Raw genomic sequence first — 41,093 nt, 5'->3', positions numbered from 1 at the left:
CCCGCGCTTTTGTTTTCAACCCCCCCCCCCCCCGCCACAATTCCGGGCGGCCCGCGCGGACCCCCCGGACCCCCCCGCGGGGGGGGCCCCCCCGGGCCGGGGGCCGCCCGCCACCGTCGTCGGTGACGCTCCGTTGTCGCCGCTCAAGGGCCATACGGCAGAATGACGGGATGAGCGAGATCGACTGGGAGCGGCTGCGCGTCGCCGCCACCGAGGCCATGCGGCACGCCTACGTGCCGTACTCGAAGTTCCCCGTCGGGGCCGCCGGGCTGGTCGACGACGGCCGGATCGTGGTCGGGTGCAACGTGGAGAACGCCGGCTACGGCGTCACGCTCTGCGCCGAGTGCGGCGTGATCTCCTCGCTGCACGCCACCGGCGGTGGCCGGCTCGTGGCGCTGTCCTGCGTCGACGCCACCGGCGAGCCGCTGATGCCGTGCGGCCGGTGCCGGCAGCTGCTGTGGGAGCAGGGCGGGCCGGAGTGCCTGGTCGAGGCGCAGGGCGGGCCGCTGCGGATGGCCGAGCTGCTGCCGCACGCGTTCGACGTGGCCGACATCGAGGCGGTGACCGGTGAGCACCGGGTGCCTGTGGTGCCGGACCGGCTGGCCGCCTGGCGGGGTCGGGGCACGGTGTTCGTGCACCCCGACCTGTCGGCCGGGCAGCAGGTCTGGACGGCGTACTGGGAGCGGTCGGCCGGCACCGGCGGAGCCGACGAGACCGGGGTGTTGGAGGAGGGCCCGAACTGGGACGACCCGGCCCAGGCGATCGAGTGGGGGGCGGCGCGGACGCACCGGGTGGTCGTGGTGGACGCCTCGGGTGCGATCTTCTGGGCCGGCGAGGGGGAGCCGCCCACGGAGATTCCGGTTCGGTGGGGTTGAGCCGCGACGGTCACGGCGCGTGGGTCGGTGGGACCCCGCGCGATTACTGATGGGAACTCACAGGTGAGTGCTTTTACGGCGGTCGACATCATCCGGGCCAAGCGGGACGGGGGCGTGCTGGGCGACGGGCAGATCGACTGGGTGGTCGACGCGTACACCAGGGGTCTGGTCGCCGACGAGCAGATGTCGGCGCTGGCCATGGCGATCCTGCTGCGCGGCATGACCGGCCCGGAGATCGCCCGGTGGACCGCCGCGATGATCGCCAGCGGAGAGCGGCTGGACCTGTCGTCGGTGGCCCGGCCGACCGTGGACAAGCACTCCACGGGCGGCGTCGGCGACAAGATCACGCTGCCGTTGACGCCGCTTGTCGCCGCGTGCGGCGCGGCCGTGCCGCAGCTGTCCGGCCGAGGGCTCGGCCACACCGGCGGCACGCTGGACAAGCTGGAGTCGATCCCGGGCTGGCGGGCGGCGCTGCGTAACGACGAGTTCATCGCCCAGCTTCGCGACGTCGGCGCGGTGATCTGCGCCGCCGGCGAGAAACTCGCCCCGGCCGACCGCAAGCTGTACGCGCTGCGCGACGTCACCGGCACCGTCGAGGCGATCCCGCTGATCGCCAGCTCGATCATGAGCAAGAAGATCGCCGAGGGCACCGGCGCGCTGGTGCTCGACGTGAAGGTCGGCTCCGGCGCGTTCATGAAGAACGCCGACGACGCCCGGGAGCTGGCCCGCACCATGGTCGAGCTGGGCGGGGCGCACGGCGTCCGGACGGTCGCCCTGCTCACCGACATGACCACCCCGCTGGGCCTGGCCGTCGGCAACGCGGTTGAGGTGACCGAGTCGGTGGAGGTGCTGGCCGGTGGCGGCCCGGCCGACGTGGTGGAGCTGACGCTGGCCCTGGCGCGGGAGATGCTGGACGCCGCCGGCCTGCCGGATGCCGACCCGGCGGCCGCGCTGCGCGACGGGCGGGCGATGGACGCCTGGCGCACCATGATCCGGGCCCAGGGTGGCGACCCGGACGCCCCGATGCCCACCGCACCCGAGGTCGAGGTGGTCACCGCGGACGAGGACGGCTGGGTGGCCGAGGTCGACGCGTACGCCATCGGGCTGGCCGCCTGGCGGCTCGGCGCCGGCCGGGCCCGCAAGGAGGACCCGGTGAGCGTCCCGGCGGGCGTGGTGCTGCACAGACGCCGCGGCGACCGGGTGCGCGTCGGTGACCCGCTGTTCGAGTTGCGCGCCGAACACGCCGACCGGATTCCGGCGGCGCTGGCCGAGGCGCGCCGGGCGGTCCGGGTGACCGCCGACGCGCCGGACGCCACGCCGCTTGTCATCGAGCGGATCGGCTGAGCGGGCCGGCCATGGTGCCGGCCCGGCCGGAGCCGCTATCCTCCCAGGCCAGGGGGACCCACCGGCGACGACCGAGGCGAACAGGCAGGGACTGACCGTGCGCGTACCCGCCCCCGACCCCAGGGCTGTCCGTGAGGCCAGCCTCGACGAGCTGTCGCGGCTGGGGCTTCCGCTGCCCCCGCCGCAGTTCCCGCTGGTCTGGGAGCCGGGCGACGAGATCGAGCTGCGTTCCACCCGGGAGATCGAGGCGCGGATCGCGGTGCTGCACGTGATCCTGGCCCGCTGCTTCGGCATGCCCGCCCAGGCGGCCATGAGCTGGCTGCTCGACTCGCACCTGGTGGAGATGGTGACGCCGCCGGAGTGGCAGTTCGTGATGGGCGGCCGGGGCGACCACCGGTCGTTCGTCCTGCACCACGACGCGTTGTTCTCGCTGGCCTGGGTGCTCGGCCTGACCAAGGAGCTGGACCCGACGGTGCCGGTGGACGAGCGGCTGGTCGAGCGGATGCCGAACCTGGTGGCGGGGGAGACGTTCGCCCAGTGGCGGGCCCGGATCCTGGCCGCCCCGCAGCACCCCGGCGACAGCGCCGCCCTGCTCGACCTGCACTACTGCCTGGACTGGGCGTACCTGGAGGCCGAACGCGCCGGGCGGCAGCCGCCCGGGCTGGTGGACGCCAACGCGATCGGCCAGCGCCGGTGGGCGCTGGAGTGGGCGGTGGTGCTGCGCGGGCCGTACCACGGCGAGCCGCCGGGCTGGGAAGAGGTCGACCTGTCCACCTGAGCGCCGTCAGCGGGGCCGGTGCACCCCGAGCCGGACCGACACGGTGACCGGCACCGGCTCTCCCAGCGCGGCGATCCGGGCGGCGAGCCGGTCCGGGTCGGCGTGCCAGGCACTCGGACCCATCCCGACAAGCGTGGCGACCTCGGCACGGGTGAGCGCCGGCCGGGCCACGTGCCCGGTGGTGGACTCCTCGACGAAGTGGGCGCCGAGGCTGCCGGCGACCCGGTCGGCCTTGGCCGGGTCCACCCGCAGCAGGCCCAACGCCTCGACCAGTTCGGCCAGGTGGTCGGCGGCCGGGGTGACGACAAGCAGCGCACCGTCCGGGTCGAGGACCCGGTGGAACTCGGGGCCGTTGCGCGGCGCGAACACGTTCACCAGCAGGGCCGCCGACCGGTCCGCCAGGGGCAGGCGCTGCCAGGTGTCGGCAAGCGCGGCGGCGGCACGCGGGTGCGCCCGGGCCGCGCGGCGCAGTGCCGGCTTGGAGACGTCCAGGGCCAGGCCGACGGCGTCCGGCAGCGCGGCCAGCACCGCGGCCAGGTATCGGCCGGTGCCCGCGCCAGGCTCGACCACGAGCGGGTACGCGTTGCCGCGTACCCCGGCGGCGACCTGAGCCGCCGCACCGGCCAGCGCGGCGGCGACGGTGTCGTAGTGCCCGGCGGCGAGGAAGTCGGCGCGGGCGGCGACCATCTCCGGGCTGTCCCCGCTGTGCGGGGCGCGCCCGGCGAGCAGGTTGACGTATCCCTGCCGGGCGGTGTCGAAGCTGTGCCGGCCCGGGCAGCGCAATGCCCGGGTGGTGCCGGCGGTGGCCTCGGCCAGCGGCTCGCCGCAGACCGGGCAGCGCAGCCGGGTCAGGATGCGGGGGTCCACGCCTCGGCCCACCGTCTCCGCGCGCCGGCCGCGTGCTCCACCAGCGGGCGCGGTCCGTCCATGCCCCGAACCCTAACCACCGACCGGCGCCTCGGGTGTACCCGGTGACCGGGGACACGATGTCGCTGACCCGCCCGGTCGTCGGCGGGCCGCCGACGCCTGTGACTAGGGTCTGAGCATGGTCGCAATCTCGTACGAGGACATCATCAAGGTCCCGAAGGCGCTGCTGCACGATCACCTCGACGGCGGCCTGCGGCCGGCGACGATCGTCGAGCTGGCCGCCGAGGTCGGCCACGAACTGCCCACCACCGACCCGGAGGCGCTTGGCCGCTGGTTCACCGAGGCGGCGAACTCCGGCTCGCTGGAGCGCTACCTGGAGACGTTCGCGCACACGGTGGCGGTCATGCAGACCGCGTCCGCGCTGCGCCGGGTCGCCCGGGAGTGCGCGCTCGACCTGGCCGCCGACGGCGTGGTCTACGCGGAGGTGCGGTTCGCCCCGGAGCAGCACCTGGAGCAGAACCTGACGCTGGACGCGGTGGTCGACGCGGTGGTCACCGGATTCCGGGAGGGCAGCGCGCTGGCCGCCGAGGCGGGCACCCCGATCCGGGTGGGCACCCTGCTCACCGCGATGCGCCACGCCGCCCGTTCGCAGGAGATCGCCGAGTTGGCGGTGCGGCACCGGGACACCGGTGTGGTCGGCTTCGACATCGCCGGGGCGGAGGCCGGGTTCCCGCCCACCCGGCACCTGGACGCGTTCGAGTACCTGCAGCGGGAGAACTTCCACTTCACCATCCACGCCGGTGAGGCGTTCGGGCTGCCGTCGATCTGGCAGGCGATCCAGTGGTGCGGGGCGGACCGGCTCGGCCACGGGGTACGCATCGTCGACGACATCACGCCGGGCAATCCGCCGGTGCTGGGCCGGCTGGCCGCGTACGTGCGGGACAAGCGCATCCCGCTGGAGCTGTGCCCGTCGTCGAACGTGCAGACCGGGGCGGCGGCCTCGATCGCCGACCACCCGATCGGGCTGCTGCGTGACCTGCGCTTCCGGGTGACGGTGAACACCGACAACCGGCTGATGAGCGGCACCTCGATGTCGCGGGAGATGGCGTTGCTGGTGGAGGCCTTCGGCTACGGCTGGAAGGAACTCCGGTGGTTCACCATCAACGCGATGAAGAGCGCGTTCATCCCGTTCGACGAGCGGCTGCGGATCATCGACGAGGTGATCAAGCCGGCGTACGCCGAGCTGATCGACTGATCAGGGCTGGTGCGGGTGGCCGGCGAGCAGGGCGGCCACCCCGCGCAGCACCTCACCGGCCCGGGCCGCCTCGGCGCCCAGCCCGGTCTGCCGGCGCAGTACGGCCGGTTCCGCGCGCAGCAGCGCCACCCCGCGTCGGAGCAGCACCCGGGGGGCCTTGCGCTGCTCGGCGAGGTCCCGGGCGAGGCGGCGCAGGAAGGTCGCGCCGCGCGGTCGGCGCAGCGCGTACGCCCCGGCGAGCACCCCCCGACGCCGGCACTCCGCGACGATCTCGGCCGCGAAGATCCCCTCGGCGACGAAGATTGGCGATCCGTCGACGTCAAATGGCCGGGCGGCCACCCGACGGTCCGCGCCGATCGCATAAACCGGCACTTCGGCCGTGCCCTCCCGGGCCAGTCGGGTGATGGTTTCCACCGCCATGTCCGCATCCCACGACTGCGGCGACTCCCAATTCACCTGCCCGTTTCGACGAGGACACGTAGGGTCGTCGCCATTCTTGTAGAAGTCGTCCAAACAGAGCACCGGAAGTCCGGTTCGCTGGGCTATGTAGGACTTTCCGGACCCGGAGGGGCCCGCGAGGAGGACAACGCGATGCGGATGTTCCATTACTTTTAGTAACTCCGGCCAGACGGACTGCTATCAAATTGCATCAACATCTCATCACACCTGCGGCGAGGGACAACCTGGTCTTTCTCTTTACGGACCGGCGTGATGGAATCTCGGAGGTCCGACCCGCCGGGTCGGTCGCTCCTCGTTGCCCACAGGCGACGTCGGGCGCGGTGATGCGAGGGCGGTGACGTGAGCAAACGGCCAACGACGGCGGGCTCTTTCCTGTCGCGGCTGCGCCGGCCGATGAGCCGGCTGCGCGACATGCCGATTTGGTCCAAGCTCGGTCTGATCATGATCGTGCCGACCATCGCCACGGTCGTGGTGGGCACCAGCGGGCTGGTCGACCACCTGGAGACGCTCAACAACGCCAACCGGGCGGGCGACCTGGCCAACCTGATTGGCTACTCCGGTGACCTGGTCGGCACGGTGCAGGACGAGCGGGTCGGTGCCGTGCTCTTCCTCGGCGCGAAGGAGTTCCAGACCCGGGCGCAGTACCGGGAGGGCTACAACCGGTCGAACCAGCGGGTGGACCAGGCGAAGACGCCCTACCTCCGGCAGCGCGGCGAGATCAACGACCTGCCGCGCAACTTCGTCGGCCTGCTGGACACGATCGACACCCAGCTCAAGGACCTGCCGGCCACCCGCAGTCAGGTGCTCAACGGCAAGTTGAAGATCAACGACGCTGACCAGGCGTACGGCCAGCTGGTCGAGGACCTGCTCGCGATCCGCGACTCGGCCACCCAGCTCGCCGGTGACAACGACCTCAGCGACCGGATGCGTACGTCGGCCGCGGTCGCCCGCCAGAAGGAATACCTGACCCAGCGTCGGTTGGTCGTCCACCAGGCGATCACCCAGAACCAGTACACCCCCGCGCTCCGCCAGCAGTTCATCTCCAGCGTCACCGGCCAGGCGCAGTCGCTCGCGACGTTCCAGGCGGTCGCCCCCGAGCCCGACAAGCTGTTCTACGAACAGACCGTCTCCGGCCCCGACATCCGCAAGGCCGACAGCTTCACCAGCTTCATCTCCAGCAACAACAACGGATCGATGGCCAACGCGCCGTTCGGGTCGGACCAGTGGGACCAGACCATGGTCGCCTACGGCAAGCTGATCCGTTCGGTGGAGACCCGGCTCGACGGCAACGTGGTCCAGCAGGCCGACCAGCTGCGCTCGGACACCCAGCGCCGGGTGTTCCTCGAAACCGGCCTGCTGCTCACCATGCTGCTGCTGGCGATCCTCTTCGCGTACCTGGTCGCCCGCTCGATGGCCCGCTCGCTGCGCGAACTGCGCCAGGGCGCCCTGGCGGTGGCCCAGTACGGCCTTCCACAGGCGGTGGCCCGGCTGCGCGACCCGCAGGTGACAGGTCAACTCTCCCCGGAGCAACTGGCCAACCAGATCGCCGAGCCGCTGCCGGTACGCAGCAGGGACGAGTTCGGTCAGGTGACCGAGGCGTTCAACGCCGTCCACCTGGAGGCGGTCCGCACCGCCGCCCAGCAGGCCGCCCTGCGGGCGTCCGTCGCCACGATGTTCGTCAACCTGGCCCGCCGCTCGCAGATCCTGGTCGACCGGCTGATCGGCCACCTCGACCGGCTGGAACGCGGCGAGGAGGACCCGGACCGGCTGGCCGAGCTGTTCCAGCTGGACCACCTGGCCACCCGGATGCGCCGCAACGACGAGAACCTGCTGGTCCTCGCCGGTGCCGACTCGACCCGCGTGCAGCGCGAGCCCGCCGCCCTGATCGACGTGCTCCGCGCCGCCCAGTCCGAGGTCGAGCACTACACCCGGATCGAGTTCGGCATGATCGACCGGGACATCGAGGTCGCCGCGCACGCGGTCAACGACCTGGTGCACCTGGTCGCCGAGCTGTTCGACAACGCCACCGCCTTCTCCCCGCCGGACTCCCAGATCATGGTGGAGGCCCGGCGGGTCGGCGACCGCGCCTCGTTGTACGTCGAGGACCGCGGCATCGGCATCAGCCGCGAGCAGCTCCGTGACCTCAACGAGCGGCTGGCCACGCCGCCGCAGGTGGACGTGGCGGTCTCCCGGATGATGGGCCTGGTCGTGGTCGCGCGGCTGGCCGCCCGGCACAGCGTCCGCGTCGAGCTGCGGCCCGGCACCGACCGGGGCACCGTCGCCGAGGTGGCACTGCCCACCTCGGTCCTGGTGCCGCGCGCCCTCACCGGTCGCAGCGGCCCGATGCCGGCCCTTCCGCCCGCCGGCCAGCAGTTGGATGGCCCGCAGTTCGGTGGCCCGCAGCAGGGCGGCCCGCAGCAGGGCGGCCCGCAGCAGGGCGGCCCGCAGTTCGGCGGCCCGCAGTTCGGCGGCCCGCAGTTCGGCGGCCCCCGGCAGGGCGGCCCGCAGCGTGGGGGCCCGACCCCGGTCTTCGGGGCCCTGGCGGCCCTGGGCAACGGCCCGCACACCCCGCCCGGACCGCACCCGAGTTCCTCCGGTAACCAGGTCACCCTCGGCGGACGCCCGTTCGACCCGACGCCGCGCAACGGCGCGGGCACCCCGGCCAACGCCGGCGGCGGCCGGGCCATGCCGGCCTGGTCCGACCTGACCGGCGCCAACCCGGCCCCCGCCGACGGTGCGCCCGGTCCGACCGCAGGCGGCGGCTTCGGCCCACCGGCGGGCAGCGCGTTCGGCCCTCGGCCCACGAACGGCCAGTCCAACGATCCGCTGCCCCAGCGACGCAACCCGGGCGAGGACGACGAGCCGACCACCACCGGCCCGCAGCCGATGATCCCGCGGCAACTGCCGAGCAGCCCGGAGGCGCGACCCTACGGACCGCCGGTACCCCCGGTGTCGGCCCCGCCGCTGCCGCCGGTCTCCGGCATCCCGGCTTCCGGCATCCCGGCCTCCGGCCCGCCGCTGCCGGCCCGTCCGGTCTCGGCGACCCCGGTCTCGGGAGACCCGTACCCGGGCCGTCCCGTGTCGGCCGCACCCGTCTCCGGCGACCCCTACTCCGGCCGTCCCGTGTCGGCCGCGCCCGTCTCCGGTCAGCCGGTCTCCGGTGGCCCCTACCCGGGCCGCCCGGGTCCCGCCGCCCTCGGCATGGGTCAACCCGCGCCGATGGCGGGCCAGCCGACCTCGGCGCCACCGGCGAACCAGCTGCCGTCGCGGCCGGTGTCGTCGGCTCCCGCGCCGAGCGTGGGCGCCCCGCCGGTCTGGCCCCCGGTGGCCCCGACCGAGCCGGCCCCGGCGGCGATGCCGGAGCGGCGTAACCCCGCTCTGGACATGACCACCGAGTTGCCCCGGGTGCCGCGTACCGAGATGCCGGCGTCCGCGCAGCCCGCCGCGCCCCAACCGGCACCCCGCGCACCGCAGCCCAGCACGCCGTCCCAGCCGGGCAACCGCCAGCGGTACGCGGACGAGACGATGGAACTGCCGATCTTCCGGGAGCTCGAGTCGGCGTGGTTCCGTACCCGCCGCCCCGGGTCGAACGACGAGCCGGCGGCCCCGGGCACCGCGGGGAACGGCGCGGCGACGCAGCAGTTCGCCAAGGTGGACACCACCGGCCGGCCGGTGACGCAGCCCACATCAGCAACGACAGGTAACACGCCGATGGCACACACTCCGACGGCCGGCGGAGGACCGAGGGACAACGGCGCGGCGAACGGGAACACCCGCCCCGAGCGTCCCGGCGGACTGCCCACCCGGCAGCCGGCGGCGCCGAAGCAGTCCTCCCCGTGGCAGACCGCGGCCGACGACGGATGGCGCGCCGCCTCGGCCGCCACCGAGGTGCCGGTGGCCGAGACGACCCGGAAGGGCCTGCCGAAGCGGACCCCGATGGCGCAACTCGTGCCCGGCAGCATCGACAAGCCCACTGCCGCAGTGCAGCGGCGGACGCCGGAGGCGGTGCGGGGTCTGCTCTCGGCCTACCATCGGGGCGTGCAGCGCGGCCGCAACCTCCCCACCGACAGCAACACGACCGGCCCGGAGGGCACTCCGGGCGGGCAGCAGTCCTCGCAGTCTGGCTCAGGCCCAGAGGCCGGTAGCGGGCAGAAGGAGCAACAAGCATGACTAGTACGCAGGATCTCGGATGGCTGCTCGCAAACTTCGCCGACCGGGTGCCCGGTGTGGCGCACGCGGTCGCGGTTTCGGCCGACGGCCTGCTTCTCGCCTCGTCCCGTGACCTCCCGCGGGACCGTGCGGACCAGCTCGCGGCAATCGCCTCCGGCCTGGTCAGCCTCACCCAGGGCGCGGCACGCTGCTTCGAGGGCGGGGCGGTGTTGCAGACGGTCGTCGAGATGGACAACGGCTTCCTGTTCCTGATGTCCATCTCGGACGGCTCGTCGTTCGCGGTGCTGGCCGCGCGCAGCTGCGACGTGGGTCAGGTCGGCTACGAGATGGCCCTGCTCGTGGACCGGGTGGGCGACGCCCTCACGCCGCAGCCGCGCACGGCTGTGGGAATGATGGGCTGAATGACGCGCTGGCCGGTGGGTCAGGTGCGGGAACAACAACGACAGCGACGAATGCCACCGGGGCGAGCCGGTGCCGGGTACGAGGGAGGTGAGCGGCGACATGGCGGATCGTGACGAGCCGACCGGAGCGTTGGTCCGGCCGTACGCCGTTACCCGCGGTCGTACCCGTCCCCGGCTCGACATCGCCCTGGAGGCGCTCGTCGAGACGACAGTGCGCGGCCGAGCGGTTGCCACTGGCAATGGTGGCCACGGTCGTGAACACCAGTACATCGCCGCGCTGTGTGACGGACGTGTGCAGTCGCTCGCCGAAATCGCGGCGCGGATGCAGCTCCCACTCGGCGTGGCCCGGGTGCTCATCGCCGACATGGCGACGGACGGCCTGGTCGCGGTCCACGAGCCGACCATTTTGGACGACTCCGACGACGCGGTGGGCACTGAACTGCTGGAGAGGGTGCTGAGTGGACTTCGCAGGCTCTGACATGTCGCACCGGCCGCCGGTCCCGAGCGGGCGCGTGACGTCGGCGAAGATCGTTATCGCCGGTGGATTCGGCGTCGGCAAGACGACGCTGGTCGGCTCGGTCTCCGAGATCACGCCGCTGACCACCGAGGCGATCATGACCTCGGCCGGCGTGGGTGTCGACGACACCCGGCAGGTGCCGGGCAAGACGACGACCACGGTGGCGATGGACTTCGGCCGCATCTCGATCGACCGGGACCTGATCCTGTACCTGTTCGGTACGCCGGGTCAGACGCGGTTCTGGTTCATGTGGGACGAACTGGTCCGGGGGGCGATCGGCGCGGTGGTGCTCGTCGACACCCGGCGGCTCGCCGACTGCTTCGCCGCCATCGACTTCTTCGAGCACCGGCGGCTGCCGTACCTGGTGGCCATCAACTGCTTCGACGGCATGCAGTACCACGATCCGCAGGACGTCCGGGACGCGCTGGCGATCTCCCGCGACGTGCCGGTGGTGCCGTGCGACGCCCGTAACCGGGAGTCCACGAAGCACGTACTGATCTCGCTTGTCGAGTACGTGCTCACCATGCGGCGCTCGCGGGCCGTCGCGCCCGCCTGACCGACGCGGAAGCGCCCGGCGGCCGAGAGGCCGCCGGGCGCTTTCCGCTGTCCGGTCCCGGCCACGGTACGCGATCGGCCGGTGACGGGACGGTCAGGCGTACCGGGTCCAGTTGCCCTGGAAGACCTGGTAGATGGCGAGCGAGTCGGGCTCCATCCCGCCGTGCCGGCGGCCCGTGAACGCGTACCCACCGGAGATGCCCTCGGTGGTCTGCGCCTGCAGAAGGGCCCGCAGGCGCCCCCGGTCCAGGCTGATGGCCGTCCGTGCCGAAGTGGCGAGGAGCTGGAGCGCGTCCGAGGCGTACGGGGCGAAGCCCGGGCTGACGCCGTGCCGTTGCGTGTAGCGGTTGACGAAGTCCCGCCGGGCCAGCTGCGCGGTCGTGGTGGGGGTGATCGAGGAGACGTCCAGGCAGGCCGGGTGCACCGCGAACGTGCCTTCCACGGCGGTGGCGTTCGCCGCCCGCAGGGTGTCGTCGGCGACCGCGCCGGCGTCGAAGAAGATCGGACCGCTGTGGCCGGCCAGCCGCAGTGCCCGGGCCGCCGCCGCGGAGTCCGGGGCGGTGGCCCACACGATGACACCGTCCTGCCTACCGCCGGCGGCCTGGTCCGCGGCGGCGCGGAAACTACGACCGGTCGCCGGCAGCCGCACCGTACGGGCCAGGTCGGTGGTGCTGTTGCCGAGCGCCTCCCGCACCGCCTGCACGCCTGAAGTGCCGTGCTGCCCCTCCGCGGCCAGCAGGGACACCCGCCGGATCCGCTTGGACTCGAACAGCTCCGCCAGGCGACGGGCCATGTCGATGGCGTCCGGGGTGAGCTTGTAGGTGAACGTCCGCTCGTCGAGGGGCAACACGATGCGGTCGCCGTAGCCCAGTGACAGGAACGGCGTCTTGAGCCGCTGGGCGGCCGTGGCCAGGGCGACGGAGGTCTCGGCGAGCACGCCGCCGACCAGGGCCTGCGCGCCGGCGCGCGTCAACTCGGCGGCATGGCGGGCGGCGACCTGCGGGTTGCCGCCGTTGTCCCGGATCTGCAGGCGTACCGACCGGACCAGGTTGCCGACCGGGATGCCGGCCCGGTTCAGCGAGTCCGCGGTGAGTTCGAGGGCATGTCGCTGGGGGCCGCCGAGCAGCGCCCCGCGCCCGGTCAGTTCCAGGCTCACACCGACGATCAGATCCTGGTCGCTGGGTGCGCTGCCGGACGGGCCGTCGTCCGGCCGTTGGCCCTGCGGCGCGCAGCCGGCGGCCAGCAGGGCGCCGGCTGCGGCGAAAACACCCCGCCGGGTGAGCACGGTGGAGTCGAACGCCGGTGTAGCCAATGGAATCGCCTTCCCACCCCGGCGAACACCTGCCGCCGACGGTCCGCCGGGTATGCTCCCGACCGTCCGGAGTCGGCGTCAAATTGCCCGGGTGTGGGATGAAACACCCGGGCGAGCCGGGGTCAGGACCGGTAGCCCGCGGACCGGAACTCGAACTCCCGGTCTTCGTCGCGGTCCCCGCTGTCCCGGGTGAAGTCCCAGCCGCCGGCCGCCTCGCGGCCCGGACGACCGCCGACGGCGAAGCCGCCGATCTCCTGACCGCGCCGCCAACCCCGGAAGTATCCGGTGGTGTTCTCGGCGAGGCTGGCCGCGTTCCGGATGATCCGCAGTGGACTTTCCTCGCGCAACGGCGAGCCCGGCACCAGGTTGGCCTGGGGAACCCGCTTCGGCAGGCCGGCCTTGGTCTCCGCGCCCACGGCCGGCTGTGCCGCCTGCTCGGCCGCCTGCCAACCGGTGTCGGCGGTGCTCGCCCACTCCAGGTCGGCCTCGTCGCCGTGCCCGACGAACCAGGCGGACTTGGCCTGCGCGAAGATCAGCAGGTCGCCGTCGCCCTCGTCGGACACCGGCGGCGGCCGGTGCTCCTTCGGCGCGGGACGCCGCTCCAGCGGGGCGGGCAGGCCGGCGGGGCGCTGGTCGACCAGCCGCAGCGGCGGCGTGTCCGCACCCGGCTCGGACAGGCCCTCGCGTTGCTCACGCAGTGCCCGGTCGGCCAGCGGCGGCGGCTCCACCAGGCGCAGCATCGGCGGCTCCGGCGGCAGGTCGTCGGCGAGCCAGGGCGGCGTGACCCGTCCCGGGTCGCTGGGCGCGTCCACGCCCCGTCCGTAGGGGTAGGACGGTTGCTCCCGTTCCCGGGCGGCGTCGTCGTCGCCGGTGTTGACGAGCGGCCAGTTGGCCCGGGAGCCCGGGGCCGCGGCCTCCGGCGCCGGCGGGCGCGGGGCCGGCACCGGGATGCTCAGGTCGGTGGCGCTGAACCCGCCGGTCGGCGGCTCCTGGTTGGTCTTCGGGCGCGGCGGGATGACCGTGCGCTGCCGCTCGGCGCGCGCCTGGTTGATCGCCGCGGTGGTCAGCGTCGGGCGGAACGGCTCGCCGGCCTCGGCCGGTGGCACGGGGCCACGCGGGGACGGGGCGATCGGCGTGATCCCCGGCGGTGGCGGCGGCGGTGCGGAGACCGGCCGGTTGGTCGGCCCGTCCAGCCGGGACGGCAGCGGCGCGCCGGTCGGCTCGGTCCGGACCGGGGGCGGCGACATCGGCCGCGCCGGGGGCGGCGACATCGGCCGCGCCGGGGGCGGCGACATCGGCCGGCCCAGCCCGGCCGCGGGTGCGGCGGGAACAGTCGGGGAAGGCGTCACCGGTGCGGGGGCGACCGGCGGCGGGGCGAGCGGCGTGGGTGCGACGGGCGGCGGAGCCAACGGACGGGGCATTGTCGCTGCCGGACCGGAGACGGGCTCCGGTCGGTTGCGGCGGCCACCGGGGACCGGCTCGGGACGCCCGCGCCGGCCGGAGGGTTCCGGTGCGTCGAAGGACGGCTCGGGGCGGCTGTGCTGGTGGGTCTGCCCGGCGCCGGGCTCCGGCTGGGCCGGGCGCAGGTCGGTCGACTGGTTCGGAGCGGCCACCTCGTCGACCTGCTCGCTCCGACGGCCGGCAGACCGGCGGCCGGCGGCCGGGACGGGAGCGGTGCGTTCGGCGAGGGCCCCCACGAGGGCGTCGCAGCCGTCGTCGCACGCCCGCACGGAGGCGACCGCCTGCCGCACCGTCTCGGCGACGGCAGCGGTGAGCGTGCGGTTCACGGTGGCCCGTCGGGGCGTCTCGGAGATGGCCACCCGCAGGGCGGTCACCGCCTCGGAGACCGCCTCGGCGTCGGCCACGCCGTCGGCGGTCAGTTGCGCGGCGACCGCATCGGCGGCCAGCCCACCGTCGCGGCCCCGCGTCGGGAGCCCGGTCAGCAGGCCCGGCTCGGGCAACGCCTCAAGCACGGCCAGGGCGACCGGCTCGGCGGGATCCGGGTACGCACGCAGCGCGGCCGGGTACAGCTCGCGCAGCACCTCGCGCAACGTCACCGCGGCCGAGTGCCGGCCGCTGGCCAGCGCCGCGTGCGCGGCGAGGACCTGCTTGTAGCCGGCGAGATCACGCGGGGCCGGGAGGGTCACCGCGGAGAGGGCGCCGGCCTGCAGCGCGCGGGCCAGCCCGACCGCCCGGCGTACGGCGGGCGGGGACTGCATCTCCTCCAGGGAGTCGTCGTCGGCGAAGCGCTCGGCGAAGTCGTCGACCGAGTCGTCGTCCGCGATCGCCAGCGGACGACCGGCGGCGCTGAGCAGCGAGGTGACGGTGTGGTCGTCGCTGTCGGCGGCGATGGCCGCGCCACTCGGACCGCCGGACCGCTCCACCAGCAGCGACACCAGCCGGGCGTACCCGGCGGGCTCGTCACCGATCTCGCAGACGTGCAGCAGACGGCCTGCGTCGTCAACCACAGCGGACGTCAGCGTCGATCCGGCCGCAGCCGTTCGGTCGGCCGGATCTGCCGAGGCCAGACCGCAGTACACGCGCACGAGCGCCACGGCGTCGTCCTCCTCCCGGACACAGGTCTTGCTCTGCCAGAGACTGATGCTCCCCGCTCCGGGTCAGTCGCGCCAGTCCACAACCGCAGAGATCTTGCCGACAATGGTGCGCCAACCCAGACTTGCGGTTTGTGCCCCGATTTTCTTCAGACGGCGGCGACCGAAGAAACCACCGATGCCACCGTTGGCGGAAGCCCGTAGCGCCTCGTCCAGGTCGTCCAGGCTGGAGCCCGCGGAGAGCATGTCGAGCACGGCTGGTAGCCGCAGGGCGTACGCCAGGTCACGGGCGATCTCGCCGGCCTCGATCAGGAGCGTGGGGTCCCACGCGTCGTGCCCGCCGCGCAGGTTCTCCACCACCAGGTCGAGTTCGTAGGCGTCCTCGTCCAGCGGGGCGATGTCGGCCGGTTCCAGCCGTTCGGACAATTCATTCCAACTGTCCAGCTGGGACATGTCGGTGGGCGAACCGGAGCGGATGAAGGTGACCAACGACTCCGGGGTCTTGAACAGCAGGAGCCGCCCCTTGTGGGTGAGGAAGACCGGCACCTCCTCGTCGCCCGCGTCGTCCTCGTCCTCGTCGTCGTCCGCGTCTTCGGCGTCCGCGTCTTCGGCGTCGGCGTCGGCGTCTTCGGCGTCGGCGTCTTCGGCGTCGTCCGCGTCCTTGGCGTCCGCGTCCTTCTCGTCGGCCTCGTCGTCGGCCTCGCCCCGGCGCGCCTTGCGGCCGCGCTTGCCGTCCTTCTCGTCCTCGTCGTCCTCCTCGGCGGCGAGGGCGGCGAACTCCTCGTCGAGGATCACCACCTCGTCGTCCTCGTCCTCGGCCTCGACGACCTGGCGACGGGCCAGGAAGGGGTCGTCCAGGTCGCGCTCGACGACATCGGTCGGGGTCAACTCCCGCGCCGGCCGGTACGCGCGCAGCGTGAAGCCGGTGCCGGCGGGCAGGGAGATCTCCACCGGGTCGATCCGCACCTCGTCCCAGAGTGCGCGGTCCGCCGGCAGGCGGTCCGCCTCGACCTCGTCTACTTCGGCCGGCGTGTCGGTGTCGTCGAGCTCGGGCTCGTCGGCGTCGGGCCGTTGGGGCGACTGGCGGGCCACGCTGACCTCCGTGTGCGTTCGGTTGCCCACCCGGCCGCGTCGCGCCGCCGGGTGACTCTGCGCACATACCCTAGTGGGCGGGTCGTGTCGATCGGGAGCCGCACCCCGATGGCTTTCCCGAAGCCCGACAAGTAGGCTTTCTACACATGAAGGCGCAGGCGCTGCACGGACACCTCGACGCGCTGCTCCTCGCCGTGCTGGAGCAGGGCCCGCGCCACGGCTACGCGATCATCGACGCGCTGCGCGCGCGCAGCGGCGGCACGCTGGATCTGCCCACCGGCACCATCTATCCGGCGCTGCGCCGGCTGGAGCGGGCCGGGCTGGTGGCCAGCGCATGGAGCACCGTCAACGGGCGCGAGCGGCGCACCTACGAACTCACCGAGGCCGGCGGCCGGGCGCTTGCCGGGGAACGGGCCGGCTGGCGCGAGTTCAGCGCCACCGTCGGCCGGTTCCTCGGTGCCGGCGAGCCGCCCACCGCGCCGGCCTGACCGTCTCGCACCGGGCCGGCCGCACGTGGCGTGAACCGCCCGGCACCGAGCCGGCCCGACCCCGTCGGAGGGCGGTGGCATCGTGGCGGCACACCGCAGCGGGCGCACGTCAGGCGGCCGGCCGTAGCCGCCGGTCGGCGAGCACCCAGCAGCGGGCCGCGCGGGCCAGGGCGAACCAGGCCGTCGAGGCGAGCACCACCCCGATGATCATGGGAGGCCAGGTGAGGGCGGCGTCCCACAGACCGACCGACCAGCCGAACAGCGCGCCCCCGGCGACCACGCCCGTCAGCAGGCCACCGGTCAGGCCGAAACCGAGCAGCCGGACCGGCCGGGCGAGCCCCGGCGAGCCCCACCGGCTGACCAGCAGGGCGGCCAGCGCCAGCGCGGCGACCACGCCCCAGATACGCTCCTGTGCCATGGAGAGCAGCAGGTAGCTCCGTGGCGGCGGGGGGCCGCCGCTCCAACTCGACCCCTGCCAGGTCAGATCGCCGGCGGCGAGCATCACCACCGCGACCACGAGCGTGCGCAGCGCCAGCCCGCGCAGCGCCCCGGCGGTCAGCTCGGCCTGGAACCCCGGCACGAGCTGGGCGTCGCTGCCGAACTCCGCGACCGCCCGGCGCTCCGCCTCCGCCCGCGGCAGGCCCCTCTGCCGGTACGCCTCGGCGGCGTCCTGAAGCGCGTGCCGCGTCTCGGTCAGCATGTCGGCCTTGAGCCGGGTCGGCCCGTGCAGCCGCCCGGACAGCTCCCGCAGACGGCGGTCGACCACTGCCTCGTCATGGACCCGCATGCGCGCAAGCCTGCCATGAGGGCCGGTCGGGTCGCGTCAGGGAGAACCCGGATCGGGCGTCAGGGCCGTCACCCGACGCCGGCCGGCCCGGAGCGCTACGGGGTGATCGCGAGGTAGCCGCGTTCGGCCGCCTCCTGGCGCAGCCACTGCTCCCGGTACCAGCCGGGCCGGGCGACGAGCTCGTCGTGCCGGCCGCGCTGCACCACCCGGCCCGCCTCCAGCACCACGATCTCGTCCAGCCCGGCCAGGCCACTGAGCCGATGGCTGATCAGCACCACCGAGTGCCCGACAGGCGTGGCGGCGAGCGCCGAGTTGAGCACCGCGTCGGCCGCCGCCGGGTCGAGCCCTTCGGTCGGTTCGTCGAGCAACAGTACGGGCGGGCCGGCCAGCAGGGCCCGGGCCAGCGCGAGCCGCTGGCGCTGCCCGCCGGAGAGCTGCCCGCCCTGCTCGCCGACCACTGTGTCCCAGCCGTCGGGCTGCTCGCGTACCCAGTCGAGCAGGCCCGCCGCCCCGGTGGCCGCGACCAGGTCCGCCTCCGTGGCGTCCGGGCGGCCGAGGAGCAGGTTCTCCCGGACCGTGGCGTGGAAGACGTACGCCTCGGCGAGCAGGCCGCCGACCACCCTGGGCAGGTGCCCGGCGGGGATCTCGGCCACCGGCACGCCGCCGACGGTGACCCGGCCGGTGTCCGGGCGTACCGCCCCGGTGAGCACGGCGGCGAGCGTGCTCTTACCGGCACCGCTGGGCCCCACCACGGCCACCCGGCGGCCGGCCGGCAGGTCGAGGTCGAACCCGGCCAGGGCGGGCGCGGCGCCGGCCCGGTAGCGGACCGTCACGTCCTCGAACCGCACGTCGTGGCCGTCGATCGCAGGCGTCGGCGCGCCCTCCGGCGATGCGGTGGCGGGCTCGCCGAGCAGGTCGGCGACCCGGGCCAGCCCGGCCCGGAGCTGGGTGCGCTGGCGGGCCGCCGCGACGAGCGCGAGGGCCACCTCGACGGCGGCCAGCGCGCCGACCGCGAGGACGCCGACCAGGACCCCGCCGACCTCGGCCCGCAGCGCCACGACGACCACCGCGGCGGCGGTGAGGCCGCCCACCAGCACGCCGAGCGCGTCCACCGCGAAGCCGATCGCGGCGAGCCGGCGCTCCAGCCGGGCCAGTCGCCTTGCCCGGCCGTCGGCGGCGCCGAGCGCGACGCCTGTCGCCCCGAAGGCGGCCAGGTCGGCGGCCCCGTGGGTGAGGTCGATCGCGTCGACCGCCAGCGCGCCGCGCAGCGGGGCCACCTCGTCGGCGGCGCGGCGGGTGAGTCGGGTGGCCAGCGCCGGCAGCGCCACGCCGGCCACCAGCAGCCCGACCGCGAGCACCCCGGCGGCCGGCGGCGAGATCAGCGCGGCGACACCGACGGCGAGCAGGCTGACCAGGGCTGCCGCCCCTCCCGGCACGAGCACCCGCAGCAGCAGGTCCTGGGCTGCCTCCACGTCCGAGACCAGCCGGCTCAGCGCGTCCCCGGTACGCCTGTCGGCGACGTCCCGCCGCGCGGCCAGGGTGGCGAACACCCAGGCCCGCACGTCGGTGATCATGCGGAGCACCGCGTCGTGCCCGGCGAGCCGTTCGGTGTAGCGCAACACGCCCCGACCCACCGCGAGCGCCCGCACCGCGACGATGGCCACGGTCAGCCGGTCCAGCGGTGGCTGGCCGGCGGCGCTCATCAGCAGCCAGGTGGCGGTGGCCATCAGGGCCAGACCGGCGAACTCGGTGGCGGCGGCGAGCAGCCCCGCGCCGAGCAGCCGGCCCAGGTAGGGCCGGGCCAGGCGCAGCACCGCCCGTTCGGCGCCCGCCCGGACGCCTGTCGGTTCCTGCGGCGGTGCGGGTGAGGCGGCCGGCACCGGGGTCGGACCGGCGGGTACCCGGCCGACCGGGGTCACGCCGTCGCGGGCGGTCACCGGCCCCCCGCCCCACCGGCCGGCGTGGCGTGCAGCTCGGTGACCCGGCCGTCCTCGACGCGCAGGATCCGGTCGGCGTCGGCAAGCAGCGCCGGCCGGTGCGCTACCAGCAGGGCGGTACGCCCGGCGACCAGACGCCGGGTCGCCTCCAGCACGACCGCCTCGCTGGCGCTGTCCAGCCGCGCGGTCGGCTCGTCGAGCAGCACCACGGGGGCGTCCCGGAGGAACGCCCGGGCCAGCGCGACGCGCTGGCGCTGCCCGCTGGACAGGCCGTGGCCGCGCTCGCCGAGGCGAGTGTCCAGTCCGTCGGGCAGGGCGTCGACCACCTCGTCCAGTGCGGCGTCGGTGACGGCGGCGGCCAGCGCGGCATCCGTGGTGTCCGGGGCGCCGAGGCGGATGTTGTCGGCCAGCGATCCGGCGAACAGGTGCGCCCGCTGCGGCACCCAGGCCAGCTCGCGTCGCCACGCGTCGAGATCCACCCCGGCGAGGTCGACCCCGTCGACGGTGACCCGGCCGGCGGTCGGGGTGACGAAGCCGAGCAGCAGGTTGAGCAGGGTGCTCTTGCCCGCGCCGCTGGGCCCGATGACAGCGATTCGGTCGCCAGGCGCGATGGTCAGCGTGACGTCGCGCAGCGCGGTGGTCCGGTCGTAGGTGACGGTCACGCCCTCGAAGCGGATCTCGCCCCGGCCGCCCGGCGCGGGCCGGCCGGTGTCCGCGGCGGTGCCGGGGGCGTCGGTGGCGGAGAGGGTGAGCGCCTCGTCCAACGCGGTGAGCCCTTCCATGCTGGCGTGGAACCGGCTGCCCGCGGCGCGCAACGGCAGGTACGCCTCCGGGGTGAGCAGCAGCACCAGCAGCGCCGTGGACAGCGTGAGGCCGCCGCCGAGCAGCCGGATGCCGACCGGCACCGCCACCAGCGCGACGGAGAGCGTGGCGACCAGCTCCAGGACCAGTGCGGACAGGAACGCGATCCGCAGCGTCTGCATGGTGGCCTGGCGGTGGCCGTCGGCCATCCGGCGCACCACGTCGACCTGCCCCCGGGCCCGGCCGAACGCGCGCAGCGTGGGCAGCCCGGCCACCATGTCCAGGAAGTGGCCGCCGAGCAGCGACAGCCGGCGCCACTGCCGTTCGGTGGCGGCCTGTGCCTGCCAGCCGAGCAGCGCCCCGAAGATCGGGATGAGCGGCAGGGTGAGCGCGATGATCAGCGCCGAACTCCAGTCGGCGAACACGATCCGGGCCAGCACCGCCACCGGCACGGTCACGCTCAGCACGAGCTGCGGCAGGTAGCCGGTGAAGTACGCGTCGAGCGCGTCCAACCCCCGACCGGCCAGGGTGGCGAGCTGACCGGCCCGCTGCCCGGCGACCCAGGTGGGGCCGTGCCGACCGACCGCGCCGAGCAGGTCGGCGCGCAGCGCCGCCTTGACCGTCGCGGCGGCCCGTGCCGCCACCGTGCCCTTCGCCCAGCTCACCAGCGCCCGGGCGGCGACGGCGGCGACGAACCCGGCCAGCGCCGGTCGGTGCAGCCGCCCGTCGATCGCCGTGGCCAGCAGCGTGGCCAGGGCGGTCGCCTGGGCGATCACCAGCACCGCGGTCAGCCCGCCAAGGATCGCGAGCACGGCGAGGTCGCGCCGGGCCGCGGGGACCCGACGCAGCAGACGCGGGTCGAACGGGCGGCGATTCACCAGTACACCGGTGCTCTGCCGTCGGTCCGTCCTCGGAACACCCACCAGCACATCGCCTGAAAGCCTAGTAGGGCCGGGACGAGCGGAAGCAGGAGCCAGCCCAGCAACGTCAGGGTCGGTCGGCTCGCCGCCGCCTCGGCGACCACCAGCGAGGCGGCCGGGTCTCCGGTGGAGACCAGGATCCGCGGCCAGAGCGCGGCGCCGATCAGCGGCACGGGCGCCGCCAGTGCCGTCGAGGTGGCCGCGAACGCGACGCCAGTCCGGCCCCGGCGCAACGCCGCGCGGGCCACCAGCAGCGCCGCCACCAGCGCCAACGGCAGGAGTACGGCGATCATCGGGCGGGCCACGGCAGCGCGTACCTGCGCGGAGAGCAGGCCCAGGACGGTGGCCGCGGCGACCGCGGCGAGCGCGGCGGGCACCAGGTGGCCGGCCAGTCGGGCCGGCGCCGGGGCGTCGGGGGCCGGCAGCCGGAGCGTGAGGAATGTCGCACCGTGCACCGTGACCAGGGCGAGCAGGGCCAGCCCGGTGGCGGCCACGAACGGGGTGGCGAGATGACCGACGCCGGCCACGTGCCCGTCCGCGTCCAGCGGCACCCCCTGGAGCAGGCCACCGAGCACCGCGCCCCAGCCCAGCGCGGCCAGCACGCTGCCGACCACCACCACCTGATCCCAGCGGGCCCGGCCGGCGGCGGAGGTCGGCCGGCTGCGCAGCGGCACCCCGGCGGTGACCAGCACCACCCCGGCGAGCGCGGCGAGCACGGCCGGGTAGAAGCCGGAGAGCAGCTCGCCCTCCAGGCGGGGGAAGGCGCCGAAGAGGATGCCGACGGCGGAGACCAGCCAGACCTCGTTGCCGAGGAAGAACGGCCCGACGGCGTTGAGCGCGGCCCGGCGGGCCGTCGCGCCGCCGCCGGTGGTCGTGGCACCACCGCGGGCCAGCAGCACGCCGACGCCGTAGTCGTAGCCGCCGAGCACGAGGTAGGTGGCGAAGAAGAGGCCGAGCAGGGCGTACCAGGCGAGTTCCACGGCGGGCTCCTCAGACGAAGACGGGCTGGTGGGGGTTGTGGGCCTCGGGCGCGGGCGGGCGGCCGAGAGCGGGGTCGTGGGCCCCGCGGGCGGCGTGTCGGGCCAGCAGCACCCAGTTGGTGGTCGCGAGCGCGCCGAGCAGGAGGCTGAACCCGATGAACGAGGTGAGCATCAGGACGGGCGAGACGGGTGAGACGGCCTGGGCGGTGGGCAGCAGCCCGTACGCGGCCCAGGGCTGGCGGCCCACCTCGCGGGCGATCCAGCCGAGCAGGGCCGCCGCGAAGGGCAGCGGCAGGCCGAGCAGGATCAGCCAGAGCGGGAACCGCAGCCGGATGATCCAGTCGCGCCAGAGCAGCGGTAGCAGGAGCCAGAGGCCGCCGAGCGCGAAGCCGATCAGGATCATGAAGCCGAGTCCGGCGCTGGAGAGCACCGGCGGGTCCCAGTCGCCGGGGCCGAACCGCGCCGTCCAGTCGGCGACGAGCGCGTCCCGGCGCGGCCCGCCGCCGAACTTGGTCGGCTGGACCTGCCCGACCGGGCCGAACTGGGCGAACCCGAACCCCTGGAGCGCGGATACCGCGCACGCCGCGGTGATCAGGCCGAGCCGCAGCGAGGTGCGGAACAGCACGTGGTCGGGGGTGCGCCGGAGCAGGTGCCACGCGCTGACCGCGGCGATGAGCATGCCGCCGGTGACCAGGCTCGCCGAGATGACGTGGCCGAACGCCATGCCGAACGTGGGGTTGGTGAGCAGCGCGCCGAAGTCGGTGAGGTGGGCGACGCCGTCGCGGACCTCGTATCCGACCGGGTTCTGGAGCCAGGCGTTCGCCACCATGATCCAGAACGCCGAGGCGTAGGCGGTGAGCGCGACGCCCCACAGCAGCGCCAGGTGGACGCCGCGCCGGAGCCGGTGCCAACCGAAGATCCACATGCCGAGGAACGTGGACTCCAGGAAGAACGCGACGAGCGTCTCGATGGCCAGCGGGGCCCCGAACACGTTGCCCACGTAGCGGGACAAGCCGCTCCAGTTCAGCCCGAACTGGAACTCCATCACGACGCCGGTGGCGATGCCCAGCACGTAGTTGATCACGTAGAGCTGGCCCCAGAACCGGGTCAGCCGTTCGTACACCGGCTTGCCGGTCAGGTAGCCGGCCGTCTGCAACCCGACCAGGAGCGTGACCAGGCCGAGCGTGACCATGACGAACAGGAAGTGGATCGAGGTGGTGGTGGCGAACTGGAGGCGGGCGAGGAGCAGCGGGTCCACAGTGGTTCTCCTATGGGTTGACTCCCTTGTCGTAGGGAGGCTACCTATAGAGAAGCTACGTATTCGCGCCCGCGAACCCGGAAAAGACCCGTAGGGGCCGCCGCCTCAGCTCAGGAACAGGGCGACCGGCAGCCAGACAAGCGTGCCGGCGACGGCCAGCGCGGTGGCACCGAGCAGCCGCGGCGGACGATCCGCGACCAGCAGCCGCTGCACCCGTACGTCGAGGTCACGGTCGCCGAGGCCGAGAGTGCCGGCCGGCGTGACCCGGTGCTCGGCGTTGGCGAACCGGCGCAGCGCGCCCGCCAGCGGAGCGTCGGCGTGCACCTCGCGCGCCTTGTCGTCGGCGCGCATCTCGACCAGCAGCGCCACCCGCGCGTGCGCCTCGTGCACCCACCGGAACCAGGGCAGCGCCCGGCAGAGTGCGGTGAACGGCAGCAGCACCAGATCGTGGCGCTCCTGCGCGTGCGCGCGCTCGTGGGTGAGCACCGCGGCCAACTCGGCCGGGTCGAGCAGGTCGAGCGTGCCGGCGCTCACCACCACCCGGGGTCGCACGCCCGGCAGGCAGTACGCCGCCGCGCCCGGATGGTCGAGCACGAGCGCGCCGGGCACCGTGGGATCGTGCCGGGCCACCAGACCGAGCAGCTCCCGGTGCCGGCGCTGGGCGCGTACCGCGCTGTGCAGACTGCGTACCGTGGTGGCGAGCAGCACTGCGCCGATGCCGAGACCGACACCGACCAGGCTGAGGTGCACCGCCCCCAGACCGGCGGGGAGCGTGCCGTGGGTCAGGTCGTCGGCCAGGGCCAGCAGCGCGTGCCCGGTCGCCCGGTCGTACGCGTCGAGCCCCACCGCCATGGGCAGCCCCATGGCTGACAGACCGAGCGCCAGCCCGACCGCCTGCCAGCAGAGGATCGCCACCCGGGGGGCACGCCACGTCCACCGCGCGGCGGCGAGGACCTGCGCGGTCAGCCAGCAGGCCAGGGTGATCGCGGCGAAGTGCAGGGCGTATGCCACAGCAAACCGCCTACCGGTCCGTCGCCTCGTCGAGCGCCGGTCTCCGCTCGGCGGTGTCGGTCACGCCGGCCTCGGCGCGGAGCGCGGCGCGGAGCACCTCCGCCTCCGTCCCGGTGACCGAGCGGGCGAAGCGCACCAGCGCGGCGTCGCGGCTGCCGCCGAGGTCGAGGGCTTCCAGCATGAGCTGGGCGATGTGGGCCTCGCGGGTGGCGGCGGGCCGGTAACGCCAGGCGCGGCCCTCCCGCTCACGCTGCACCATGCCCTTGCCGGCGAGTCGATCGAGCACCGTCATCACCGTGGTGTAGGCCAGTTCCCGCCCGTCCAGGGCGTCGGCGACCTCGCGCACGGTCACACCGCCCGAGGTGGCCGGTACCGAATCCCACAGCACGTCCATCACCGCACGCTCAAGATCGCCCAGCCGAGTCACCCCGCAATCCTACCCCCGGTAGTAGACCTCTCGCCGATCCCGTCCGGCCGATCATGATCCCGGCCGCCGGTGCGTCACCAGACCGGCCTGCGGACCGGCGCCGGACTCGCACCATGGCCTCGACGTCTCCGCCGTTCCCAGAGGAACAGACCGGCCGGACAGCCGACCTGCGGGGCAGAGGCACGAGGTGGTCACCGGGCCTGCAAGGCCGTCGGTGAGCGCTTCCCCGGTCGCGTCGGCCGGGTCGAGCCGGCCAAGGCCTCGCCGTGGTGGGTGCGGCCGTACCGCGCCAGCGCACCGTCGCGCCTGCGGTGCAGCAGGCCGGCGCGCAGCAGGACACCCCTTGAGCCTGCCTGGCCGGTCGGGTCATGGGGTCACGTGGTGAGGGTCACCGGATTTCCCGTTCGACGGGTACGGGAGCGAAGTCGCGCATGCCGCTGCCCCACACGGTCGCGCAGCCCAGCCCTCAGGCGCAATCGGCTACGGCCGCGCGGAAAATCGGAGGTACGCATGCGGGGCCCGGACTCCCCACAACCGAAACGGGCGAGTGGCGTAGGCATCTGTTTCGGCCGACCGAACGGTGGGGCTGGGAGTATGTGATGCCGCCGCCTCCGGCGCCAGCGTGGAGCTGCACCGGCCCCCGGCCGGCGAGCAGGTCGCGTTGCGACCGAACTTCCATGCCTGGCAGAAGCGCAGCAAACATGTGTGGCTCGGCCTCACGCAGGGATGCCTGACCGTCCTGACCGGGCAGGCTCCCGAAATCCAGCGGCCGAGGGCACGACTACACCCCCTTGGGATGCCAGACCGTCTTCGTCTCCAGGAGGGCGGTCATCCGGGTCACGCCCGGGTCGGCGGACCAGTCGTGGTCGGCCGGGGCCGGCCGGAGCACCCGCTTGAGGTTCTCCGCCGCCTTGACCTCCAGCTCGGTCGCCAACTCGGTGTCGGTCACGCCGGTCAGGTCGATCGCGTTGACGTCCATGTGCGCGGCCAGCGTCGGCACGGTCTCGGTCAGCCGGCCGGTGAGGATGTTGACCACCCCGCCGGGCAGGTCGGAGGTGGCCAGCACCTCGGCCAGCGTCACCGCCGCCAGCGGCTCGGTCGGGGAGGCGGCCACCACCACCGTGTTGCCGGTGACGATCGCCGGGGCGACGACACTGACCAGGCCGAGCAGCGCCGGCGTCTCGGGAGCGACCACCGCGACCACGCCTGTCGGCTCTGGCGCGGACAGGTTGAAGTACGGGCCGGCGACCGGGTTGGCCCCGCCGTACACCTGGGGGATCTTGTCGGACCAGCCGGCGTACCAGACCCAGCGGTCGATCGCCGCCTCCACCTCGTCGGCCGCAACGCCCAGGGCGACGAACTGCTCGCGGCGTCCCTCCAGCATCTCGGCGACCCGGTAGAGGATCTGACCCCGGTTGTACGCGGTCGTCCCGGCCCACCCCTTCACCGCGGCGCGGGCGGCGACCACCGCGTCCCGCGCGTCCTTGCGGGAGGCCAGCGACACGTTGGAGTCCTGCACGAGATACGACCGTCCCGACTCGCTGCGCGGGAACTTCCCGCCGATGAAGAGCTTGTACGTCTTGCGTACCGCGACCCGCTCAGACATTGAGGTACGCCTCCAGCCCCTGCCGGCCGCCCTCGCGACCGTAGCCCGACTCCTTGTAGCCGCCGAACGGCGACGTCGGGTCGAACTTGTTGAACGTGTTGGCCCAGACCACACCGGCGCGCAGCCGGTCGGCGACCCACAGGATCCGGGAACCCTTGTCGGTCCAGACCCCGGCCGACAGCCCGTACGGCGTGTTGTTGGCCTTCTCCACCGCCTCCGCCGGGGTGCGGAAGGTCAGCACGGACAACACCGGCCCGAAGATCTCCTCGCGGGCGATCCGGTGCGCCTGGGTGACCCCGGTGAAGATGGTCGGCGCGAACCAGAAGCCGCGCTCGGGCAGCTCGCACGACGGCGACCAGCGCTGCGCGCCCTCGGCGGACCCGGCGTCGGCCAGCTCGGTGATACGGGCGAGCTGCGCGGCGGAGTTGATCGCACCGACATCGGTGTTCTTGTCCAGCGGGTCACCGACGCGCAGCTGGGCCATCCGGCGCTTGAGTGACTCCAGCACCCGGTCGGCGACCGACTCCTGGACCAGCAGGCGCGAACCGGCGCAGCACACGTGCCCCTGGTTGAAGAAGATGCCGTTGACGATGCCCTCGACCGCCTGGTCGATCGGGGCGTCGTCGAAGACGATGTTGGCGGCCTTGCCGCCCAGCTCCAGGGTGAGCTTCTTGGGGGTGCCGGCGACCGCGCGGGCGATGGCCTTGCCGACCTCGGTGGAGCCGGTGAACGCGACCTTGTCCACGCCCGGGTGCTCGACGAGCGCCCGGCCGGTGTCGCCCGCGCCGGTGACGATGTTGACCACGCCCGCCGGCAGGTCGGCCTGCTGGCAGATCTCGGCGAACAGCAGCGCGGTCAGCGGCGTGGTCTCGGCCGGCTTGAGCACCACCGTGTTGCCGGCGGCCAGCGCCGGGGCGATCTTCCAGGCCAGCATGAGCAGCGGGAAGTTCCACGGGATGACCTGCGCGGCCACGCCGAGAGGCTGCGGAGTTCCGCCGCTGTGCTGGCTCGTCGGCCGCCGGCCGAACCCGGCGTGCTCCAGCTTGTCCGCCCAGCCGGCGTAGTAGAAGAAGTGCGCGGCCACGAGCGGCACGTCGACGTCGCGGGACTCCCGGATCGGCTTGCCGTTGTCGAGCGACTCCAGCACGGCCAGCTCGCGGGACCGCTCCTGGATGATCCGGGCGATCCGGAACAGGTACTTGGCCCGGTCCCGGCCCGGCATCGGACCCCAGACGTTCTCGTACGCCGCCCGCGCGGCGCGTACCGCGCGGTCGACGTCCTCGTCGCCGGCCTCGGCGACCTCGGCCAGGACCTCCTCGGAGGCCGGATTGACCGACTTGAAGCTGCCGCCGGAGATCGGGTCGACGAACGCGCCGTCGACGAAGAGCCCGTACGAGGGCTTGAGGTCCACCACCGAGCGCGACTCGGGGGCGGGTGCGTACTCGAACATCGCCATCAGTCCAGGGTGAAGTAGTCGGGGCCGGCGTAGACGCCGGTCGTCAGCTTGGTGCGCTGCATCAGCAGGTCGTTGAGCAGGCTGGACGCGCCGAACCGGAACCAGTCCGGGCTCAGCCAGTCCGCGCCGACCGTCTCGTTGACCATGACCAGGTACTTGATGGCGTCCTTGGTGGTCTTGATGCCGCCGGCCGGCTTGACGCCGACCTGCCGCCCGGTGGCGGCGCGGAAGTCGCGTACCGCCTCCAGCATCACGAGCGTCACCGGGAGGGTGGCCGCGACCGGGACCTTGCCGGTGGAGGTCTTGATGAAGTCGCCGCCGGCCAGCATGGCGAGCCAGGAGGCGCGCCGCACGTTGTCGTAGGTGGCCAGCTCGCCGGTCTCCAGGATCACCTTGAGGTGGGCTGCCGGTCGCCCCTGGCGACCGCCATCAGCAGAGCCGCAGGCCTCTTTGACCGCCTTGATCTCGTCGTGGACCTCGGCGTAACGCCCGGCCAGGAACGCGCCCCGGTTGATCACCATGTCGATCTCGTCGGCCCCGGCGGCGACGGCCGCCCGGACGTCGGCGAGCTTGACCTCCAGCGGGGCCTGCCCGGACGGGAAGGCGGTCGCCACGCTGGCCAGGTGCACCCCGGAGCCGGCGAGCACCTCGGCGGCGTACGGGACCATCGACGGGTAGACGCAGACCGCGCCGACGTGCGGGCAGCTCGGGTCGGACGGGTCGGGACGCCGCGCCTTCGCGGACAGCGCCCGCACCTTGCCCGGCGTGTCCGCCCCTTCCAGCGTGGTCAGGTCGACCATCCCGATGGCCAGGTCGATGGCCTCGGCCTTGGCCGTGGTCTTGATGGAGCGGGTGCCGAGTTGTGCCGCCCGCTGCTCCGCGCCGACCTGGTCCACACCGGGCAGGCCGTGCAGGAAGGTCCGCAGAGCGGTCTCGGATCGTCCCAGCTCGGAGAGGTCCGACCGGGCCGACGTCGTCGTCGCCGTCATGCCCCGAATAGTACGCACCAGCAGGCAGTGTGATCTCGCTCACGTGTGGGCGGTTGTGAGCGCCGCACGTGAGCGGCGTCGCTGCTCCGGCCGCAGCCGCCCTGCGCGAAGCGGGAGACCGGTAGGTTGAGCGATCGTGGACGTACACGTCATTGACCATCCGCTCGCCCAGACGCGGCTGACCGCCATGCGGGACGCCCGGACCGACTCCTCCTCGTTCCGGGCGGCGCTGCGCGAACTCACCACCATGCTGGTGTACGAGGCCGCGCGCTCCTTCCCGATCGAGAAGTACTCGATCCAGACCCCGGTCACCGCCACCGAGGGCACCCGACTGGCGAACCCGCCGCTGCTGGTGCCGGTGCTCCGGGCCGGCCTCGGCATGGCCGACGCCGCGCTCGGCCTGCTGCCCGAGTCGTCGATGGGCTTCGTCGGCCTCGCCCGCGACGAGGAGACGTACGAGCCGCGCGCGTACATGGAGTCGCTGCCCCGCGACCTCAGCGGCCTGCCGGTGCTGGTGCTGGACCCGATGCTGGCCACCGGCGGCTCGCTGGAGCACTGCTGCCGGCTGCTCGCCGACCGGGGCTGCACCGACATCACCGTGCTCTGCGTGCTGGCCGCCCCGGTCGGCATCGCCCGGCTGGAGCGCTCCGGCCTGCCGCTGCGCCTGGTCACCGCCTCCATCGACGAGGGGCTCAACGACCAGATGTTCATCGTCCCGGGCCTGGGCGACGCCGGTGACCGTCAGTTCGGCGGTATGCCCCGGTTTTGACCGGCAGATTTCCACACAAGAGGGCCCATTCCACCCCGGAAGGGCCCTCTTTTTCATCAATGCCGTGGCATCGGCGAGTTGATGCGCGGGGGTGCGGGAAGGCGCTAGCGTTCCGGGCCATGACTGGTGTTGCACTCGCCGAGGAGTTGCTCCTCCTCGCGTACGACGACGAAACCGGCAAGGCCACCATGCCGCGGATCAGCCTCGACCTGGGCATGGCCGCCGCCGTGCTGGTCGAGCTGGCCCTGGCCGGTCGGGTCGCGTACGCGGACGGGAACCTGGCGGTGGTCGACCCGACACCGACCGGTGAGCCGATCGCGGACGCGGTGCTCGTCAAGCTCGCCGCCGACACCCCGCACTCGCCCTCGTCCTGGGTGCAGCGGCTGCGGCACGGGCTGCGCGACCGGATCCTCGGCGACCTCTGCGACCGGGGCGTGGTCCGCGACATCGACGAGACCGAGCTGGGCTTCATCCACGTGCACCGCTACCCGGTGGCGAACACGACCGTCGAGGCGGACATCCGGCAGCGGCTCGCCGACGCGCTGACCAGCGGCCAGCTCCCCGACGAACGCACCGCGGCGCTGGCCACCCTTGTCGCGGTGCTGCGGATGGAACCGGCGCTCGGGCTCACCGGCGCCGCCGCCGACGACGCCGGGCGGCGACTGGCGGAAATCGCCGCCGGCGCCGGGTTCTCCGGCACGGTGAGCCTGGACGACAGCGTGGTGCGCCCCTCGATCAGCCTGGTCATCGCCGCGCTCGCCCAGGCCGTCGACGCCGCCCTGGGCAAGCGGTAAGGAAGGGCCCCCTTTTAACGCCTCCGGTAGAGGAAGGGCCCCTTGTTAACACCCGGGTGTTAACAAGGGGCCCTTCCTTGCACCCGGTCAGAGGCCGAGGGCGGCGGCGATCTCGGTGCGCAGCTCGGTGACGGCGGCCCGCGCGCGCTGCCGGGCCGCGGGCACGTCGCCGCCGGCCACCGGTGCCACCACCTCCAGGTACGCCTTGAGCTTCGGCTCGGTGCCCGACGGCCGGATCACCACCCGGGCGGTGTCGGTGCGCAGGATCACCACGTCCGCCTCGGGGAGCAGGTCGGAGGCCTCGGTGACCGGCTGGCCGAGCAGCGTGGTCGGGGTGGCCGCCCGGACCCGGGCCATCGAGTCGGCGATCACCCGCAGGTCGTCCACCCGGACGGAGAGCTGCTCGGTGTGGTGCACGCCGAACTCGGCGGCCAGCTCGTCCAGCCGGTCGGTGAGCGTACGACCCTCGGCCTTGAGCCCGGCGGCCAGTTCGGCGACGGCCAGCGCGGCGGTGATCCCGTCCTTGTCGCGGACGTGCCCGGGTGCGACGCAGTACCCGAGGGCCTCCTCGTAGCCGTATACCAGCGGCTCCCGCCCTGCGCCGGCCCGCACGATCCACTTGAACCCGGTGAGCGTCTCGTCGTAGGGCAGGCCGCGGGCCGCCGCCATCGCCCGCAACAGCGTCGACGACACGATGGTGGTGGCGTACAGGCCGGTCACCCCGCGCCGCATCAGGTGGTCGGCGAGCAACGCGCCCACCTCGTCACCGCGCAGCATCCGCCAGGTCCCGCCGTCGGGTACGGCCACCGCGCACCGGTCGGCGTCCGGGTCGTTGGCGATGGCGAGGTCCGCCCCGGTCTGCTGGGCGAGCGCGACCAGCAGGTCCACCGCGCCCGGCTCCTCCGGGTTGGGGAAGGCCACGGTCGGGAACGCCGGGTCCGGTTCGGCCTGCTCGGGCACCACCCCGGGCACCCCGAAGCCGGCGCGCGCGAACGCGGCGGTCAGCACCGCGGCCCCCACGCCGTGCAGCGGGGTGTACGCGACCCGCAGGTCCCGCGGCCCGGCCGGGTCCACCACTGCGGCCGCCCGGTCCACGTACGCGGCGGCCAGGTCGTCACCGAGCACCTGGCCGGCGGGGCCGAGCGGGACCTGGGTGAGTGGACCGACCGCCCGGATGGCCGCTTCGATGCCGGCGTCGGCCGGCGGCACGATCTGCGCGCCGCCGCCCAGCTCACCGCCGAGCTGTGCGCCCAGGTAGACCTTGTAGCCGTTGTCCTGCGGCGGGTTGTGGCTGGCGGTGACCATCACCCCGGCGACCGCGCCGAGCTGCCGCACGGCGAACGCCAGCACGGGGGTGGGCAGCGGGCGGGGCAGCAGCAGCGCCGGCCGGCCCGCCCCGGTGGCCACCTGCGCGGTGCGCTCGGCGAAGGCACGCGAGCCGTGTCGGGCGTCGTACCCGATCACCAGGGGGCCCTCGCCACCCTGGGCGGCGAGCCAGCCGACCAGCCCGGCGGCGGCCTGGGTGACCACGGCCAGGTTCATCCCGTTGGGGCCCGCCCGCAGCGGGCCGCGCAGTCCGGCGGTGCCGAAGGTCAGCGGACCGGCGAACCGGTCGGCCAGCTCGGTGGCCGTGCCGGGCAGCCCGTCGAGGACGGCGCGTAGCTCGTCCCGGCCGGCCGGGTCGGGGTCGTCGGCGAGCCAGTGCTCGGCTCGGACGCGAAGGTTGTCAAGGTCAGTGGTATCCGCCGCCATTGCCTCTTGATAGCACGGCGGCGGGTGACCACCGGTCGTCGGCCTCGACTCAGTTGGCCGCCGTGAGCTGGAACGAGCTGGCCATCGCGTCGAAGATCGGCTTGCTCTCGGCGAACCGCGCGTCGGTGGAGGAGAGGTAGAACGAGTAGACCTTGCCGTCCTTGACCAGGCCCCGCCAGATGCCGTGGCGCATGGCCGAACCCGTGCCACAGGTGTATTCGACCTGGCCCGCGGTCTCGCCGGCGAGGGGCTGCTCGGACACGGACACCTCGGTGTAGGGGGCCGGGCAGGTCTTGCTCTTGGTGCTGTTCTTCTTGAGGTTCCCCGAGGCGAACTCGGCCCAGCTGATCGACGTGCCGCCCCATTCCTCGGCGACGACCCGCACCTTGCGTCCTTCGTCCTCCGGGTCGACGTAGTCGACGAAGAGACCGCCGGTCTGCCGTTGCCACCCCTTCGGCACCTGGATGGTCACGCCCTTGACGGACTGCTCCTGCATCTCCACCGGCGGGGCGGCGGCCGAGTTCGACGGCAGCGTGCCCACGATCGGCGGAGGCGCGTCGTCGCCGCCGCCGGTCAGCGCGATCACGCTGATCAGCAGCACCACGGCCAGGCCGCCGGCGGCGGCGAGCTGGACCTTGCGCGGCCATGCCTTGACCTGCCCGACGAGACCCTTGGCCTTGCCGAGTGCGCCGGCGTTCTCCGTCGGCGCGTTGGCCGGCATCGTCCACGGCTGGCCGGTGCCGGGCACGGACCACTGGGCGCCGCCGCCGTACACCGGCCCGGCGGCGTCGCGGCCGTAGCCGCCCGGTGCGGTGGTGGGCACCTGCTGCGTGGCGTCCGCAGCCGGGCCGAACCGGACCGTGGCGTCCCGGGAGATGCGTTGGGTCGCCTCGGGCACACCCGGGCCGGACATCGCCCCGGTGGGGGTGTGCAGCGGCCCGGCCAACGCGTCGGCGCTGGTCTCGTCGAGCGAGGCGTCGCCGGCCGCCGGCTTCGCGTCCGGGCGTTCCCCACGGCGCAGCGAGGCGAGCCGGTCGGTGAGGGACTGCTCCGCGCTGATCATCGCCCGACCGCCGATCTGGCCGCCGGGCTTCGGCTGCGCGGTGACGGCCGGCGGCGTGGTGGGACGCGGCACCGGCACCACCGCGTACGGGTCGGTGACCGAGTTGACCGCGGTGGCGGTGCTGGTCAGCGCGCCGGTGAGCAGCTCGCGCAGGTTTGCCCGGGCCCGGTGCACGTCCATCCGGCGGGCCGGGTCCTTCTCCAGCAGGCCCATCAGCACGCCGGTGAGCGGGCCGCTGCGCTGCGGGGTGGCGGGCGGCTCCTCGACCACGGCGTGCATGGTCTCGATCGGGTCGCCCTTGTCGAACGGGGGCCGGCCTTCGACCGCGGTGTAGAGCGTCACGCCGAGCGAGAACAGGTCGCTGGGCGGCCCGAACTCCTGGCCCATGGCCCGCTCGGGGGAGATGAAGTGCGGTGAGCCGAGCACCATGCCGGGCGTGGTGAGCTGTACGTCGGTGGGCATCCGGGCGACGCCGAAGTCGGTGAGCACGCAGCGGCCGTCGGTGCAGATCAGCACGTTGGCCGGCTTGACGTCGCGGTGCAGGACGCCGATCGCGTGCGCCACCTCCAGCGCGCCGAGCAGGGCGATGCCGATCTTGGCGACCGCCCGGGGCGCGACCGGCCCGTCCTCGATCACCATGTCGGCCAGGCTGCGGGCGTCCAGCAGCTCCATCACGATCCACGGTCGGCCGCCCTCGGTGACGACGTCGTAGACCTGCACCACGGCCGGGTGCTGGATCGCGGCGGCGGCGCGGGCCTCACGCAGCGTCCGTTCGTAGAGCGCGTCGCGGTCGCTCGGAGCGAGCCCCGGCGGGAGGACGACCTCCTTGACCGCCACGTCGCGGCGCAACAGCGTGTCTGTGGCCCGCCAGACCGTGCCCATGCCTCCGTTGCCCACCGGGGATCGCAGCGAGTAGCGACCACCGATGGTGGTGCCGGGCGCCGCGCGTCCAGGGGGCGGACTGGTCGGTCCGCCGCTCCACGTCGGAATCTGAGTCACAGAAAAGCCACCGGGGGATATCGAGGGGGCTGGGACACAACCCCTCTATCTTGCTGGTTCCACCGCCCGATGCGAAACCCGACGCGGCGGACGTTTACCTACTCGACGGTATGTGGCCAGGTCCTCACCTCCGGTGGGCCGTCGTCGGCGGGTGTGCGCAATCCCTCACCCATATTGCGGCAACCGCGTCCTACCATCCGGTAATGAGTGATGCGCGGTCAAGCGAGTCGGGCTTCCCGATCCAGGCGGTCTACACGGCGGCGGACCTTCCGGAGGAGCTGGACGCCCGGCTGGGCGAGCCGGGCGAGTTCCCGTACACCCGTGGGGTCTACCCGACGATGTACACGTCCCGGCCGTGGACCATGCGGCAGTACGCCGGCTTCGGCACCGCCGCCGAGAGCAACGCGCGCTATCACCAGCTGCTGCGCGCGGGCACCATGGGCCTGTCCGTGGCGTTCGACCTGCCCACCCAGATGGGATACGACTCCGACGACCCGATCGCGCACGGCGAGGTGGGCAAGGTCGGTGTCGCGATCGACTCCATCGAGGACATGCGCACGCTCTTCGGCGGCATCCCGCTGGACAAGGTGTCCACCTCGATGACGATCAACGCGCCCGGCTCCGTGCTGCTGCTGCTCTACCAGTTGGTCGCGGAGGAGAACGGGGTGCCCGGCGGGGCGCTCAACGGCACCATCCAGAACGACATCCTCAAGGAGTACATCGCCCGGGGGACGTACATCTTCCCGCCCAAGCCCTCGCTGCGCCTGGTGGCCGACACCTTCGCCTACTGCCGGACCGAGGTGCCGAAGTGGAACACCATCTCCATCTCCGGCTACCACATGGCCGAGGCCGGCGCCTCGCCCGCGCAGGAGATCGCGTTCACGCTGGCCAACGGCGTGGAGTACGTCCGGGCCGCGCTTGAGGCGGGGCTGGCCGTGGACGACTTCGCACCCCGGCTGTCGTTCTTCTTCGTGGCCCGCACGACGCTGCTGGAGGAGGTCGCCAAGTTCCGGGCGGCCCGCCGCATCTGGGCGCGGGTGATGCGCGACGAGTTCGGCGCGAAGGACCCGAAGTCGATGATGCTGCGGTTCCACACCCAGACCGCGGGCGTGCAGCTCACCGCGCAGCAGCCGGAGGTCAACCTGGTCCGGGTGGCGGTGCAGGGCCTCGGCGCGGTGCTCGGCGGGACCCAGTCGCTGCACACCAACAGCTTCGACGAGGCCATCGCGCTGCCCACCGAGAAGGCGGCCCGGCTGGCGCTGCGGACCCAGCAGGTGCTCGCGTACGAGACGGACCTCACCGCGACCGTCGACCCGTTCGCCGGGTCGTACGTGGTGGAGGCGATGACCGCCGAGGTGGAGGCGGCGGCCATCGAGCTGATGGAACGGGTCTCCGACCACGGGTCGGCGGTGGACGCCATCGAGGCCGGCTTCCAGAAGCGGGAGATCGAGCAGTCCGCGTACCAGATCGCGCAGGAGATCGACTCGGGGGAGCGGGTGGTGGTCGGCCTCAACCGGTTCCAGGTGGACGAGGAGGAGCCGTACGAGCCGCTGCGGGTGGATCCGACGATCGAGGCGGCCCAGGCGCAACGGCTGGCCACGCTGCGCGCCGATCGGGACTCGGAGGCGGTCGAGCGGCACCTGGCCGAGTTGCGGGCGGCGGCCGAGGGGGACACCAACGTCCTCTACCCGATGAAGGAGGCGTTGCGCGCGCGGGCCACCGTCGGTGAGGTGTGCGGGACGTTGCGCGCGGTGTGGGGGACCTACCGGCCCAGCGACCGCTTCTGAGACGTACTCGGCGGCCCGCGTCGGCGCACCCCTCCGGTGCCGGACGCGGGCCGTCGTCGTGTCCCGGGCGGCAGCGTGCGCGTGTGCGATTCCGGCATGCGGGTAACCCCGAACGGGTGAACCGGGACGGACAGCCTGTGCGGTCGGCGCACGGGTGCTCATGTCACCGTCGGGAGTCCCCCGGTGGCCGACAGTTGTCGTGCACCCGTCCGAGCGGCGGTTAATTGCCCCGACTAATGCGACAATTCGGAACGGCGGCCCAGTATTTGGTGACTGCATAACGGTTACGCGTTGTAGGAGGTGGGAGGCGGATGACGGGCTTCAACCACGATCTACCTGCTGTCCCGCAGATATTCGAGCCCTCCCACCAGGGCATTCGTGACGCTGTGCGGTCTGACCGCTACGGGAAAGATGTTGCGCAGCGTCACCGGCGGAGGTCTAGGCTGTCTGCGGTTCTGCCCGAAGATCCATCCGACTCCAGCGATAGAGAATCCGACGTGACGAGTGCGTTGACGCTGCCTTCCGGCGGCCTGCCGGCGTCGTCCCGGCCCGAGACGCCGACCGGTTCCCAGCCCCTGCCCTTCGAGCTCGACCACCTGCTCGCGCTGCGGGAGCCCGGCCTTGTCGCGACCCGCCGTCACCTCCACTCCCACCCGGAGCTGTCGGGTGAGGAGTTCGAGACGGCCGCCCTGGTGCACCGCGAGTTGTCCCTCGCCGGGCTGAGCCCACGCCTGCTGCCCAAGGGCAACGGCGTCATCTGCGACATCGAGGGCCGCCCGGACGGGCCGGTGATCGCGCTCCGCGCCGACATCGACGCGCTGCCGCTGAGCGACGCCAAGGACGTGCCGTACCGCTCCACCGTGGAGGGCGTCTGCCACGCCTGCGGGCACGACGTGCACACGTCGGTGCTGCTCGGCGTCGGGATGCTGCTGGCCCAGCTCGCCGACATCGGCCAGCTCGACGGCCGGGTACGGCTGATCTTCCAGCCGGCCGAGGAGATCCTGCCCTGCGGCTCGCTCGAGGTCATCGAGGCCGGCGGGCTGGACGACGTGGTGCAGATCTTCGCGCTGCACTGCGACCCGAACCTGCCGGTGGGCAAGGTCGGCCTGCGCGTCGGACCGATCACCGCCGCCGCCGACAACGTCACCGTCCGGCTCACCGGCCCGGGCGGACACACCGCCCGCCCGCACCTGACCGTCGACCTGGTCGACGCGCTCGGCCGGCTGGTGACCGAGGTGCCGACGCTGATCAGCCGCCGGGTGCCGGCCAACAGCGGGCTGCTGCTGGTCTTCGGCCACGCCTCGGCCGGCACCCGCTACAACGTCATCCCCTCCGAGGCGTGCGCGGCCGGCACCCTGCGGGTCATGGACCGGGACACCTGGGACCAGGCGCCCGAGATCGTCGCTCAGGTGGTGCGGGACGTGCTCGCGCCCACCGGGGCCACCGTCGAGCTGGAATACCTGCGCGGCCGGCCGCCGGTGACGAACGACGCCGGGGCGATCGGCGTGCTCACCGCCGCCACCGCCTCGGCGCTCGGCCCGGACGGCATCGCCGAGACCCCGCAGAGCATGGGCGGCGAGGACTTCTCCTGGTACCTGGAGCACGTGCCCGGCGCGCTCGCCCGCCTCGGCGTCGGCCGGAACGGGCCCAACATGGACCTGCACCGGGCCTCCTTCGACGTGGACGAGCGGGCCATCGCCGTCGGCGTACGCCTCATGGTCCAGACCGCGCTGCGGGCACTGGTGGCGGCGCGCTGACCGGAGCGCCCGGGCCCGGCGGCAGCGGCCCGGGACCGGGCGGCGGCGTCCGCCCGGTGCGCCGGCGCCGCCAGAGGATCAGCAACCACAGCGGTACGCCGATCACCACCGCGAAGGGCAGCACCGCGCCCAGCACGGTGAGCGCTATGCGGGCCGAAGCCACGAAGGCCGCCCAGCCGCCGCCCAGCCCGCTGAGGAAGCCGAGGTCCGCCTCCTCCTCGGCGGTGCTGGCGTCCTGCCCGAGAAACGTCACGGTGATGGTGGACAGCGCCGTGAGGTCCGCCAGCCGGCGCTTGCGCGCCTCCAACGCGGCCAGATCCGCCTGCCGGGAGCCCACCTCGTTCTCCAGCGCCACCAACTGGTCCACCGACGTCGCCTGGGCGAGCAACTTGCGGGCGCTCTCCACCCGCGCCCGCTGGGTGGCGATCCGGGCGTCCAGGTCGACCACCTGCTCGGTGACGTCCTCGGTGCGGATCTCCCGGCGCTCCTGCCGGCCGAGACGGGCGAGCTGGTCGACCACCCCGGCGAACTTGTCCGCCGGCACCCGCAGGGTCAGCACCGCCCGGGCCTCGGCCGCCCGGCTCGACCGCCGGTCGCCGCCGACGAACCCGCCGGCCGCGGTCACCGCCGTGGTCGCCTCCCGCGTTGCGGCCTCCACATCGTCCACCCGGACCTGCATCGTTCCGGTGTAGATGATGGACCGCTGGTCGACCCGCAGGTCCGCACCCCCGGTGCCACCGGGAGCGGCCCGGTCGCGACCCCCGCCGGCCACCTGGCCGTTGTCCGCCCCGCCCTCGGCCGGCTGCTCGCGCCCCGCGCCCCCGTCCGCGGCAGGCGCGGCCGAGTCGCCGCCGCTGTCCCGGTCCGCGCCGCAGGCACCCACGCCCAGCGCCGCGACCAGACCCACCGCCATCAGAGCCATGCCCCGTATTCGTCGCCCGTCCATCCCCGCACTCCGATCGTCGACGGCCCCGCTCACCGGAGCCGATACCTCGGACGTGACGCGTGGTCGCGCCGGTTCCGGCAGACTGCGCTGAGGAGATCACGATTCGATAGCCGAGGAGTCACGATGCTGGTCACCAAGTACGCCCACTCCTGCCTGCGGCTGGAGCACGACGGGGCGGTGCTGGTCGTCGACCCGGGTGTCTTCAGCGCGGCGGCGACGGCACTGGACGGGGCGGACGCGGTGCTGATCACCCACGAACACCCCGACCATGTGGACGTGCCCGCGCTGGGCCAGGCGCTGCATCGACGGCCGGTGCCGGTGTACGGTCCGGCCTCGCTCGCCGGGGTCCTCGGCGACGCCGCCGGGACGCTCGTGCCTGTCGCACCCGGCGAGTCGTTCACCGCCGCCGGGGTGCCGGTGCGGACGTACGGCGGGCAGCACGCCGTCATCCACCCGGACATCCCGGTGATCCCGAACCTCGGCTACCTCTTCGCCGACGTGCTCTACCACCCGGGCGACGCCCTGTTCGTGCCCGACGACGTCCCGGTCGACACGCTGTTCGCCCCGATACACGCGCCCTGGTCGAAGTTCTCCGAGGTGCTCGACTTCATCCGCGCGGTCGCCCCGCGCCGGGCGTACGCGCTGCACGACGGGCTGCTCAACGACAACGGGCTCGGCGTGCTGGATCGGCAGTACACCGCACTGTCCGGGACCGACTACCGCCGCCTGGAGCCGGGCACCCGGATCGACGTCTGACCATGCCCGGCCTCCCTGCCGACGTGACCCGGCGGCTCTACGCCACGCCGCCGGACCGGTTCGTCGCGGCCCGGGACGCCGCCGTCGCGCAGGCCCGCCAGGCCGGCGACCCGCGCGCCGCCCGGGAGATCGGCAAGCTGCGCCGGCCCACGGTGGCGGCCTGGCTGGTCAACCTGCTGGCGATCCGCCGGCCCGAACTGGTCGCCGACCTCGCCCAACTCGCCGACTCGCTGCGGGCCGCGCAACGCGACCTGCGCGGCGACACGCTGCGCGAGCTGTCCGCGCAACGCCGTGCGGTGGTGGCCGCGCTGGTGGCGGAGGTACGCCGGCTGGCCGCCGCCGAACCCGCCGCGCCGCCGCCCGGGAAGCTGCCGCTGGGCGAGGTGGAGGCCACGCTCAACGCCGCGCTCGCCGACACCGAGGTGGCCGAGCGGATAGGCGCCGGCCGGCTGCTGCGGGCCAGCCACTACGCCGGGTTCGGCGAGGTGCCCCGCCCCCAACTGCGGCTGGTGACCGGGAGCGAGGAGGCGTCCGGCGTACCGGATCGGGCGACCGGGCGGGCCGACGCGCGCCGGGCCCGCGACGAGCGCGCGGCGCGGGCCGAACGGGCGAAGCAACGGCGAACCGCCGCCCGCGAACTGGAGAAGGCCCGCACGGACCTGGACCGGGCCGAACGGGACCTGGCCGCCGCCGACACGGCCGAGCGCGACGGCGCCGCGACGCTGGACCGGATCGAGACCGAACTGGCCGAGTTGGAACGTCGCCGGGCCCTGGCCGAGCAGGAACTGAGCCGGGCCCGGCTGGCCCGGCGGGGCGGGGAACGGGCGGTCACCGCCGCCCGGCGACGGGCCGGCGAGGTGCAGGGCGTGTGGGAGGCGCTGGACGCCGAAGAAGGGGATGCCGAGTCCGGTGACGACCGGGCAGACTGAGCGCGATGAACGGCCACGGTGGTCCGAACCTGGTGGGGCAGCGGTGACCCCGGAACAGCTCGCCGCCGCGTGCAAACCGCTGGTCCTCGAACTCGGCGAGGCGTTCTCCCGCTGCCCGTCGACCCTGCGCCGGGCCCGGCTGCTCGGCATCTCCGGCTGGGCGTTCTACATCGCCGGGCGGGCCGGGGCGCTCGGTGACGTACGCGCCGAGACGGCCGCCGCGGCGCTCGGCTTCATCGCGCCGGAGGCGGTCGCCGACGGCTGGGACGCGGCGGCGCGGACCGTCGCGCCCCGTGAGATCGCCGCCGCCAACCTGGCCGAGTGCTGCCGGTGGGGCGTCGCCCGGTTGGGCGAGACGGCCGAGTCGTCGCGGCTCGCCGCGCTGCTCGGCCGGGCGGTCGACGCCGCGGACGGCAGTGGGATGCCGCTGTTCGCCGCCTGGCGGGCCATGCCGGTGCCCGATCCGTCCCCGGCGGCCGGCGCGGCGGTCGCGTTGCTGCTGCTGCGTGAGCACTTCGCCGGGGCGTACCTGCTGGCGGTGCGGGCCGCCGGGCTGACACCGCTGGAGGCGGTGCTGGCCGGGCCGGAAGGGGAGGCGGGCGCGGCCGCCTGCGGCTGGGCGCCCCCGTACCCGCCGGTCGGGCCGTTGGTGCGACGCCGGCTCTGGGCCGAGGCGGTGACCGACCGGTTGGCGTCCCCGGCGT

The 41,093-nt window shown here is 73.8% G+C and carries 34 protein-coding genes (1 of these 34 running past the window's edge); 16 read left to right on the top strand and 18 right to left on the bottom strand.

Translation table 11 applies throughout. The features are described 5' to 3' along the window. Positions 1-170: 170 nt before the first annotated feature. From ACLQ2X_RS05700 to ACLQ2X_RS05690, 3 genes are all read left to right on the top strand, one after another. Positions 171-875, top strand: coding sequence for a cytidine deaminase (locus ACLQ2X_RS05700; protein ID WP_425679863.1), 705 nt, complete (start codon positions 171-173; stop codon positions 873-875). A gap of 63 nt (positions 876-938) precedes the next feature. After that, a complete protein-coding gene (locus ACLQ2X_RS05695; protein ID WP_425679862.1) occupies positions 939-2,219 on the top strand; it encodes a thymidine phosphorylase in 1,281 nt (426 codons plus the stop codon). 97 nt (positions 2,220-2,316) lie between these two features. Then, positions 2,317-2,997, top strand: coding sequence for a DUF4272 domain-containing protein (locus ACLQ2X_RS05690; RefSeq protein WP_425679861.1), 681 nt, complete (start codon positions 2,317-2,319; stop codon positions 2,995-2,997). 6 nt (positions 2,998-3,003) lie between these two features. Here the strand turns inward: ACLQ2X_RS05690 and ACLQ2X_RS05685 are convergent, their stop codons facing one another. Beyond that, on the bottom strand, positions 3,004-3,864 hold the full coding sequence (locus ACLQ2X_RS05685) for a putative RNA methyltransferase (protein WP_425679860.1): 861 nt from the start codon (positions 3,862-3,864) through the stop codon (positions 3,004-3,006). A gap of 178 nt (positions 3,865-4,042) precedes the next feature. On the opposite strand from ACLQ2X_RS05685, the gene ACLQ2X_RS05680 reads away from it, so the two are divergent. Continuing rightward, positions 4,043-5,119: an adenosine deaminase gene (locus ACLQ2X_RS05680; RefSeq protein ID WP_425679859.1), complete on the top strand. Its 1,077-nt coding sequence runs from the start codon at positions 4,043-4,045 to the stop codon at positions 5,117-5,119. On the opposite strand, the gene ACLQ2X_RS05675 is transcribed toward ACLQ2X_RS05680, so the two are convergent. Then, positions 5,120-5,539, bottom strand: coding sequence for a hypothetical protein (locus tag ACLQ2X_RS05675; RefSeq protein WP_425679858.1), 420 nt, complete (start codon positions 5,537-5,539; stop codon positions 5,120-5,122). A 378-nt stretch (positions 5,540-5,917) separates the two neighbouring features. On the opposite strand from ACLQ2X_RS05675, the gene ACLQ2X_RS05670 reads away from it, so the two are divergent. From ACLQ2X_RS05670 to ACLQ2X_RS05655, 4 genes are all read left to right on the top strand, one after another. Next, entirely contained in the window at positions 5,918-9,748 is a 3,831-nt protein-coding gene (locus ACLQ2X_RS05670) for a nitrate- and nitrite sensing domain-containing protein (RefSeq protein WP_425679857.1), read from the top strand. After that, the gene (locus tag ACLQ2X_RS05665) at positions 9,745-10,149 is read left to right on the top strand and encodes a roadblock/LC7 domain-containing protein (RefSeq protein WP_013731521.1); all 405 of its coding nucleotides are present in this window, start codon (positions 9,745-9,747) and stop codon (positions 10,147-10,149) included. Before ACLQ2X_RS05670 ends, ACLQ2X_RS05665 begins: the two co-directional genes overlap by 4 nt. Before the next feature lie 100 nt (positions 10,150-10,249). Further along, the gene (locus ACLQ2X_RS05660; protein ID WP_030501200.1) at positions 10,250-10,627 is read left to right on the top strand and encodes a DUF742 domain-containing protein; all 378 of its coding nucleotides are present in this window, start codon (positions 10,250-10,252) and stop codon (positions 10,625-10,627) included. Between the two features lies 1 nt (position 10,628). Beyond that, complete coding sequence (locus tag ACLQ2X_RS05655; RefSeq protein WP_018786076.1) at positions 10,629-11,222, top strand: GTP-binding protein; 594 nt, start codon at positions 10,629-10,631, stop codon at positions 11,220-11,222. Positions 11,223-11,315: 93 nt separating this feature from the next. On the opposite strand, the gene ACLQ2X_RS05650 is transcribed toward ACLQ2X_RS05655, so the two are convergent. The 3 genes from ACLQ2X_RS05650 to ACLQ2X_RS05640 all read right to left on the bottom strand — a co-directional run bounded on the left by ACLQ2X_RS05650 (position 11,316) and on the right by ACLQ2X_RS05640 (position 16,207). Continuing rightward, positions 11,316-12,533 (bottom strand): ABC transporter substrate-binding protein, encoded by a 1,218-nt coding sequence (locus tag ACLQ2X_RS05650; protein ID WP_425679856.1) that lies wholly within the window; start codon positions 12,531-12,533, stop codon positions 11,316-11,318. 122 nt (positions 12,534-12,655) lie between these two features. Then, complete coding sequence (locus tag ACLQ2X_RS05645) at positions 12,656-15,136, bottom strand: transposase (protein ID WP_425680023.1); 2,481 nt, start codon at positions 15,134-15,136, stop codon at positions 12,656-12,658. A gap of 15 nt (positions 15,137-15,151) precedes the next feature. Further along, on the bottom strand, positions 15,152-16,207 hold the full coding sequence (locus ACLQ2X_RS05640) for a DNA primase (RefSeq protein ID WP_425679855.1): 1,056 nt from the start codon (positions 16,205-16,207) through the stop codon (positions 15,152-15,154). Positions 16,208-16,323: 116 nt separating this feature from the next. Between ACLQ2X_RS05640 and ACLQ2X_RS05635 the strand changes: the two genes are divergently transcribed. Beyond that, on the top strand, positions 16,324-16,665 hold the full coding sequence (locus ACLQ2X_RS05635) for a PadR family transcriptional regulator (RefSeq protein WP_425679854.1): 342 nt from the start codon (positions 16,324-16,326) through the stop codon (positions 16,663-16,665). Between the two features lie 109 nt (positions 16,666-16,774). On the opposite strand, the gene ACLQ2X_RS05630 is transcribed toward ACLQ2X_RS05635, so the two are convergent. From ACLQ2X_RS05630 to deoC, 10 genes are all read right to left on the bottom strand, one after another. After that, positions 16,775-17,452 (bottom strand): permease prefix domain 1-containing protein, encoded by a 678-nt coding sequence (locus ACLQ2X_RS05630; protein WP_425679853.1) that lies wholly within the window; start codon positions 17,450-17,452, stop codon positions 16,775-16,777. Positions 17,453-17,547: 95 nt separating this feature from the next. Next, positions 17,548-19,389 carry a thiol reductant ABC exporter subunit CydC gene (gene cydC / locus ACLQ2X_RS05625; RefSeq protein WP_425679852.1) on the bottom strand — a complete coding sequence of 614 codons (1,842 nt, stop codon included), beginning with the start codon at positions 19,387-19,389 and terminating at the stop codon, positions 17,548-17,550. After that, complete coding sequence (gene cydD, locus ACLQ2X_RS05620) at positions 19,386-21,068, bottom strand: thiol reductant ABC exporter subunit CydD (RefSeq protein WP_425679851.1); 1,683 nt, start codon at positions 21,066-21,068, stop codon at positions 19,386-19,388. Before cydD ends, cydC begins: the two co-directional genes overlap by 4 nt. Continuing rightward, complete coding sequence (locus ACLQ2X_RS05615; RefSeq protein WP_425679850.1) at positions 21,065-22,090, bottom strand: cytochrome d ubiquinol oxidase subunit II; 1,026 nt, start codon at positions 22,088-22,090, stop codon at positions 21,065-21,067. Before ACLQ2X_RS05615 ends, cydD begins: the two co-directional genes overlap by 4 nt. Before the next feature lie 10 nt (positions 22,091-22,100). Continuing rightward, a complete protein-coding gene (locus ACLQ2X_RS05610; protein WP_425679849.1) occupies positions 22,101-23,348 on the bottom strand; it encodes a cytochrome ubiquinol oxidase subunit I in 1,248 nt (415 codons plus the stop codon). Between the two features lie 105 nt (positions 23,349-23,453). Then, positions 23,454-24,359, bottom strand: coding sequence for a M56 family metallopeptidase (locus tag ACLQ2X_RS05605; protein WP_425679848.1), 906 nt, complete (start codon positions 24,357-24,359; stop codon positions 23,454-23,456). Between the two features lie 10 nt (positions 24,360-24,369). Further along, positions 24,370-24,786 carry a BlaI/MecI/CopY family transcriptional regulator gene (locus ACLQ2X_RS05600; RefSeq protein WP_425679847.1) on the bottom strand — a complete coding sequence of 139 codons (417 nt, stop codon included), beginning with the start codon at positions 24,784-24,786 and terminating at the stop codon, positions 24,370-24,372. Positions 24,787-25,567: 781 nt separating this feature from the next. After that, positions 25,568-26,392 (bottom strand): aldehyde dehydrogenase family protein, encoded by an 825-nt coding sequence (locus tag ACLQ2X_RS05595; RefSeq protein WP_425679846.1) that lies wholly within the window; start codon positions 26,390-26,392, stop codon positions 25,568-25,570. After that, a complete protein-coding gene (locus ACLQ2X_RS05590) occupies positions 26,385-27,842 on the bottom strand; it encodes an aldehyde dehydrogenase family protein (RefSeq protein ID WP_425680022.1) in 1,458 nt (485 codons plus the stop codon). Before ACLQ2X_RS05590 ends, ACLQ2X_RS05595 begins: the two co-directional genes overlap by 8 nt. 5 nt (positions 27,843-27,847) lie before the next feature. Then, entirely contained in the window at positions 27,848-28,837 is a 990-nt protein-coding gene (gene deoC / locus ACLQ2X_RS05585; protein WP_425679845.1) for a deoxyribose-phosphate aldolase, read from the bottom strand. 136 nt (positions 28,838-28,973) lie between these two features. Here deoC and upp point away from each other — a divergent pair, with 136 nt between their 5' ends. Both upp and ACLQ2X_RS05575 read left to right on the top strand, forming a co-directional pair. Then, the gene (gene upp, locus ACLQ2X_RS05580) at positions 28,974-29,606 is read left to right on the top strand and encodes a uracil phosphoribosyltransferase (protein ID WP_425679844.1); all 633 of its coding nucleotides are present in this window, start codon (positions 28,974-28,976) and stop codon (positions 29,604-29,606) included. Between the two features lie 119 nt (positions 29,607-29,725). After that, positions 29,726-30,400, top strand: a complete 675-nt coding sequence (locus ACLQ2X_RS05575; protein ID WP_425679843.1) for a GOLPH3/VPS74 family protein — start codon at positions 29,726-29,728, stop codon at positions 30,398-30,400. Positions 30,401-30,487: 87 nt separating this feature from the next. Here ACLQ2X_RS05575 and ACLQ2X_RS05570 read toward each other — a convergent pair whose 3' ends face one another. Then, positions 30,488-32,152, bottom strand: coding sequence for a phospho-sugar mutase (locus tag ACLQ2X_RS05570; RefSeq protein WP_425679842.1), 1,665 nt, complete (start codon positions 32,150-32,152; stop codon positions 30,488-30,490). Positions 32,153-32,201: 49 nt separating this feature from the next. Continuing rightward, entirely contained in the window at positions 32,202-34,214 is a 2,013-nt protein-coding gene (locus ACLQ2X_RS05565) for a serine/threonine-protein kinase (protein ID WP_425679841.1), read from the bottom strand. A 203-nt stretch (positions 34,215-34,417) separates the two neighbouring features. Here ACLQ2X_RS05565 and ACLQ2X_RS05560 point away from each other — a divergent pair, with 203 nt between their 5' ends. Beyond that, positions 34,418-36,001 carry an acyl-CoA mutase large subunit family protein gene (locus ACLQ2X_RS05560; RefSeq protein WP_425679840.1) on the top strand — a complete coding sequence of 528 codons (1,584 nt, stop codon included), beginning with the start codon at positions 34,418-34,420 and terminating at the stop codon, positions 35,999-36,001. Between the two features lie 497 nt (positions 36,002-36,498). Continuing rightward, positions 36,499-37,758, top strand: coding sequence for an amidohydrolase (locus ACLQ2X_RS05555; RefSeq protein WP_425679839.1), 1,260 nt, complete (start codon positions 36,499-36,501; stop codon positions 37,756-37,758). Here the strand turns inward: ACLQ2X_RS05555 and ACLQ2X_RS05550 are convergent. Continuing rightward, complete coding sequence (locus ACLQ2X_RS05550) at positions 37,715-38,704, bottom strand: DUF4349 domain-containing protein (RefSeq protein ID WP_425679838.1); 990 nt, start codon at positions 38,702-38,704, stop codon at positions 37,715-37,717. The genes ACLQ2X_RS05555 and ACLQ2X_RS05550 overlap by 44 nt on opposite strands. Positions 38,705-38,827: 123 nt before the next feature. On the opposite strand from ACLQ2X_RS05550, the gene ACLQ2X_RS05545 reads away from it, so the two are divergent. The 3 genes in view from ACLQ2X_RS05545 to ACLQ2X_RS05535 are tightly spaced (at most 43 nt apart) and all read left to right on the top strand, a layout consistent with a single transcriptional unit that may run on beyond the window. Then, entirely contained in the window at positions 38,828-39,460 is a 633-nt protein-coding gene (locus ACLQ2X_RS05545) for an MBL fold metallo-hydrolase (protein ID WP_425679837.1), read from the top strand. A gap of 2 nt (positions 39,461-39,462) precedes the next feature. Next, complete coding sequence (locus ACLQ2X_RS05540) at positions 39,463-40,389, top strand: hypothetical protein (RefSeq protein ID WP_425679836.1); 927 nt, start codon at positions 39,463-39,465, stop codon at positions 40,387-40,389. Between the two features lie 43 nt (positions 40,390-40,432). After that, positions 40,433-41,093 carry the 5' portion of an SCO6745 family protein gene (locus ACLQ2X_RS05535; protein ID WP_425679835.1) on the top strand. The gene runs 80 nt beyond the window's last position, so the window shows 661 of its 741 coding nt (coding positions 1-661); the start codon lies at positions 40,433-40,435; its stop codon lies beyond the right edge, outside the window.

The sequence above is a fragment of the Micromonospora sp. DT31 genome (assembly GCF_049841795.1).
GTDB lineage: Bacteria > Actinomycetota > Actinomycetes > Mycobacteriales > Micromonosporaceae > Micromonospora.
This window is presented reverse-complemented; position numbering and strand designations above follow the sequence as displayed.

Coding starts and splice junctions, on each gene's coding strand:
- ACLQ2X_RS05680 (WP_425679859.1), top strand. CDS start 4,043: ATGGTCGCAATCTCGTACGAGGACATCATCAAGGTCCCGAAGGCGCTG.
- ACLQ2X_RS05655 (WP_018786076.1), top strand. CDS start 10,629: ATGTCGCACCGGCCGCCGGTCCCGAGCGGGCGCGTGACGTCGGCGAAG.
- ACLQ2X_RS05570 (WP_425679842.1), bottom strand. CDS start 32,152: ATGGCGGCGGATACCACTGACCTTGACAACCTTCGCGTCCGAGCCGAG.
- ACLQ2X_RS05630 (WP_425679853.1), bottom strand. CDS start 17,452: ATGCGGGTCCATGACGAGGCAGTGGTCGACCGCCGTCTGCGGGAGCTG.
- ACLQ2X_RS05665 (WP_013731521.1), top strand. CDS start 9,745: ATGACTAGTACGCAGGATCTCGGATGGCTGCTCGCAAACTTCGCCGAC.
- ACLQ2X_RS05675 (WP_425679858.1), bottom strand. CDS start 5,539: ATGGCGGTGGAAACCATCACCCGACTGGCCCGGGAGGGCACGGCCGAA.
- ACLQ2X_RS05595 (WP_425679846.1), bottom strand. CDS start 26,392: ATGTCTGAGCGGGTCGCGGTACGCAAGACGTACAAGCTCTTCATCGGC.
- ACLQ2X_RS05635 (WP_425679854.1), top strand. CDS start 16,324: ATGAAGGCGCAGGCGCTGCACGGACACCTCGACGCGCTGCTCCTCGCC.
- ACLQ2X_RS05550 (WP_425679838.1), bottom strand. CDS start 38,704: ATGGACGGGCGACGAATACGGGGCATGGCTCTGATGGCGGTGGGTCTG.
- deoC (WP_425679845.1), bottom strand. CDS start 28,837: ATGACGGCGACGACGACGTCGGCCCGGTCGGACCTCTCCGAGCTGGGA.
- ACLQ2X_RS05545 (WP_425679837.1), top strand. CDS start 38,828: ATGCTGGTCACCAAGTACGCCCACTCCTGCCTGCGGCTGGAGCACGAC.
- ACLQ2X_RS05540 (WP_425679836.1), top strand. CDS start 39,463: ATGCCCGGCCTCCCTGCCGACGTGACCCGGCGGCTCTACGCCACGCCG.
- ACLQ2X_RS05660 (WP_030501200.1), top strand. CDS start 10,250: ATGGCGGATCGTGACGAGCCGACCGGAGCGTTGGTCCGGCCGTACGCC.
- ACLQ2X_RS05575 (WP_425679843.1), top strand. CDS start 29,726: ATGACTGGTGTTGCACTCGCCGAGGAGTTGCTCCTCCTCGCGTACGAC.
- ACLQ2X_RS05700 (WP_425679863.1), top strand. CDS start 171: ATGAGCGAGATCGACTGGGAGCGGCTGCGCGTCGCCGCCACCGAGGCC.
- ACLQ2X_RS05590 (WP_425680022.1), bottom strand. CDS start 27,842: ATGTTCGAGTACGCACCCGCCCCCGAGTCGCGCTCGGTGGTGGACCTC.
- ACLQ2X_RS05560 (WP_425679840.1), top strand. CDS start 34,418: ATGAGTGATGCGCGGTCAAGCGAGTCGGGCTTCCCGATCCAGGCGGTC.